This is a genomic window from Vibrio sp. bablab_jr001 (assembly GCF_016464285.1).
Taxonomy (GTDB): domain Bacteria; phylum Pseudomonadota; class Gammaproteobacteria; order Enterobacterales; family Vibrionaceae; genus Vibrio; species Vibrio fluvialis.
In genome coordinates this window covers 1-46503 of sequence record NZ_JACDWZ010000066.1, presented here as the reverse complement: position 1 = coordinate 46503, position 46503 = coordinate 1, and the positions used below count along the sequence as shown (strand labels likewise).

The window sequence follows — 46503 nt, the reverse complement described above, 5'->3', positions numbered from 1 at the left end:
TGGTCGAACTGCTGAACCAGCATCTCGTCTTCGTGACCTTCAACGAATGAATCGCCGATAGAATCCGCAGTACAAGCGCCTGCAGTGATTAGACCCTGAGTTTGACCTTCGATAGAGATATAACATGGAGTTGGCATTGCTCATTCCTTTCTAACTGGTTGTTTATCAGGCAACGGGTTAAGACAACCTTTGCCATTCGATAAAACGTTCGTGATGTAAGTGCGCTCAGCGCGAATTCAGTGAGTAAGGGAGCAAAGTCGATGCCACTTTGGCATTCTTTTAAAATCAATTAGTTATATTTAAAACCTTGCCATTAGAGCAACAAACTGCCTTTGAACAAGCAAGATCTTGCTTGTCGGGCAAGGATCCTGCGATACAAAAAAGCCCGATTTACATTGTAAAATCGGGCTCGAACAGGCTAATGAGTCATTCAGTCGATAAACTTATACATTAACGTAGCCAAAGGTGGCACGCGTAGTCTCAGTGACTGAGGTAAACCCTCACTAGGTACTTTTTCCGTAGCCACCAGCGTATTGACCTCAAAGCCGCTGCCATCGTACTGAGGCGCATCGCTGTTGAGCAGCAGTTGATAACTACCTGTCTTGGGTACACCTAAGCGGAAAGATTCATGTGGCACAGGGGTGAAGTTTGTTACCACCAGAATGCGCTCGCCATTTTCACTAAAGCGTTCATGGGCAATCACGCTGGCATCAGCGGAATCTTGCAGGCGCCATTCAAAACCTTTCGGATCGCAATCCAGTTCATGCAATGCCGCTTCATTACGGTACAGATGGTTCAAATCACGCACCAGACTTTGCACACCGTTATGACGGGCAAATTCCAGCAGGAACCATTGCAATTGATCATCGTGATTCCACTCCGCCGTCTGACCGATCTCCGCTCCCATAAAGTTAAGCTTCTTGCCTGGCTGACCATACATGTAACCCAAATAAGCGCGCATGTTGGCAGTTTGCTGCCATTCATCGCCCGGCATTTTATAGATCAGAGAGCGCTTGCCATACACCACTTCGTCGTGAGATAGCGACAAGACGTAGTTTTCGCTAAAGGCATAAATCAGCGGGAAGGTCAGCGTATTGTGGTGATACTTGCGGTGCACCGGATCTTCCTGAATGTACGACAAGCTGTCATGCATCCAACCCATGTTCCATTTAAAGCCAAAGCCCAAACCGCCCATAAAGGTTGGTGCAGAGACCCCCGGAAACGCCGTGGATTCTTCGGCAATGGTCATCGCATTCGGGAAATATTTGTAGACCTCCTCGTTCATCCACTTCAGCGTTGCGATCGCATCATAGTTCTCACGGCCACCGTCGATGTTAGGAATCCACTGATCGTGACTGCGCGAGTAATCGAGGTACAGCATCGACGCCACCGCATCAACACGAATGCCATCAATGTGGAACATTTCAAACCAGTACAGCGCGTTAGAAACCAGAAAACGGCGTACGTGCTCGCGCCCTAAATCATAGATGTACGAGTTCCAATCCTGATGCCAGCCCCGGCGTGGATCCGGGTCGTGATAGAGTGGTGTGCCATCGAAGTTGGCCAAACCATGGTCATCCGATGGGAAATGAGCCGGAACCCAGTCAAGCACCACGCCCAGTCCGGCTTGGTGACAGGCGTCGACAAAGTATTTGAAATCATCGGGTGTACCATAGCGACTGGTTGGCGCGAACAAACCAACAGGCTGATAGCCCCAAGAGCCGTAAAACGGGTGCTCCGAAACCGGCATCAGTTCAACATGGGTGTACCCCATATCGACCAGATACGGAACTAACTGATCAGCCAGTTCACGATAATTGAGGAAGCGGCCATCTTCGCCGCGTTTCCATGAACCAGCGTGCAGCTCATAAAACGATAACGCTTCTTTGCGTTTTTCCGTCACCGGACGGGTTTGCCAAGACGCATCCTGCCACTCATAGCTTTCGTGGTCATACACTACCGAAGCAAAGGATGGATACTGCTCAGCGTAACTACCCCACGGATCGGCTTTATGCGGTAAACCTTCACCATGTGGACCTTTCAATTCATATTTATACTGCACACCCGCTTCGAGGCCCGGAACAAACAAGCCCCAAATGCCGTAATCAAGACGCTGCATCGGATGGCGGCGACCATCCCATTGGTTAAATGAGCCGATCAGGCTGCAAGAGGAAGCGTGCGGCGCATACACCAGAAAACGTACCCCAGAGATCTGCTTTCCATCACGTTCAAGCGTGACAAAGTGCGATCCCAGAAAATGATACATCTGCTTTGGCGTGTGCAGGTCGTCGTACTCGGCGTAAATGGAATGATACTGATACGGGTCGTCAATCAACTGCTCGACACCAGCCCAGTTGACAGCCAATTGATAATGGGTAAAACGCAGATCACGTGATGATTTGAGAACAAAACCGGATTCATCTTCACGCTCCAGCGCAATGCGGGGTTCCCCTTCAATCACCAGCTCAACGCTGTCTGCGCCCGGCAGCCACACTCGCAGCGCGCACTGTTCATCGGCAATGTAGGGGCCTAAAAAGGCAAAAGGATCAGCAAACGCGGCGTGGGAAAGTTGTTGATAGGCCAGTTGCTGTTTGGATGGCTTCTTTTTTGTCGTTTTCAATATACCTACTCCTAACCTTGACTCACTCAAAAGAAAAAAATGCCCGCTAAAAGTGCGGGCTTGCTAGCGTTAAACCATCTTATCGAACTCAAGTATGACGTGGAGTGACCGAACCTAAACTTCTCGTTGTAATTTATGAGAAAAGGCTAAATCACTCCAATGGGTTTATTTGCTTGCCTTGGCGCGAACTTCGCTCAGTTTCGACGCAATGCGGTTCACGTCTTCACGGGCGAAAATTTCGTCCAGATTCATGGAAAGCTTACGGCGCCAGTTAGGGTATTCATTAACTGTGCCAGGAATGTTGACTGGCTTATCCATTTCCAACCAGTCTTCAAGCTGGACACTCAACAACGCCGAAGAACCGGCAGCGACGTGCAACTGCAACGCTTCGCTCAGGTAGGAATCCATCGGGACCAGGCTGGCATCACGGCCTACGCCTTCAGGCAGGTAACCATGCCACGCCACTGAATCCAGAATGCCTTGCTTGCACTTGAGGCGATCATCAAACAGCGCCGCCAGTTGGATTGCATCTGGGTACAGGCCAATTTCACCGCCAAGTTTCAGGTCGTCGCAGTGCCAGAAACCACGCAGCGTTGGCATGTCGTGTGTACACAGCGCTGCCATTGACTGCTCGGCATAATGCTCCGGAGAAATAAAGCCGCCGTCGTCTTTGGAAGTTTCGAAGAAGAACACTTTGTATGAGTGCACACCGGCATCACGCAGCAACTCTACGATTTCATCCGGTACGGTGCCCAAATCTTCGCCGATCACGCTGCACTGATGGCGATGCGATTCCAGCGCCAAAATCGCTAGCATATCTTTCACCGGATAGTAGATGTACGCGCCTTTGGTCGCGTTTTCACCTTTCGGAATCCACCACAGACGCAGCAAACCCAGCACGTGGTCGATACGCAGTGCACCACAATGCTTCATGTTTGCACGCAGCAGTTTGATGTAAGCATCGTAAGCGGTGGCTTGCAGAACTTGTGGGTTCAGTGGCGGTAAGCCCCAGTTTTGCCCCAGAGGACCAAGAATATCCGGCGGCGCACCAATGCTCGCGTCCAGGATCAGGTTGCCATCATCCGCCCAGGTTTCAGAACCTGCGTCCGATACGCCCACTGCTAAATCGCGGTACAGACCGACGGACATGCCCTTCTCTTCTGCCAAAGCCTGAGCTTCATTGATCTGGGTGTCAGCAATCCACTGCAGGTACATGTAGAGGTGGACGCTGTCCTGATTCTCTTCAATGTATTTCTGCACTGCCGGGCTATCGAAGCGACGGTAGCTTTCCGGGAACACTGGCCAGCCCCATACTTGGCTGTCTTTGGCGTGTAGGTCAGCATGCAGCGCATCAAACGTTGCCTGATGCAACAGGCTATCGCCACCCTCTTCGACAAAGTTGAGGAAGGCATTGGCGCGATCGGTGTTTTTTTCCAGATGGCGTTTTTTGAATTCAGCAAACAGCAGCGGCAGCACACTCATCTTCATTTCAGCGACTTCGGTGTAGTTCACCCAATGCGTGTCACGCACTTTTTGGAGGCGCTGTTGGAAATCCGGGCTGCCGACACGTTGCTGCGCTTCGCCGCTCAGTGCAAATTCCGGCACAGAGCTGACATCGATGTAAAGAATGTTCAACCAGCGACGCGAAGACGGGCTGTATGGGCTAGCGCCTTCCGGGTTAGCCGGGAACAGAGAGTGAATCGGGTTCAGACCAACAAAATCACCACCGCGTGACGCGATGTCAGCAACCAGTTGTTTCAGATCACCAAAGTCACCGATACCCCAGTTATGCTGGGTACGCAGGGTGTAAAGCTGTACGCTCGGGCCCCACAGTTTCTTGCCATGTTCCAGCGCAGATTGCTTAAAACAAGCTGGTGGCGTAATGATCAGCGTCATTTCATACGGCGCTTTGCGGCGTTTGCGGGTGATGTGCAGCGTATGGTAGCCCCATGCCAGATCGCTTGGCAGGGCAAACACTAGAGGGCCACCCTCGGCACGCTCGTCTCGAACGATTTGAGACTGAAGATAGCCTTCAAGTACCTCTCCTTGCTCGGTTTCAAGACGCCAGTTAAATTCGCTTTCACGGGCACTCACGCCCAGATAAAGCGGAACTTCCACCGCTTCACCTTCGCGGATCACCAGAACCGGATCCAACACATCTTTCTTGTGTTTTTTCTCTGCCGACTTCAATAAGGTTTCGTCATTGGTGGTGTCGTAGCCCAAAGACGCCAAAAGACGACGGATAGTGTCGTCTTCAACACGCGCTTCGTCGCCCCATGCGCTCACATAGTGATCGACAATTTTTGCCATCTCTGCGACTTGTTTTAATGCATTTTGTTCTTTCATCGCTCTCTCCGAAGGGACTGCTTTCCCCTTCAAAACGTGTAGGGTGTGTTGTAATAAATATGGTTGTGACACAGCCAAGGCAGTTGCCTTGGCTGTTATTTGGCTTAGCGTTTGACCGCTTCCAGTTTCCAGATGTTGTTGACGTAATCCCGAATACTGCGGTCTGAGCTGAATTTGCCCACCAGTGCGGTGTTGAGAATGGCTTTCTTCGCCCATCCCGCCTGGTCGCGGTATTGCTGGTCGATGGCTTCGTGCGCCGCCACATAAGAGGCGAAGTCTGCCAGCACCAGATACGGGTCGCCGCCATCGAGCAAGCTATCGTACGTTGCACGCAGTTTGCCCGGCGCGCCCGGCGTGAACTCGTCGCCCACCAGCAGATCCAACGATGCTTTCAGCAGCGGATCCGCGTGGTAGAAGTCGTACGGGTTATAGCCGTTGGCTTTGAGTGATTCCACGCCATCCACTTCCAGACCGAAGATGTAGATGTTGTCATCGCCCACTTCTTCACGAATTTCTACGTTCGCGCCATCCATGGTACCGATGGTCAATGCACCGTTCAGCGCCATCTTCATGTTGCCGGTACCCGATGCTTCTTTACCTGCGGTAGAGATTTGCTCAGACACATCCGCTGCCGGAATGATGATTTCAGCCATGCTGACGCGGTAATCCGGCACAAACACCACTTTCAACTTGTTGTTGATGCGCGGATCGTTGTTCACTTTCTCGGCAATCTTGTTGATGGCGTAGATGATCTCTTTAGCCAAGTGGTAACCCGGTGCTGCTTTCGCTGCGAAGAACACTACGCGAGGATGCATGTCAAAGCTTGGATCGTTCAGCAGACGGTGGTAAAGAGACAGAATGTGCAGCATGTTCAGGTGCTGACGCTTGTACTCGTGCAGACGTTTGATCTGCACGTCAAAGATCGCATTGGTATCAAGATCGATGCCCATGTTCTCTTTCACCCAGTGCGCCAGACGCTCTTTGTTCTCTTTCTTCACGGCCATGAACTGTTTCTGGAACGCTTTATCATCAGCAAACTGAGAAATCGCTTCTAGCTGATCCAGATCCGCAGGCCACTGATCACCAATTTTCTCCGTGATCAGCGCTGACAAACCCGGGTTACAGAACTTCAGCCAGCGACGTGGCGTAATACCGTTGGTCACGTTTTGCAGACGACCTGGGTAAAGCTCGTTGAATTCAGGGAACAGGTCACGCTTCACCAGTTCAGAGTGCAGCGCCGCTACGCCGTTCACCGCGTAAGAACCGATCACACACAGGTTCGCCATGCGTACCATGCGGTGGAAGCCTTCTTCGATGATCGACAGCTTTTGCTGTTTCGCCACATCACCCGGCCATTTCGCGCGTACTTCCTGCAGGAAGCGGTGGTTGATTTCGTAAATGATTTCCATATGACGAGGCAGCAGGCGCTGGATCAGAGACTCGCTCCAGGTTTCCAATGCTTCTGGCAGCAACGTGTGGTTGGTGTAAGCGAAGGTTTTTGAACAAATCGCCCACGCCGCTTCCCACGACAGGTCGCGCTCATCAATCAGGATGCGCATCAGCTCAGGGATCGCGATGGTTGGGTGCGTGTCGTTGAGCTGAATGGTTTCTTGTTTTGACAGATCAGCCAACGCAAAACCAGCCGCTTCATGGCGACGCAGAATGTCGCGAATCGACGCAGCACTGTGGAAGTACTGCTGCATCAGACGCAGTGTTTTGCCTTTCTCGTGGTTGTCGTTCGGGTACAGCACCTTAGTGATGTTGCCCGCGTCAATCAGTGAGTGCTGCGCTTCAAAGTAGTTGCCGTTGTTGAAGCTTTCCAATGAGAACGGTGCGATCGCGCGGCATTCCCACAGGCGCAACGGGTAGACCGTCTCGCTCTGGTAACCGACAATCGGCAGATCCCACGGCATCGCCTGAACCAGCATACCCGGTACCCAGCGGCGCTTCTCTTTGCCGTTGTCCTGATACACTTCCACATGGCCGTAGAAACCGATTTCCTGTTTCAGTTCAGGACGTGCCACTTCCCAAGGGTAACCTTCAACACCGCACCAGGCATCGGGTGCTTCTTTCTGATGGCCTTGTTCAAAAGATTGTTTAAACAGGCCGTACTCATAGTGCAGACCATAACCCACTGTCGGGTATTCCTGCGCAGCACAAGAGTCCATAAAACACGCCGCCAGTCGGCCCAGACCGCCGTTACCCAGTGACGGGTCGCGCTCTTCTTCGAGCAGATCGGTCAGGCTTTGACCCAGTTCGGTCATCGCTGCTGAAATCTCTTCGTACAGCCCCATGCTGATCAGGTTGTTACCTGTCAGGCGGCCGATCAGAAATTCCAGTGACAAGTAGTTCAGGCTTTTCGCGTTAACAATGCGCTCATCCTGCTCGGTTTGCAGCAGATCAAACGTGGTTAATTCGGCCAGGGCACGGCCCATCGCCAAATACCAAGAGCGGCTGGATGCGTGCTCAATCGTCGTCGCGTAGGTAGCAGTCAGGTGGCGTTTTACGTTTTCTTGGAACAAAGCTTTATCAAAACTTTTTTGTTGAGTAGGTTTCATTGAGAAATCTCACTTTTCGGTTCTAATCCATCTGAGACATATCGTGCATCTGCTACGCAATCAAAACATCCTCCTGTTTCCGGCGGAATTTAGGAGGAGGAGTCAGGGCGTAGAAGGGGTAGCACCTGAGTTGGAGTGATCTATCTCCCATTGATTGGGCAAGTCGCGAAATTATGAGTGACAGGGATCACGGCAACCATCTCCATAACCCTAGTGGAGATTTATTAAACGCAGGTTTCTCCGCCTGAAATCATTTGCTCAATGTGCAGCCGCGATCACAAACTATTCGTTCTCGTTACGCAGATTTCACTAATTTTCGTAGAGGGTGGTAGTCATACACCGCTATCTACGCACCATTTTAGTGATTAACTTCACAATAATAGGGCGTAGTTTAGTGAGAAGTGTGAAACCTGCAAAAATCTCGTGGGCGATCAATAAACGTAGGGAAAGACATCAAGTAACATCTTCATCATTAAACCGTGAGCTAGCCCTCACTACCTATTACAAAGAGACAGAAACGGGAAGTACGACGATGTGGATACCCTCTAAATTAACTCGCCCCGGACGGCTGCATAACGCCATCGTCAGGCCGCGGGTATTAGAACTGTTGCAGCAGGCTCCCTGCTATAAACTCGTTCTGTTCCGCTCGCCCGCTGGCTATGGCAAAACCACCATGGCGGCGCAGTGGCTGGCGGACAAACCGAATGTCGGTTGGTACAGCATCGATGAAAGCGACAACGACACGTTCCGCTTCATGAACTACCTGCTGCAAGCGATCAACAAAGCCACATCGCAAAGCTGCCCGAACGCGCAAAAACTGGCGGAGCGTCGCCAGTTCTCTTCTCTGCACTCCCTCTTTAGTGAAGTGTTTGCCGAAATGTCGGATTTTCATCAGGAATGCTTTGTCGTGCTGGATGACTACCATCTGATCTCGGATGAAGAGATCCACGAAGCTATGCGCTTTTTCCTCAAGCACATGCCCGACAACCTGACACTGGTCGTGACCAGCCGCATGACGCCGCCGCTGGGTACCGCCAACCTGCGCGTGCGCGATCTGATGATCGAAATTGGCAACGAGCTGCTGGCCTTTGATACCGAAGAAACCACCCGCTTCTTTAACCAGCGCGTCGCCGATGGCATTGATGACATCACAGCCGTCAGCCTGCGTAATTATGTTGAAGGCTGGCCGTCAGCCCTGCAATTGATCGCTTTGCAGGCGCAGCATCAGAAACGCACTCTGGCGCAAACGGCAGAATCGGTATCGCACTTTAACCACGCGCATTTGTGGGACTATCTGGTGGAAGAGGTATTTGACCTGCTCGATCAGGAAACACGCTACTTCTTGATGCAGTGCTCCGTGCTGGATCATTTCAATGACGCTTTGGTATCTGCGCTCACCAAGCGTGATGACGCACTGAGCATGATTGAATCGCTCAACCGCTATGGCTTGTTTATCTACCCGCTGGAAGGCGAGCAGAACTGGTATCGCTTCCACAACCTGTTTGCAGAGTTTCTTGCCCACCAGCGTATGGCGCGCATTCCGCAGCAAGAACAAGAGCTTCACCGCGCTGCAGCCCGCGCGTGGCTGGAAGCCAATACGCCGCATCAGGCACTGCGTCATGCACACCTCGCTCAGGACACAGACTTACTGGCCAGTATTCTGACTCAGCACGGCTGGAAGATGTTCAACCAGGGCGAATTGGAAGTGCTCGAAGCGGCAATCAACCTGCTCACGCCAACGCAGCTCTACAGCGAGCCGAAACTTTGCCTGCTGCAAGCCTGGCTGGCGCAGAGTCAGCACCGTTACGATGATGTCGGCGATATGCTTATCCACGCCGACAAAGAGATGAAAGCGCTCAACGTTGAGCCAAGCAGCAAAGAACAGGGCGAATTCAACGCGCTACGTGCGCAGGTTGCCATCAACCAGAACGCACCAGAAAAAGCACTGGAGCTGGCCGAACTGGCCTTGAGTCAACTTGATAACACCATTTACCGCAGCCGCATCGTGGCAACCTCGGTGGTGGGCGAAGTCAATCACGTACTGGGGCAACTGAGCCGCGCGCTGTCGATGATGCAGCAGACCGAAAAGCTGGCGCGCCAGTATCAGGTTTACCATCAGGCACTGTGGGCGCTGCTACAACAAAGCGAAATTCTGATCGCACAAGGCTACGTGCAGGCCGCATTCGAGGTGCAGGACAATGCGTTCAAGCTGGTCGAAGAGCAGCATCTGCACCAAGTGCCGCTGCACGAGTTCCTGCTGCGTATCCGCGCGCAAATTCTGTGGTGCTGGAATCGTCTGGATGAAGCCGAAGAGTGCGCCTATAAAGGGCTGGATGTGCTTGGCAATCACTCACCAAGTCAGCACCTGCACAGTTACTCGATGCTGGCACGCATTGCGATTGGTCGTGGCGAGCTGGATAAAGCCGGCCGCTTTATCGAACAGATTCAGCATCTGATGAAACAATCCAACTACCACGTCGACTGGACCGCGAACGCCTCACTGTCGCTGATCCTCTACTGGCAGGCACGTGGCGATCTGGATGCAATGCAAACCTGGCTGGAGACCGCTTCCAGACCGGAGCGCGCCTGCAACCACTTCTCACAATTGCAGTGGCGCAACATCGCTCGCGTGCAGATCAATCTGGAACGCTACGAAGATGCGGAGCAAACACTCACTTTCATGCAAGAACAGGCGCAGCAGTATCAGCTCATCACCGATATGAACCGCAACCTGATTGTAGAAGCGAACCTCGCGACTTCTGGCGGTCAGGAGGAACTGGCACGCGAGAAAATCAAAGAAGCGCTGCGTCTGACCAACCAGACTGGCATGATTGGCAACTTCCTGATTGATGGCTACAAGATTGGCCACTTGCTGGAAAAACTGGTACATCGGGTTGAACTCGGCGATTTAGAACGTCATCGCGCGCAGCAACTGATGAAAGAGATTTCCACCACCCAGCGCAGCCGCTCAGTGCATTTCGACGAAGAGTTTGTCGAGAAGCTCATCAACCACCCGAACATTCCGGAGTTAGTGCGCACCAGCCCGCTGACGCAGCGCGAATGGCAGGTGCTGGGGCTGATCTATTCCGGCTTTAGTAATGAGCAGATTGCGCAGGAGCTGGATGTGGCAGGAACCACCATCAAAACCCACATTCGTAACCTGTATCAGAAGCTCAACATCGCCAACCGTAAAGAGGCGATTCGCACCGCAGAGAATCTGCTGCAATTGATGGGTTACTAATCAAAAGCCAGAAACGCAAAGAGCCAGCTATCGCTGGCTCTTTTTATTCTTGCGGTGTCGCCTTAGAACGGCTTTGGCGCAAACCCGGTCATCACTTCCAAACGCAGCGCTTTACCGACTTTGGTCATCGGGTGCACAACAACCAGGCCTTTGACTGATTTTTTCAGCTTACCCAGATCCGCCTGCTCGGCTTTGGTGATTTCGCGCGAGAAAGGCATATCCGCCAGTTTCTTACGCTCTTTATTCGTCTCGTAATCGTTTTTGCCTTTTAGGCCGTTCAGCTTCTTCGACAGCTCTTCCACCTCATCGGTGAACTTGCTGATCATCGCGTCATCGCCGCGAGTCTTAGCAGCATCCAACTTGTGACGGCAGGTATCGAGACGGTTATGCATTTGTTGAATGTCGTTTTTTAGACTCATGGAAAAACCCTCTTTGTAGATCGGGCACGGAGTATAGCACAATGCGTCAACGCGTAACGGTTTTCTCACCAACAAAATATCCGCTATGGCGGAAAAGAAAAGGCGCCCATAAAGGGCGCCTTTGAGCTTGTGACGGGTTGGAAGCTAGATAGTCAGAGGAATCAGTTCCAAGCCAAGAACAGAACTGATACCCATCACTACCAGCAGTGACACTTTAAACACCGTTTTTGACCATTCGACATAGTTGTCTTCGGTCACCGGTTTGAAAGTCACTTTGGTCCACATGAAGCACACGGCAGAAGCAATCACCAGGTACTCGTAGCCACACTCCCCGAGAAGGAACAAAGCCAAAGCCACCAGGTTGAATGCCACCACATACGCCATCATGTGTTTGCGTGCTTTTTCAATGCCAGATACAACCGGCAATACAGGAATGCCAGCGGTCTTGTAATCTTGCATACGGAACATCGCAATCGCGTAGGAATGCGGCATCTGCCACAGGCAGAACAATGCAAACAGCAGTACCGCTTCCAGGCTGATGTAATTGGTTACGGCAAGGTAACCCACCAGCGGTGGTACGGCGCCAGAGACGCTGCCGACTAAAGTGCCGTACACAGAGGTGCGTTTGTACCACATGGTGTAGAAGAACACGTAAAACACGTATCCCAACAACACCACCACTGTCGAGAGCGGGTTAGCCATGCGATAAAGCAGAGCCGTGCCACCCAGCAGCAGAGCGATAGCGTAGACAAACGCGTGGTCAACATTGATTTCCCCTTGCGCCAGTAAACGGCCACGAGTGCGATCCATTCGCAAATCGATATCACGATCGAAAATGTTGTTCACCACACAGCCTGACGCAATCACCATTGCCACACCCGCCAAGGTGTATGCCAGCAAAGCCACATCAGCCGCCTCAGATTTCGCTGCGAGGAAGTACCCCGCAGCGACTGAGATCAGGTTACCGATGATGATGCCCGGCTTGGTGATAGAGATGTAACCTTTAATCATGGATGCCTACATCGCCATGTTGATGTTGAGGTTCCACATGATCCAGATTGAACCACCAATCAGAATCAGTACCACCATGGCGGTAAACATCAGAGACACAAAGTTCCAACGGCCATCATCGGTACGGGTTTCCATGTGCAGGAAGTACACAAAGTGCACAAACACCTGCACGATCGCGCAGCCAAACATCAGAGCGTAAGTAACCGTCTCTGGCAGGCTTTGAGTCGCGACAAAGTAGAACGGGATAATGGTCAGGATCAGTGACGCAATAAAGCCCTTGATGTAATCGTTTTTACCAGAATCTACGTGTTGGTTGCTCATTACATTACTCCCAGTAGGTAGACGATGGTGAATACACAGATCCAAACGATATCCAGGAAGTGCCAGAACAAGCTTAAGCAGTTAAAGCGGGTTTCCATCATTTCGTTCAGGCCTTTGCTGTTGAGTTGCCAGTAGCACACTGCCAGCCAAATCAGACCAAAGCTTACGTGCAGACCGTGCGTGCCCACCAGCGTAAAGAACGCCGACAGGAATGCACTACGCTGCGGACCTGCGCCTTCTGCAATCAGGTGATGGAACTCGTACAGTTCCATGCCGATAAAGCCAGCACCCAACAGGAAGGTCACCGCCAGCCAACGTTTCAGGCCAGCGATGTCTTTACGTTTCATCGCAATCATACCGAAACCAAACGTGATACTACTGAACAGCAGCAGCATGGTTTCAGCGAAAACGAATGGCAGTTCAAACAGCTCTTTGCCGGTTGGACCGCCAGCGGTCGCGTTAGACAGGACGGCGAACGTTGCAAACAAGCTTGCAAACAGAACGCAGTCGCTCATCAGGTAGATCCAGAAACCGAACAGCTTGTTGCCACCGGTGTCGTGATGATCGTGATCATGTGCGCCATGAACATTAGCGTGCATAGGTCACCTCCATATCTTCATCGTCACCCTGGTCGCCAGACACTGGGTTAGCGGTCGCTTGCGCAGCACGTTTACGGTGCGCTTCTTCAATCGCTTTGATTTCATCAACCTGAACGTAGTAGTCGAGGTCTTCGTTGAAGCTGTGTTTGATACTGGTTACGACGATACCGATAAAACCAATAGCCGCCAGCCACCAGATGTACCAAATCATCGCGAAGCCGAAGATCAGTGCCCAAGCCGATACGTAGATACCCGTTGGTGTGTTCTTAGGCATATGAATTGGCTGGTATTCCACTTCTTTGTTCAGATCGTGTTCACCGCGCTCTTTCTGGTACCAGAAGGCATCCAGTTCGTCGCCTTTCGGCAGCACTGCGAAGTTGTAGAACGGAGGCGGAGATGACGTTGCCCATTCCAGAGTACGGCCACCCCATGGGTCGCCAGTCAGGTCCAGGTTCTGTTTACGGTCACGCACACTCACGTAGATCTGAATGAACTGACACAGGACGCCCAGCGCAACAATTGCCGTACCAAAGGCAGCAACCGCCAGCAGAGGGAAGAACTCATGGTCGATGTTCTGGCTGATACGACGAGTCATCCCCATAAAGCCCAGCGCGTAAAGCGGTAGGAATGCCAGAATGAAACCAGTCAGCCAGCACCAGAACGCACGTTTACCCCAAGTTTCATTCAGAGTGAAACCGGTCGCTTTCGGGAACCAGTAAGTGATCGCTGCGAAACAGCCGAACACCACACCACCGATGATAACGTTGTGGAAGTGCGCGATCAGGAATACCGAGTTGTGCAGTACGAAGTCAGCACCCGGTACGGCCATCAGAACGCCAGTCATACCACCGATAGAGAACGAAATCAGGAAGCCGACCGTCCACATCATTGGTGTTGTGAACTGAATGCGACCACGGTACATGGTGAACAACCAGTTGAAAATCTTAACCCCGGTCGGGATAGAGATGATCATGGTCGCGATACCGAAGAACGCGTTCACGTTCGCGCCGCCACCCATGGTGAAGAAGTGGTGCAGCCAAACAACAAACGCCAGAATGGTGATAACAATCGTTGCCCAAACCAGAGAGGTGTAACCGAACAGTTTCTTACGCGAGAACGTCGCAGTGACTTCTGAGAACACACCGAACACTGGCAGAACCAGGATGTACACTTCTGGGTGACCCCAAGCCCAAATCAGGTTGACATACATCATCATGTTGCCACCCATATCATTGGTGAAGAAGTGCATGCCCAGGTAACGGTCAAGCGTCAGCAGAGCAATGGTTACGGTCAGAATCGGGAACGAGATAATGATCAGGATGTTGGCGCAGAACGATGCCCAAGTGAATACTGGCATTTTCATCAGCGGCATAGACGGCGTACGCATACGCAGAATCGTCGCGAAGAAGTTCACACCTGTCAGCGTGGTACCAACACCGGATATCTGCAGTGCCCATATCCAGTAGTCGACCCCGACACCCGGACTCGCATCAATGCCAGACAATGGCGGGTATGCAAGCCAACCGGTACGGCCGAACTCACCCACAGCCAGAGACATGTTGGTCAGGATGACACCGACAACAAACAGCCAGAAGCTCAGGTTGTTCAGGTATGGGAACGCCACGTCACGAGCACCGATTTGCAGCGGCACCACGATGTTCATCAAACCGATGACCAGCGGCATCGCCACGAAGAAAATCATGATCACGCCGTGCGCGGTAAAGATTTGGTCGTAGTGGTGCTGAGGCAGGTAACCTGCTTCACCCGCTGACGACAGCAATTGTTGGCTACGCATCATCACTGCATCGGCAAAACCACGAATTAACATGATCATCGCGACAGCAATGTACATAAAGCCCAGTTTTTTGTGGTCTACCGAAGTAAACCATTCATTCCACAGGTACTGCCATTTACCCATACGAGTAATGGTCACTACCACAGCAAGGCCAACAAGCGCGATCACTGCCATAGTGATCATGATGATAGGCTCATGATATGGAATGGAATCTAGTGTTAGTCTTCCAAACATCGTTTGTTACCCTTTATGTTCTGCCATGTTCATATGACCATGCTCTTCAGCTTCACCACCCATGCTGTGAGAACCCATAAACTGCATAACCACAGTCGAGAACAAGTCATGAGGGACGTGAGAGAAGTAAGTCACAGGAACGTCTTCACTTGGTTTCGCAAGCGCTTGGTAATCGCTGAAATCGTGCAGCATTTTTGGCTGTGATTTCACTTCGTTAACCCAGCTGTCGAAGCTCTGTTGATCTGGCAATGCATTGGCCACGAACTTCATGTGCGAGAAACCTTCGCCGCTGTAGCTGGCAGACATGCCTTTGAACTCACCTTCGTGGTTCGCAATCAGGTGCAGACGAGTCACCATGCCAGGCATCGCGTAGATCTGGCTGCCCAGTTGCGGAATAAAGAAGGAGTTCATGATGTTGTCAGAAGTGATTTTGAACTTCACAGGAACATCTTTCGGGAATGCGACGTAGTTGACGGTAGCAATCTGCTGCTCTGGATAGATGAATAGCCATTTCCAGTCCAGTGAAACAACTTCAATCGTCATCGGTTTGACGTCACTTTGAAGTGGGACGGATGGCTCCAGCTCATGCGTAGAACGCCAGGTAATCACACCCAAAATCGCGATGATGATGATTGGAATCGTCCAAACCACCACTTCGATTTTGGTCGAGTGAGACCATTCTGGTGTGTATTCTACGTCAGTGTTGCTCGCACGGTATTTGTAGGAGAAGTAAATTGTCATCAGAATCACGGGGATGACGACAATCAACATCAGAACAAGAGCGGTGATGATCAACTCTTTTTCACGTACCCCTACCATGCCCTTGGGATCAAGCAAAGCAGATTGACATCCTGAGAGGAGCAAAATTGCAAAAAACAATCCCGCTCTCGACAAGATGTTTTTGTATCTTGAGGCTTCCATTGACTTTCTCGACTGTATTTGCAGATTTCCACCGACAAAAGTTGGCACTTTTTGGAATCTGCGGTTGATGTTTATGAGTATTTTTATGTGTGTTGAGCTTGAACAAATGTTTACTTGAGGTAACATTCGCGTGCACGCAAGTCATGAACATCGACATACGTCCAACAATTCAACTCACGCCAAAACACAAATGTCACAGTCGGAAACATTTTGTTACATCTGGCGCATTATGCGGACATTAAGTCCGAATCACAGTAGATCAAATTGCAATCTTACCTTTCATAAATGGAATCATTAGTAAATTTAAACCTTTACTAATGTGGGGTTACACACTTCAACCACCTGTTATATCTGAAAAGTTTCTTTGATTTGGATCAAGAAATGTCATACTTTTGTGCTAAGAAAAAAAGTTAATAAGCTCGAATGATGTCACAAATTACGATTTTTTTTGATGGGCGCTGTCCGCTCTGCTTTCGCGAAATGTGCGCATTAAAGCAGCATGATGTTCATCATTCCATCACCCTGATCGACATCCACAGTGAAGCCATGGACGCCTATCCCGAGATCGACGCAGAAGAAGCGCGGCGGATCCTGCTCGCCTACAATTCGCAAGGTGAGCTGATCCGAGGATTGGATGCGCTACATTTGGCCTGGTCTTTGGTCGGTAGGCCGTGGATCTATGCCATGACACGCTGGCCTGTTATCCGTCCACTCGCCAATTACGGCTATTTATTGTTCGCTCGTCATCGCTACACATTATCCCGCTGGCTGACAGGTCAGAGCCGTTGCGATAACGATCAATGTCGACGCAAATAACAAAATCTAACCAACTCCCCTCCCCCGTAACAAAACTGCGCTACGATTACTGAGTAAAACAACAATAAGCCACCTCAAACCAGAGCGCAGGCAAAAGACAATCACCTTTACTGGACGGGACACGCTATGAATTTAACCATACGTCATCGACTCTATATTTTGTCGATCGTGCCGCTGCTGATCATCGCCATCAGTATGATGTACTTCACTTTTACCGAGACCCAGAGCTTCAGTCACACTCAAATGGCCAACACGCGCGAAGCGATGATGGACATGAAGAAGGCGGAGCTTAAAGCGTATTTACAGATCGCCGAATCCGCACTGACGCCGCTGAAAAACCGCCAAGCGACCCGCGAGGATGCGGTCGCGATTTTGCAGGAGATTGCGTTTGGCCAAAATGGCTACCTGTTTGGCTACGACAGCAAAGGCACCAGAGTCCTGCTGGGCAAAGGCCAAACCGGACTGGGAGACAACTTCATCGATTTACAGGACTCGCAAGGCAACTATCTGGTGCGGGATCTGATCAAAAACGCCAAAAGCGGTGACTTCACTACTTACTATTTCCCCAAACCCGGTGAGACTCAGCCTCTGCCTAAATTAAGCTACTCCGTCTATCTGCCACAGTGGGATCTCATCATTGGTACCGGTTTTTATACTGATGACGTCGACGCCGAAATCGCCGAAATGGAAATGCTCGCCAAACAAAGACTCACCAGTAGCTTGTGGACGCTCACCGCGATCAGCGTCGTGATTGTGGTATTGGTGGGGATTGTTGCCATGTTCATCAACCGCAGCATCTTGCATCCTCTGCGTCTCTTTGATGCGTCAATCCGCTCGTTTGCCAGCGGCGATGCCGATCTGACAGCGCGTATGGAACGTTTCAACGTGCCGGAATTTGCTCAACTGAGTGAGAACTTCAATGCCTTTGTCGCCAGCCTGCAAGACATCATCAAACGAGTGAACTTGGTCGGCCAGCAAGTGGTGGATGAAACTAACTCCATGACCCAGCGCGCGACCCAGGTCGATGATTTGGCTTCCGGTCAGCGCGAAGAGACCGAACAGGTTGCCACCGCCATGACGGAGATGACCACTACGGCGCACGAAATTTCCAATAATGCCAGCCAGGCTGCGCAATCAGCCAAAGAGGCAGACGACAATGCCAAAGAAGCCCATTCGATTGTTGATACCGCTGCGCGGTCCGTACAGTCACTAGCGGAAGAAGTGGCCGAAGCCAGCAGTGTTATCTCCAAACTGGAAAGCGATGTGAAGAACATTTCCACCTCCCTTGCCGTGATTCAGGATATTGCTGAACAAACCAACCTGCTGGCACTCAATGCTGCCATTGAAGCGGCGCGCGCAGGCGATCAAGGGCGCGGCTTTGCAGTAGTTGCCGATGAAGTGCGTAAACTCGCCAGCCGCACACAAGACAGCACTGGTGAAATTCACGCCATGATTGAGCAGTTGAAAGCGGCTTCCGATGCTGCGGTACGCGCGATGGATTCCAGCCAGAATCGCAGTGTCTCTACCGTGCAGGAGGCCAATGCCGCCGCCAAGGCGCTGGAGCAAATTCAGCAGTCGATTGGCACGATTATGGATATGAACTCACTGATTGCGACCGCCACGGAAGAGCAAAGTCTGGTTGGGCAGGAAATTTCACAACGTATTGTGGTGATCTCCGATCAAAGCAGTCAGTCTGCCGATCTGGCTAATGAAAACCGTCAAGGCAGCCAGGCACTCAATGGTCGTGCGCATGAACTGTATGACTTGGTGGCACGGTTTAAAGTTTAACCAGTTTTACACTGTAAACCGTCATAAAAAAGCCCCCGACTTCGGGGGCTTTTTGGCTATATAGAGCGGTCTATTGTTTGGCTTCCTGCTTGACCGCTTTAATCAATACCGAGGTGTCCATGCGACCATCCCCGTTTGCAGACAGGCTGCGATATGCTGCAATGGTTTTCTCGGTCATCGGTAAATGCACGCCCTGACGCTGAGCTTCATCCAGGCAGAAGCCCAGATCTTTGATCATCCAATCAATGGCAAAACCAAAATCAAACTTGTTCTCTGCCATGGTCACTGCACGATTTTCCATCTGCCATGAACCCGCAGCACCATTTTTCAGGCAAGCAACCAGCGTTGGAATATCCAGCCCGGCGTTTTCCGCCAGAATCAGACCTTCCGACAAACCGTTAAGTACGCCAGCAATACAGATCTGGTTGACCATCTTAGCGCGCTGTCCCTGACCGACGCCGCCCATCAAAACCGAAGAACGGCCATACGCCTTAAATACTGGCTGCAGTTCATCAAACAGATCCGCCTCGCCACCACACATGATGGTCAACACGCCGTTTTCCGCGCCAGCCTGACCGCCGGATACAGGTGCATCCATAAAGCGAACACCGACTTTCTGCGCCGCCGCGCCCAGCTCTTCTGCCAGCTGTGCTGAAGTCGTCGTGTGATCGACCAAAATAGAGCCCGGCTTCATGAAGGCCAATGCGCCTTGCTCGCTGGTGGTCATGCTACGCACATCGTCATCATTACCCACGCAGGTCAGCACCACATCGGCATCGCTCACACACTCCGCCACCGTGGCGGCCGCATGACCACCGTGTTGTTCAGCCCAAGCGATTGCTTTCGCCTGAGTACGGTTGAACACCGTCACCTCAAATCCCGCTTTCACCAGATGACCGGCCATCGGGTAACCCATAACACCTAAACCAATAAAACTGACTTTCATTTTAATCTCCTTTTACGACAGGCGCGCCTTTGTCGAGCTTGCTCACTGCATCAAGCAGTGCCTCAACCAGTAAGGCCAGCGCCCTGGGCTGATACTTTCTATCCCGATACACCAAATAGGCCTGTTTGGCGCTGCGATGATACTTCGGTAGTAACTGTACGATATTCATGCTTTTAGAAACATGCCGATATGGCAGTGACGCCACTCCCAAGCCGCGCTCTACGGCACTGGCAATTGCATTGATGTCGTTGACGATCAATTTGGGTCTAATATGAATCAGGCGCTCAAACTCTTCACCACAATAAATCGGGATCTCTTGCGCGCGATCGACCGAGATCCAATCCAGTGTTTCGAGTTGATCCAGACTGGTGATCGGTCCACATTGCGCCAGATACTCAGGGCTGACAAAAAAACCGTGATTCGCTTTAAACAGAGGACGCGCAATCATGCCTTCCATGTTGTCGATATCAAAGGTGATCAACAGGTCGCGATTGGTTTCTGGTGTCACAGACTCCTGGCTTAGCGCCAGCTCGACGTGCACTTTCGGATGCTGACGAATGAACTCTTCCACCACTTTCCCGACAAAAGCACGATAGAAGTTGTGAGGAATGGCCAGCTTAACACTGCCGGTCACTTCCTGATTTTCTGATAACATCTGGTTAAACGTGCTTTCCAGATTTTCCATTCCGCTGCGAATAGCCAAAAATGCCTGCAAACCACTTTGCGTGGCGACCAGTTCCCTGCCCTGCTTTTCCAGTAAACGAAGATTCAGACGTGATTCCAATGCGGACAGGCGGCGAGACATGGTTGAGATTGGTAACTTAAGCTTTTTCGATGCCGATACCAGTGAACCTTCCTCCACCACACAGAAGAACAAATAGAGATCGTCAATGTTTCCGAAAATGGAATTCATACTTCTTTTCTTGGGGATTTTTCTCAGTTATGGATAGTTATATCTTAGTTGCCATACAGAGGAAACAAGAGAAAAAATCCATGATAAGTCGTAAACAATTCTGGCTAACCGCGCTGATGTCATCGTTTGTGATGGCGCTAATCATGTCTGGCGTGTTATCTGGCTATAAGCTCGGCTTTAACGCACAGTGGCCGCAGATATGGTTGAACGGATTTACTATCGCCTGGCCGCTGGCGCTGCTGCTTAACCTTACCGTTCTGCCACAAATCCGCAATTTAGCGGCATGGCTTTCGAGACCCCATTCAGGCATCAAATCTCAGGCAGAAAAAAACCGAGCTTAAAGCTCGGTTTTCTTTTTGCGTTCTTATTCGATTTCAGCGTTGTGATATACCTGCTGAACATCGTCGCAGTCATCAAGAAGGTCTAGGAACTTCTGGAATTTCTCTGCGTCTTCACCCGATACTGGTGTTGGTGTTTGAGGAACGAAAGTAATTTCTTCCACATCAATGGTCAGATCAGGGAATGCAGCGTTTAGCGCTGTTTTAGTTTTGAAGAACTCAGTGTGAGGAGCGAATACTGTGATCACACCATCTTCGAGTTCAACGTCAGTCACGTCGACATCTTCCATCATTAGCGTTTCAAGAATCACTTCATCGTCTTCGCCTTTGAATTGGAATACCGCTTGGTGATCGAACATGTGAGAAACAGAACCTTCCACACCAATTTTCGCACCTACTTTTACAAAGCATTGGCGAACGTCTTGGAACGTACGGTTGCCGTTGTCAGTTAGACAGTCAACAATAACGTTTGTACCACCTGGGCCAAAACCTTCGTAACGCGCTGGTTGGTAATCTTCACCGCCGCCGCCGTTCGCTTTATCGATCGCTTTTTCGATAACGTGCGCCGGAACCTGATCGCGTTTCGCTTTAGTGATCAGGTGACGCAGAGACAGGTTCATGTCTGGGTCGCTACCACCGTTTTTCGCACACACGTAAATTTCTTTACCGTATTTGGAATAAACTTTAATTTTTGCGCCTGCAGTTTTCGCCATAGAGGCTTTGCGCACTTCAAAACTTCTTCCCATCGGGATGTTCTCTCTAGTTCAAATTTTATGCGACGGATTTTAGCAGATAGCCTTCGCTTCTGCTGAGAGCCAAGCGTTATGCCACGCCCATCACTCGTTTGTACTTGTCTACCGACTGTTGAAACCACTCTTTTTCTTGTGCAGAAACAAGCTTGGCTAGCTGCTTAGTGATCTCTTCCGATCCACTTTTTGCCTGCTTCATCTTCCAAACTAAAAAAGAAGCCTGTTTGTCGAGTTCTATTTTGTTTTTCTCTGCAGCATCCAGCAATGCGAGGTTGAAAGACATTAGTAAGCCCACAGTCGATAAAAACGTGGGGCGAAATATAGCATAGGAATAGGAAAAATTAAGAGTCAAAATGTCGGTTTAATCAGCATTCATCAATAAAAGCGTTAAAAACATAAAGGGTGGCTTTCGCCACCCTTCTCAATTCGCCTAATAGGCACTTCTCAGTGAAGCAGACCTAATTCCTTTGCTTCCTCAATGGTCAACCCGCTTTCTCGGATCTCTCGCAGTGTTTCAATGCGACGACGAGCTTCCGCAGATTTTAGATTTTTCATTGGGCGTGGTGTTTCAACTTCTTCCGTGAAGTCCCAACTGCTTGCGATATTAGTCATTTCATCATGGTCAATTGAATTAATGGACATTGTAACCTCCGAACAAACCATGCCAGGGACATGTAATCTGTAGCAAAGCGCCAAAACCTTGTTAAGCAGATTTGAGCCAGAATGTGATTTCGACGATAGTTCAGAAATCTAATCAATAAATAGCTCAATTATCTTTTGCTCTACCTACAGTGTAGAAGTACATTTAAAAAATTCTCGCAAAAAAATTAAGCCGATCAATCTCTCAATTCCTGTCGCGCTATCCCTTGTGTCATCAGGCTTCAATGGCTATTTATCGCACAGCTGCTCTGCAGGTTTGAATCGCTCATCTTTTTCGATTCTTGCTCATTGCCAACCTCTTAACCACACTGTTAAAAAGTGGCAGCAGGACAACGTTAAATGGGTGCACAAGAGTGGATTGACGCGATCCGAACCATCCAGCGAATTCGGAACAATGATCAAGGTGATGCCTTAATCTCGTTACTGCTGGCAACACCAGACGAAGTATTCACCGACAGCAGCTTTCACGATCAACCTTTGGCGCTGACTTGCTTCCTTGACGCAGGTATTCGTCTCTACCAGCAAGCCCTTCCTGATTCCGCAGAACAGGCCTTTGCCTGGATTAGCTTCGTGCAAGCCAAGTTGCAGCTTTGCGTCTGTACGCCCAATACTTCCAGGCAGGTTCGCGATTGGTGTCTGATACGGCTCACCCGCCTCACGGTGTTGTTGCTCGAACTCTGTCAGAATCAGCCTGAAACGGGCTGGCATCAACGATCGCGAGAGTTGATCGAAGCACACGTGAGACTGATGCAGCAGTTTGAATGGAAGCATGATCAAGAGCATATCTCACCGAACTGGTGGTGAACCGAAAGCATGATCAAGGGATAATGAAAAGAATTGATCGTAAGAATCTGAATTTCAGGCGAAAAAAAAAGCGAGCTCTCAGGAAGAACTCGCAAACTAATTCAGAATGAATGTAACAATATGAGCCAATCTATTAATTCATCAGATAGGACAAAAGGTTGTCTATTCGGGTTTAACTTTACGCAAGGCCCGCCCATTCATTGTCAGATGTATGTCAACGTTGTGTTCTAAAAGTGTTGTTTAGCGGCTCAAATACCAATCGCCACTTCATCCAGCGCCCGGAATACCGATTCATCCAGATGCCCTTCGTGCACTTGTTTACACACTTTACGGCGTACTGCCAAGCCGGAAATCAGGCGCTCGATGGAGAGATGCTTGCTCTCATTTTGCGAATTATACAGCTCAATCATCTTGCTGAGCGTCTCGTACGGAATCACATCTTCATCGACTCGCAGCCAATCAAGCTTGTCAATGAGCTCTACGCACTCTTCACGGATTGAGGAAGGGGCATGCCCGGTCATCGCCGCCAAAGCCGTTATACCGCGTTCTAGAGCTTCTGGTGAGGTGTATTTAGATAGAGTGATGGTAATCTCGTCTGCATTGATCTCAACCAGGTGTTTACGCAGCTTCACGCGACGGCCCAATTTTCCGCGCGGTGACGGTGATTTGCGCTGAATCGGCTCAAATTCACCATCGATGATTTCTGATAGCTCTTCCAGCTTCTGCTTGGACACCATCTCGTTACGCAGCGGGTTTGGCAACGTCGGCGCCATATTGCGTTTGCCTGCATTGGTGGTTTTCGCACGTGAATAGCGCAGCACCTCTTCCACATCGCACTTAATATCAACCTGATAGTCGGTCAGCTTGCCTTTGTCGATCATGGTGGTGATCGTCAGGTGATAGCCCCACAGGTTTACGACAAACAGATCGTCATTGCCTTTGCCATCAGACAAGCGGCGCAGTTCTCGAATCAGATCCATGGAGAATCGGCGCCATTCTATGTTGCGAGCCAGTTTCTGATTCAGCTCACTAAGCAGCATCACATCCGTGTGGCGGCGTGACATGCGGCTTCGGAAATAAGAATACAACTGGAACACCAACGTATGCTGCTTCAGAATTTCTGGCGGGAAAAGGAAGAAGTAATCACGCGTCATCAGCTCTTCAAAGAACGAAGGCTCCCAGACCAGAATATACAGGTTTGGTTTGATCTTGATCTCGCCATCACTGCCTTCTGTTGGTGCCTCTTCTGATGCCGTGATCGTGCGTGCCAGAAAACGGAAACGATCACTCTTGAACCCTTCCGGCATGTTTTCACTCAGCCAACGCCCGGTGAGTTCATGTAACTGGAAGTCGGTAAATTCAATACGATCAATACTGTCTCGAATCGAGTCACGAGCCGGCCCGCTGTCCTTTTTTCCGCGCAGCGACAAGATGTCCGTGATATAGAGCGGTGTCTTGTTGGGTACGTGGCTGGCGTTGAGTTGGTAATCTTCCTGATGATGATCATGGTACTGCACCGTAAGCGTAAACAGTGCAAACAAGGTCATCAGATCATCGACTGTCATGATGTTTTTCGATGATCGTGTCTCGATCACTGCTCGAGTGCCCGAAATCGATACCATGGATTTCTGATAGCTTTTACGAGTGCGAGGCGGCGCTAGCGCCTGATCAATAATTCCGGCCCAGTTGGTTGGTGAAACCACAAATTGATCGGCTTCATCCTTCATGGCTGGTGGTGTATTCAACCCATGTTCTGTCAACAAACGTTGATTTACCTGAGTTTGCGCTAATGCTTTAGAACGCTTGCGTTTTTCGCTTTGCTTGACTGATTCCGTCACCAAGCTGGTGGATCCTAGCACGGAGATCAATTGGTTCGGGTTCACGAAGCGGTGCAACATGGTTTTGCCCGCTAAGCCTTCCTCAAAGCGTACTGGGATTTGTTTAAACAGCCCGATCGATACAGCGGCTCTCAACCGTTGCTGGATAGCAGCACGTGTCAACTGGCCATCAGTTGCATCAATCAATTCTGTGGTTGATACCAGGCCATCCTTGCTACGAAAGCCACGCAGAGAAATTAAGTTTAGAAGTTCTACAATACTCTTCGTGACACCTTTAAAATGCTGATATTGTTCTATCCAATCTACTGCAGTTTCAGAAACTTCAAAGAGGTGTCCATCTTTGTGGCTTCTGGGTGCCTTAATCAGCAATTTCTCTTCTGACGTCATTATTAGATCCGTATCACACTGGCCGTAATATCGCTATAGTTCCAAGAGAATAAAGAAAAAGAGATCATAAATAAAGAAAAAATTGTTGGTTTTAAATAACTGATCTTTTTGATTATTATGATTAAGAGTGATTAATATGATCATATGATCTGAGGCTAAATGGCTCTGTAATGCACTGTTTTTAAATGACTTTTTAAAATACCCTTCGAAAGCATGATCATAGTATCCCTGAAACGATGATCATTAACTCATTGAAAGCATGATCAAAAATATTCCGAACCATGATCATGTGATCCTCGAATCTATGATCAACAGCGTTCTTAAACGATGATCAAGGTGCACTCACAACTTATCCACAATCCCTTGAATCATCTGCACGCCTTCTTGTCCTCTTTTTGTTTTGTGCCTTCTATTGCTGTGGTTAACGATTTGGAAGCATGATCAAGCAATATAGAAAATAGACCTGTTTTGGCTACTATTTGGACGTTCTCTTAATTGAATGACACGTTTTACACCGATTGCGGTATCAACGGGTTTTGCCACGTGCTGGCGAAAGCATGATCATGGTAATCGCTGCCAATCGCGCGTCAATTCAATTGCAGCGTAATGAATGGCGATTGAGGGTGCAATCAGCCACAACCCCTACTCTGATTGACATTGTCCGTAAATCGTCGTTGATTTTACATGCTTCCGGTGCAGTGGATCTCTTGATCATTGATCCGATCTAAGATCATTTTCACTCTGGCATTTAAAGCAATGTTAGCGAGTATGAAATTACCTTGATCATGTTTCCTTATTCGCGATTTCTCAGCGGAAGCATGATCATCATTGCTTCCTTGATCATGCTTTCGTAAATCTGGCCCCCAGCGGTGGTACAGTGCATTTTCAGTAAAATGTTATTCAATGGTGAAAATGTTGATGAAATGCAGTGAGTGTTGCGAAATCGAGATTGAAATGACAGAGGCCGTAATTTATCGCATGGAATTAATCGTTCCGGAATGACATTCTGTCATTGCGTATCGTGTTTTAAAGAAATCAGGTTTACATTGTAAATAAGTGACGTTGTGACATTTTAAATCTGATAAAGAACGAACATCTTTTTGTTGCCCTTTTATCGAATGTTTTTTCAGCTCTTGTTCATGATTCAATGAATTTCATGTTAAAAATCTATTTAATGTGATTTTAATCTAAAAGTGATTGTTCACCTTTTTATTGTATATGGTTAATATTGCTGTACAATTTGCTGATTGGCACTAATTACGGAATTTGGCTATGAAAAGAGAACAAACCATAGATAATCTCTATACGCTCGCAGAACTGACCCAACAGGTGCAAGCTGACCGTATTGAGATTGTATTGGAAGAGCGTCGCGATGAGCATTTCCCGCCGATGTCGAAAGCCCTGATGGAAACCCGTTCCGGGCTGACACGTCGTAAACTTGATGAAGCCATCGCCAAGATGGAAGAAGCGGGACATCAGTTTACTAAAAACAACGCGAACCATTACTCCATTTCTCTGGCGGAAGCGCACATGCTAATGGATGCGGCGGGCGTGCCAAAATTCCATCAGCGCAAAAAGAACACCGAGAACAAGCCTTGGATTATCAATGTGCAAAACCAGAAGGGTGGCACCGGTAAATCGATGACGGCCGTGCATTTGGCGGCTTGCTTGGCGCTGAATCTCGACAAGCGTTACCGCATCTGTCTGATTGACTTGGACCCACAAGGTTCACTGCGTTTGTTCTTAAACCCACAAATTAGCCTTGCCGAACACAGCAACATTTATTCCGCAGTCGATATCATGCTGGACAACGTGCCGGAAGATGTTGAAGTGGATAAGGCGTTTTTGGAAAAGAACGTGATGCTGCCAACTCAGTATCCGAATCTGAAAACCATTTCCGCATTCCCAGAAGATGCGATGTTTAACGCAGAAGCGTGGCAATATCTCTCTCAGAACCAGTCACTGGATATCGTGCGACTGCTGAAAGAGAAGCTGATTGACAAAATCGCCGACGAATTTGATGTGATTATGATCGATACCGGTCCCCACGTTGACCCGCTGGTGTGGAACGCGATGTATGCGTCAAACGCTCTGCTAATCCCATGTGCGGCGAAACGTCTGGACTGGGCTTCAACTGTGAACTTCTTCCAACACCTGCCAACGGTGTACGAGATGTTCCCGGAAGACTGGAAAGGGCTGGAATTTGTCCGTCTGATGCCAACCATGTTTGAAGACGACAACAAGAAGCAGGTATCGGTACTGACCGAAATGAACTATTTGCTGGGTGACCAGGTGATGATGGCGACCATTCCTCGTAGCCGGGCGTTTGAGACTTGTGCGGATACTTACAGCACCGTGTTTGACTTAACCACCAGCGATTTTGAAGGGGGTAAGAAAACACTGGCGACCGCGCAGGATGCGGTGCAAAAGAGCGCGCTAGAACTTGAACGCGTACTTCATTCACACTGGAACTCACTTAATCAGGGGTAAGTAACACATGGCAATTAAAACGTCTGATCTGAACGCAAAACTTTTTGGCAAAGCGGATAAGCGTCGTGCATCGACCCCTCAAGAAGCGCACGCGGCTGCTAAAGCTCAGGCTCAAGTGATTGAGCTGTCTGTCGCTGGTGAAGAACTGGTGACGTTTGAACTGGTGCGTATTCCGGCTTCGGAAGTGGCCACCCGTACCACCGTTTTTGCGGAAAACGCTCGTGAGCAAGCATTCCTGAATGAACACGCGCTGTCGGATGTGTTGAGCACACTGCGCGAACGTGGTCAGCAGTACCCAGCCGTTGGCCGTAAAACGGCGGATGGCAAAATCGAAGTACTCGACGGTAGCCGTCGCCGCAAGTCGTGTATTCTGGCCAATCAAGAGTTTCTGGTTTACGTAGCAGAAAACATCAATGGAGAACACGCGAAGTTCCTGTCGGATGTCGCTAATGCGCACAAACCTTTGTCTCTGTATGAGAAAGGGCGTGAAATGCAGGCCAAACTTGACAGCGGGGAAGCGGAAGACCAAAAAGCACTGGCGAAGATGTTCCAGTGCAGCGAAGCGCTCGTCAGTGGCGCTTTGAAAGCCGCCGCTTTGCCGCTTGAGCTACTGCAAGCTTACCCAAACGTGGTGGAATTGGGCCGTCCAACGATCGTTAAACTGCACAAGCAGTTCAACGATTTGAGTGCGGAGCAGCAATCTGAACTGCTGAATAAGTGTCATCAGGCTGAAGGTCTGGTGTGGCAGCGCTGCCAATCACAGGGCGTGGCTCGTATCACCAAAGAAGTGACCGAAACCATTGAACAGTGGATTGCAGAACTGGTACCGCCAAAGCGCGCTGTGAACAACAAAGTTGACTTGGTGAAAGGGCGCGTCAGTTATTCCCGTAAAGGTTCGAATCTGGCGCTGAATCTGAAGAAAGTCGATGATGCATTGATGAAAGAGATTCTCGCCTTCGTCGAACAAAAATTGAGTTAAACAAAAGCCCGCCGAAGCGGGCTTTTTTATTGCTTATCGTAATTATTGGTTTCTCAGGCGTTGCCAGTATTTTTCATAAATAGCGAGCGCTTCTGGGCCCACATCATTGATGAATTCACCTTTCGCCATATCTTCGTCCGATGGGAAGATAGTCGCGTTGTTACGCAGCGCTTCAGGCAGCAGCGCACGACCGCCCTTGGTTGCCGAAGCATAACCCAGGCTGTTAACGATTTCGGCCTGGTTTTCTGGCTGGTACATGAAGTTAATGAACTTGTGCGCCAGCGCTTTATGTTCACTGCCTGAAGGAATGGTGAAGTTGTCCATCCACAAAACGGCACCTTCTTCCGGCATCACGAATTTCAGCTCAGGCATCTCTTGTTGGCCTTGATACGCGTTGCCATTCCACTGCATACCCAACGCCGCTTCTCCGGATACGTACGGAACATGCGGTGCATCTGAGTTGTACAGCAGGACATTGTCTTTCAGAGCTGACAGAGATTGGTATGCTTTTTCAATCTCTTTTTCGTTCTTGGTGTTGATGCTGTAACCGTTCAGTATCAGCGCCATACCGAATACGTCACGAATATCGTCAATCAGCATGACTTGCTGAGCGTATTTAGGATCCCACAAATCTTTCCAGTGTGTGATGCCTTCAGGAATCATTGATGCGTTGTAGCTCAGACCTGTTACACCCCAAATGTAAGGCAAGGAGTATTTGTTCTGAGGATCGTGAGCCTGGCCGAGTAGGGAAGGCATTGCATCTTTCATGTTCGGGATTTGTGTGTGGTCCAGTTCTGCCAACAGACCTTCACGGCCCATTTTCTCAATAAAGTAAGCAGATGCGAACACCACGTCATAACCAGTACCTTTAAGAAGTTTGAGTTTGGTGTACATTGACTCGTTATTCTCAAAGGTTGAATAGTTAATGGTTACGCCTTCTTGTTCTTCAAACTTTTTCAGAGAAGCTTCTGGCAGATAACCACCCCAAGCGTAAACATTCAGTGTTTGCGTCTCTGCGCTCACCTGAGAAGAGGCGACTGCAGCAGCAAGTACCAATCCTTTGATGAAATTTTTCATTGCATTTTGATTCCTTAAGGCCAGCACCATGCTGGATTTCGATTGCATAATTAGTGAAATTAAGTTCTCAATAAAGCAAATATAATTTGTCGTTATGGAAAAAGTTTTTAGCCTTCAATTGCCTGATTTGGTGCAACTGGACGCAGCCCAATAACGACGGAATGTGGCGCGGATGCATGCCTGTGCTACCATGGTGCAACTGCAACAAATCACGGTTTTTTATGGCAAATTCAACTCCAAACTTTTTGCAATTCTTTGAACAGCTTCAGCAATTGGCGGCGAAGCAACGTTGTCGTTTTGGCATCCGTCTGCAAGGTGGAGCGGTTTGGCAACAAGCATTGGTGCAGCAAGTTTTGAATCAACAAAATGCGCATGCGACAGTCTTTCAGTTGGGGGGGGATCCAAACTCGGGGGTAACGCATGTTGCCGCGAAGAAAGGCCATTTGTTATTGGGACGCGAATGCCAGCTGCTGATCTGTGATGTCAGTGATGAGTTTGATGCCAACAGCTTCAGTGCTGCACTGGGGACATTGGTTGGCGGAGGTATGCTGCTGGTGACCGGTGCGGATGCGTGCAATGGGAATCCCGCGCAGAAATGGCTTATGGCGGCATTATCTGAATTGCTCGTAGTAACACCTGCCTCGGTACCGATTATCCCCGTCGTTGAATTGCCGTTAAAGGTGGATGCATTTGCCCAGCAAACTGCCGCCGTGGCGCAAATCGTGCGTGTTATTGAAGGACATCGTAAACGTCCGTTAGTACTGACTGCTGACCGGGGGAGGGGGAAAAGCAGTGCTTTGGGCATTGCCGCTGCGCAGTTGATGCAGTCGCGCTCACTCAATATTGTTCTTACGGCGCCGACTCTGAGCGCCGTCGCGCCGGTATTTCACCATGCTTTCCGTCTTCTTCCGCAGGCACAGACAAATAAAGGTGAGCTTTGCTTTGGCGAGTCACGGCTACGTTTTATGGCGCCGGATGACATCATTGCCAATCTGCCTGAGTGTGATCTGTTGCTGGTCGATGAAGCGGCCGCATTGCCATTGCCATTTCTGATGGCATTTGTCTCTCATTACCACCGCGCCGTTTTCTCTACCACCATTCATGGTTACGAAGGGTGTGGGCGCGGATTTACGCTCAAGTTTCAACAGTGGCTGCAGCAAGAGCGCCCGCAAACACGCGCACTTCATCTTGACCAACCAATACGCTGGAACCTTGGCGATCCACTGGAAGCATGGCATCGGCGCGCGTTTTTACTCGATTATGAATTTGAATTTTTGCCCGATGCTCTCGACATCGCGGCGTTGAACTACCAGTCGATTTCCAAGCAACAACTATTGGCCGATCGCGAGTTGCTGGAGTCAATTTTTTCGTTGTTGGTGAACGCCCATTACCAAACGTCGCCGAATGATTTATTTCACCTACTTGGCGATGACGCGATGAGTGTCTTTATCGCCAAAGCGAATAAGCAAGTGGTAGGATGTATTCTTGCGGTGCGCGAAGGTGGACTGGACACTGAACTGGTAAAACAGATTCAACTAGGTCAACGCCGTCCGAAAGGGCACTTGGCGCCAGTAACTCTCGCGAATCAAATTGGGTTCAGCGAAGCCGCGTCGCAAACTTGTTTGCGCGTGATGCGTATTGCGGTTCATCCTCAGGTGCAAGATTCAGGTATTGGCTCGCAGTTACTATCGCAATTTTTTACTACCCATCATGCCGATTATTTTGCAACGAGTTTTGGCGCAACGGATGAACTGGTTCATTTCTGGCAACGTAATCAATTTCAAGCGATGAAAATGGGGTCGCAGCGTGATCAAGCAAGCGGATGTTATTCTCTGTTGATGGTTAAGAGTGCCAACGCACCATGGACGGCAGAAGCGTCCTCTCAGTTCGAAACTCACTTTCTCTATGAACTGAAAGATACGCTGCGTACGTTACCTCCCGCATTGGTGCGACGTTTGATGTCTACGTCCTCTGAAGCGAAAGCGGGCGAAATTCCGATTGGGTTGTTGGAACAATACTCATATGGTGGAGCCAACTTTGAAAGTGTGGGCGCCTGGATAGAACAACTTTTGCTGGGTTTAACTCAAGAACAATGGCAACAAGTGCCAGACTTATTGATTGCAAAAGTATTACAGCAGAGAACATGGCAAGAATGTGCCAAAGCGTTCGGCTTAGCCGGACGCAAACAAGTGGAGCAGGAAATCAGAACATCTCTCGCTAAGTTACTGACAAATTTACACTGTAAAACGCCGGAGTGAGATCGGTTTGATATAGGTTGATTTACACTGTAAATGCTTCACTGAAATTCCGAATGACAAAAAAGTCCTACTTGAACATGAACCTAAGTAGGACTTTTTCTTTTCTACAACTCTTCGACATTTCCCTTCTTATTGAATGACTTAAGAATTTGTCTAATACAAAAGTCGCATTCACTGAACAAATGAATCTGTATTATGCAATTTGCTAATTAACTATTCCTTCCTACACTGACATGAGGAAAAAACAAACCTAATTTCAATCCGACAATGACAAGGAAATCTGCTTATGTTCGCCTTAAATGAGAGCCTGGACATCAGCAATGTGGTTGATTGCAAACTCCAATATCTGGAATGGCTGCAAAAAGACAGCAAGATTGTCGTTGATGCGGCTCGTGTCTCGCGAGTCGATGCCGCTGGTATCCAGCTGCTGGTGTCACTTTTTGAATCTGCTCGCTTGGCGGAAAAAGACATTCGTTTAGAAAACATATCTGAAGTGTTGCAGGAAGGCATCGAGGTGCTGGGCCTGAAGCACAGGTTTATGGAATCTCAGGATGTAACAAGGAAGACGTGATGACAAAAATTCTCGCAGTAGATGACTCCATTTCTATTCGTCAGATGGTCAGCCACACCTTAATGGATGCTGGTTATGAGGTGGAAACCGCAAATGATGGTCGTGAAGCGCTGACCAAAGCGCAGAGCACGAAATTTGATGTGGTGATTTCCGACGTCAACATGCCCAACATGGGCGGCTTCGAACTGGTGAAAGCCATTCGTGGTAATCCTCAATACAAATTCATTCCGATTTTAATGCTGACCACAGAAACCAGCATGGAGAAAAAACAAGAAGGTAAGTTAGCGGGGGCGACTGGCTGGCTGGTGAAACCTTTTAACCCAGATACGTTACTAAAAACTCTAAAACGCGTGCTGTAATTTTACTTCGACTTTGAAGCGTTGAAATATCGATAACGTCAATTGGCAGGACTGAATATGGCTTTAGACATGGAACAGCTGCGCAAGATGTTTTACGAAGAATGTCGTGAAAATCTTGAAGTGCTGGAAAATGTGTTGCTCCATCTTGACCCTCAGGATGGAGACCACGAAACCATTAACACCATTTTTCGCGCCGCTCACTCCATTAAAGGTGGCGCTGCTACCTTCAATTTGCTCGATATCAGCGAGTTTACTCACTCCGTTGAAGCCTATCTCGATAAAGTTCGTAATCACGAAGCAGCATTGTCGGCCACCAGCGTGGATGTTCTGCTCAAAAGTTGCGACGTTATTGGCGATATGCTGGCAGGCCATGAAACGGGTTCGGATGTCGATCTTGACCTGAAAGCTTCGGTAAGTCATCAGCTTGCGCAGCTATTGTCCTCATCGCCGCTGGGGAGTTCTTCTTCAACCCAGAGCACGGATCTCGCAGCCGCCAAAACGTCAGATACGCAAACCGGCCGTTGGCGCATTGCCTTTGTTCCGCATCGTGAGCTGTTTTTCAGTGGCAATGATCCATTGCGGATTCTGCGTGAACTGTATGAACTCGACTCAGAATGTAACATTCAGGCGGATAGTCAGGCCTTGCCTGAGCTTCTCGAAATGGAAGCGGAACTCTGCTACTTGTCCTGGCATGCTGACGTCAGTGGCGAAGTGGATGAAGCGGCGATTCGTGAAATTTTCGAATGGGTGGAAGACGAATGTGAGTTAACCATCGAACGCGCTGCTGCATCCAGTGCAGAAACAAGTGCCCCTTCCAATGTTGTTGCCGAACCTGTTGCGGTGCAAGAGCCAATCAGCATGCAGGACGCTACGCCAGTTGAAGACGTTTCGCCGCCGTTGGTAATAAAACCTGCACTGAGCGACAGCAAAGAATCGGAACTGAAAGAGAAAGCACCAGCCAAAGCAGCGAAAGCGGAATCGAGCGTCACCTCCATTCGGGTGGATATCGATAAAGTCGATAGCCTGATTAATCTGGTCGGTGAGCTGGTGATCACTCAATCGATGCTGACTGAAATCGGTAATGATTTCTCGATGGATAAGCTGGAGAAGCTACAAGCGGGGCTCGCGCAACTGCTGCAAAACAGCAAAGATTTACAAGAGAATGTGCTCAATATTCGCATGTTACCGATGAGTTTTGCCTTTAGCCGCTTTCCGCGTCTGGTTCGTGACCTGTGCGGTCGACTGGAGAAGAAAGTCGACCTGCAGATTCAGGGCGAAAATACCGAACTGGATAAAACCGTGCTGGAACGCATTGTCGATCCGCTGGTGCATCTGGTGCGGAATGGTATCGACCATGGTATTGAACGTCCGCAGCAACGGCTTGATGCGGGTAAGCCGGAAATGGGGCTGATCGAACTGAATGCCTATCATCAAGGCGGCTCCATTATCATCGAAGTGAAAGACGATGGGGCCGGCATTGATTGCGACCGCGTGTGGCGCAAAGCGGTGGAGAAAGGTGTGCTGCCTGCCGACTCGCGTCGTGACGAGATTTCAGACAAACAGGTGCTTAATCTTATTTTCGCTCCTGGCTTTTCGACCGCCGATCAGGTGTCGGACATTTCCGGTCGTGGCGTCGGCATGGATGTGGTGAAACGCAATATCGAAGAGCTGGGCGGCCATATCGAAGTGGAATCTCACCTCGGGCAAGGCAGCCATTTCACCATCAGCTTGCCGCTGACACTGGCCATTCTCGACGGCCAGTTGGTTAAGGTTGGCAGCGAAGTCTACATCATTCCGCTGCTGACGATCATCGAATCGATACAAATCAATCCATCCTGCGTCAAACTCGCCTCCGGTGGCGTTGAACTCTATCGCCTGCGTGACGAAAACATTCCGATTCTACGCCTTCAGGATGAGTTGGAAATGGGTGACAGCGGCGCGCTGGGGCGACGGTTACTCTGCTTCGTTGAAGCCGCAGGGAATCGGGTCGGTTTGTTGGTGGATGAACTGCTCGACCAACAACAGGTTGTGATTAAGAGTCTGGAGTCCAACTACGCCAAAGTCGCGGGTATTTCTGGTGCGACCATTTTGGGCGATGGCTCCGTGTCGCTGATTCTGGATATTCAGGGACTCATCACCAGTTACTTAAAACGCCGAAGTTTCGGTGGTCAGAAAGGCTTGGCGGCCTAGTAGTTAAGGAGAGCGACGAATGGATATCGAACACGCACATCCGCTTCAACATGAATCCATGGTGCACGCAGCACTGATGGCCAGTCACGACGATGCGTCACGTGGCGCAGATTTTCTCAGTTTCCGTCTGGCGAACGAGCTGTACGGCGTGGCCATTCGCGATGTCGAAGAGATCCGCGTTTGGGAACATCCGACGCCGATTCCTCGCTCTCCCCATTTTGTCAAAGGTGTGATTAACCTGCGCGGCATGATTGTACCGATCATGGATTTACGTCTTCGGTTTGGCATCGGTTCGAATGACTATCTGCCCACGACTGTTGTGTTGGTGTTGCGTAGTGAAGTGGGTGACCAGTCAAGGCTGATGGGGTTGGTTGTCGATGCGGTCAGCGATGTGATTGGGCAGGGCGATAACGATTTGTACCCGGCGATCGGCGAGACATCGGTGGCGCCTTATCTGCAAGGGTTACTCAATGTGGGTGAAGAAGTGATGTCACTGCTGGATACCGATACGCTGCTGGATATGGCGCGCATTTTGGGTGAGGAGGCGTGATGGCGACTCAGGAGTTTCTCAGCTTTGTGCTGGATGAGGATGAATACGGCGTCCCAATTCTGGATGTGCGCGAAGTGCGTGGCTGGAACGAAGTCCGCGCGGTGCCTAACTCGCCTGACTACATGGTTGGCGTGCTTGATATTCGTGGAGAATACGTACCGATTGTGGATCTGCGGATGCGCTTTCATCTGCCTGCCGCGCAAATCACGGCCACGACCGTGGTGGTGGTACTCAACGACAGTGATAAACACCCGCTAGGGCTCATCGTGGATGGCGTTGCGGAAGTGTATGAACTCAATCCTGAACAGATAAAACCGGCGCCGCATTTGTCCAGTGTCGCCAAGCAAAAGTTTATTAAAGGCATTGCCGCGGTGAAAAGCGGTCATTTGATTTTGATTGATATTGAGTCGCTGTTTGACGTGACAGAACTCAATCACCACACCATTGAAGAAGCAATCATGTGAGGGAACACTCATGGCATTTTGGAATCGTAAACCCCAACAACAACAGCGCTATGTCGCACCGGCTACGGATTCTTTGCTGGACGAACGGGAAGATGAAGCAGAACAGGGGCTTTCCAATCAGCAGCTTCTTTCTGCGCTGAACGCCGCTCAGACCGCTTTGATGATGATCGACCGGGATTTCAAGATCACTTATCTCAACAAGCAATCGATGAATCTGCTTAAACATCATGAAGCACTGTTTAAGTCTGTGTGGCCCAATTTTCGCGCTGAAGAGCAGTTCCTCATGGGCTACAGCATCGACAATTTTCATGCTCATCCTGCACATCAACGGCAGATGCTGTCGACTCCCGCTAATCTTCCTTACGTAACGACGATTGATATCAAAGGGGTCAAAATCGAACTCAATGTCGGTGCCATCATTGATGGCAACGGCGTGTACATTGGCAACACGCTGGAGTGGAAAGATGTGACCGCGGCGCGCCAGCAGGAACATGAAGTGGCTCGCCTGCGAGCGGCGATTGACCAAGCGCAGACTGCGATGGTGATGATCGACCGTGATTTCAACATTACCTACATCAACAAAGAAACACTGACGCTGTTTGGTAAGCATGAAGCGACGCTGCGCACAGTGTGGTCGGGTTTTACCGCTTCATCCGATTGGCTGATGGGACGCTGCATTGATGAATTTCACCGTAATCCGGCGCATCAGCGCAAGCTGCTCAGCGATCCGAACAACCTGCCTTATAGCACCGACATCACCATTGGTCCGCTGAAAATCGAGCTCAATGTAGCGGCGATTTTCGATCTGGATGGCAAGTACATTGGCAACACGCTGGAGTGGCGTGACGTGACGGAAGAGCGGGCCAAAGAGACCGAAATCGGCCGTCTGGCGTCCGCGGTGGAAGGCATGACCACCAACCTGATGATGGCTGATCAGGAAGGCATCATCCAATACCTCAACCCGTCCCTTTCCGCCCTGTTACGTAGCCGGGAAAGTGAATTGGCTCAGGCTTTTCCGGGTTTTGAAGTCAGCAAACTGGTCGGGCGCAGCATCGACACGTTCCATAAAAATCCGTCCCATCAACGCAGCATCATCAGCAACCCGGATCGCCTGCCGTTCAGTTCCAACATCAAAGTGGGGTCGCTGGAATTCAACCTTACCTGCATCGCGATGCGTGATGCGAAAGGCAACTACATTGGTCCGGCATTACAGTGGGTCGATATCACAGAGCAGCGCGATGGTCAGCGTCAGGTCGAAAGCCTGATTCAGAAAGCGATTGATGGTCAACTGCATGAACGGATTGATACATCGGTTTACAGCGGCTTTATGCGCGAGCTGGGCGATGGCATCAATAACCTGCTGGATACGTTGGTTGAACCGCTTGGCCAATGTATTGATGTGATGAGTCAGGTGGCAGAGGGGAATCTCAACAACCAAATGCCGCATGAACATCAGGGTGAATTTGGGCGTCTGGCCGAAGCGGTCAATACCTCCATTACTAACCTGCGCAACATGGTCGACAAGATCACCAAGTCGTCGGCGCGCGTTGCGACCGCGTCGACGGAAATTGCCGAAGGCAATAACGATCTCAGTCAGCGCGTGGAAGCACAGGCTTCTAATCTGGAACAGACTGCGGCCAGCATGGAGCAGATGACCGCGACGGTACGTCAGAATGCCGATAATGCGAAAGATGCCAACGGCGTGTCTGCCGATGCGGCGAAGAAAGCGACGCGCGGTGGCGAAGTGGTCGGCCAAGCGATTAACGCCATGGGCGAGATCAACACCGCAAGTAAGAAAATTGCGGACATCATCGGCGTCATTGATGAGATTGCCTTCCAAACCAACCTTCTGGCGCTCAACGCGGCCGTAGAAGCAGCCCGAGCAGGCGAGCAAGGCCGAGGTTTTGCGGTGGTGGCGGGTGAAGTTCGCAACCTCGCCCAGCGCAGTGCGGCGGCGGCCAAAGAGATCAAAGGTCTTATCAAAGACAGCGTCGAGAAAGTGGATGAGGGTTCCCGTCTGGTGAATGAGTCCGGATCGACCCTCAACGAGATAGTGGAAGCCGTCAGCAAAGTGTCGCACCTGATTGGTCAGATAGCATCGTCCAGTATCGAGCAGTCGACAGGGATTGATGAGATCAACCGCGCGGTGACTGCAATGGATGAAATGACGCAGCAAAACGCCTCGCTGGTTGAAGAGATCTCGGCGGCCAGTCAGTCGCTGAAAGATGAAGGTAAAGAGCTGCTCAATCTGATGAACTACTTTACCACCGACAGCAACATCACCACTTTTGAAACGCGAAAGTCTGCGCCGCCTGCGGTACCTATGCAGTCGAAGCGTAGCAATGTCAGTGACTTGCGCTCTTCGGGAAAAGTCGCAAATGCCAGACTCGATGTGAAAGACGATGGTGATGAGTGGGAAGAGTTTTAGTAAAGGACTCCAACAATGTTGGCTTTGAATGAACAAGAATTTGAACTGACGGACAAAGACTTCAAGTTCATCCAGTGGTTTATGCACAAACGGGTGGGCATCTATCTGTCCGACCGAAAGCGGACCATGGTGTATGGGCGCATCAGTCGTCAGATGCGCCGCCGTGGTCTGACGCGTTTTGCGGAATATCGGACGTTAATTGAAAAAGATGAACAGGAGTGCATCCATTTCATCAATACGTTAACCACCAATAAAACCCAGTTTTTTCGCGAATACCACCACTTTGAGTTTCTTGAAAAAGTGGTGGTTGAAGGGTGGCGTAGCCTTAACAACCACAACATCAACATCTGGTCAGCAGGCTGCTCTACCGGCGAAGAACCATACAGTGTCGCAGCGTCACTGCTGATGTCCGGCACGTTTGACTTCGCTGAATCTGTCAATATCTGGGCAACTGACTTAGATACACAAGTGCTGGATCACGCGCAACGCGGCGTCTATTCGCAGGAAGCGCTGGCCAGCATTCCTAAGCCGTATCTCAAACCGTGTTTCCTGCGTGGTAAAGGGGAGCAGAGTGGCAAGATCAAAGTGGCGAACCGTTTGCAGCAATTTGTCCATTTTCAACAGCTGAATCTGATGGATCACTGGTCGCTGCCGAACGAGTTGGATCTGATCTTGTGCCGTAACGTGATGATCTATTTTGATAAGCCGACCCAAGAACTGCTGATCACCCGTTTTCATGATCGCTTAAAACCCGGTGGCGTCTTGTTTCTCGGCCATTCGGAAAGCGTCGGCCGTTGCAGTCCGCTGTTTCACCACTTAGGTCAGACGATCTACGTCAAAATGTAGGGCGGAAGAATGGATAACCCGACATCGACAACGATAAAAATGGACAACATCAATCATGATCGTTTTCCAAATCTCAAGCCCAACATGCCTTGGGTGAAAGTATTGCCGGGTGGCGTGTATGTGACCAACCAGGCCGAGATCATCTGCACCGGGCTGGGTTCCTGTGTGGCAGCATGCATGTGGGATGAAAAAGCGCAGGTCGGCGGGATGAATCATTTTCTTCTGCCGTTTGATACCTCTGCGCAGCTGCATCACTGGAAACCGCAGGAGCTGCTTTCCACCGCTTCGCGTTATGGCTGCTATGCGATGGAGCTGTTGATTAACCAGCTGATTATCCAGGGCGCTGACAGGCGCCGTTTAAAAGTGAAGCTGTTTGGCGGTGCGCAACTGATGGGGTTTCAGTCGCTGATTGGCATCAAAAACGTCGAGTTTGTGATGGCGTATGTGCAACGCGAACAATTAAAAGTCGAAGCGCAGGATTTGGGTGGTACTGAGCCGCGACGGGTTTTGTTTGACCCACGAAGCGGCCGGGTATGGATCAAGCGCATTCCATGTGCGGAAGTGTCCAATATTCGCCGTCATGAAGAACGCTATTTTGTTCAACTGGACAAAGAGACGCACACCCAAACGGGTGCGGTGGAGTTGTTTGAATGAGTAAAAAGATCAGAGTGTTGGTCGTGGATGATTCTCCGGTTTTTCGGGCGCTGCTGACTCAGTTAATCGAATCGGATCCTGATCTGGAAGTGGTCGCAAGTGCCGAAGATCCCTATCAGGCACGCGAGTTGATCAAACGTTACAACCCGGATGTACTGACACTCGACATTGAAATGCCGAGAATGAACGGCGTACAGTTTCTCAAAAATCTCATGCGCCTTCGGCCAATGCCGGTAGTGATGATATCCACGCTGGCGCAACACGGCGCTGAGCCTACATTAACAGCGCTTGAACTGGGAGCGGTGGACTATTTTCCCAAGCCGTCGGTGGAAAACACCGCCGATATGGTCAACTACAAAGCGTTGGTCAACGAGAAAATCAAAATGGCGGCCGGTGCCAATGTGGCGTCGGTGACGAAAGCCGTGGTGTCTGCGCCCGTGTTACGGACATCAGATGAAACACGAATTCAGTTGCTGGCGATTGGCGCGTCGACAGGCGGTACGGAAGCGGTCAAGAGTGTGTTATCGGCGCTGCCCGCTACGTTGCCACCGATTGTTATCACGCAGCACATCAGTGCGATGTTTACACCGTCCTTTGCCAAACGGCTGGATGAACACAGTGCAATCAGCGTTCACGAAGTGGTGAGTAGCCATACGCCGCTGAAAGCAGGGCATGCTTACCTAGCGCCGGGCGATCGCCACATGGTGGTGATCAAACGTGGTGCGCAGTTGTATGCGGATCTGGATGATCGCGCTGCGGTGAATCGTCACAAACCATCAGTGGACGTGATGTTTGATTCGGTGGCAGAAGTGGTCGGCGATCGGGCAGTTGGCATCATTCTGACCGGAATGGGGCAGGATGGTGCGCGTGGCATGTTGAAAATGCGTCAGCAAGGCGCCCCGACTGTCGCTCAGGATGAAAAGAGCAGCGTCGTCTGGGGAATGCCGCGAGTCGCGGTTGAACTTGGCGGCGCGCAGGATGTGCGTTCATTGAACGCGGTGCCGCAATGGATTTGCGAACAAGTCGAGCTACACAAAATTCAGCGTTGAGTTTCTCACCAAGGAGTCGGTATGGAAAACAGAAAAACCATGAATAAGAAAGGGCTGATTCTACTCGTGCAGCTGGTGTTACTGGGCGCACTGCTGACTCAGGTTCACTCGGCGTGGCTGGTGATAGGAATGATTGCAGCCGCCGCTCTGCCGTGGCTGATGTTGTCTGCAAAACAACCGGAGTCAGGTAACGTCTCTGCGCCTCAGAAAAACGTCGCGAAGAAGGCGGTGGTTCCTGCTGCGGACAACGCCCAAACCGAACAGTTGGAATCGGTGATCACCCTTAATCTCAATCGCATTCGCGACCCGTTACAAAAACAGCATCGCATCATTGATGAGTCGGTCGAGACTCTTAACGAGAGCTTTTTTGGTCTGCAAACTGTCAGTGAGCAGCAGTCGGCCATTTCCAGCACTTTAGTGAACAATCTTCTCGCTAACCAGAACAGCGAATACAGCCTGACGACGGTGCTGCCGCGTACCGAAGCCATCATCAACGAATACGTATCAACGTTGCTGAATGTGTCGGAGAAAAGTACCTCAGCGGTGACCAGTATTCGCGATATGTCGAATAAGCTCGATGTGGTGTTTAAGCTGCTCGATCAGGTGCGAGGCTTATCCGAACAGACAAATCTGTTGGCACTCAATGCCGCGATAGAAGCGGCGCGGGCAGGAGAAGCCGGGCGCGGGTTTGCCGTGGTTGCTCAGGAAGTGCGAAACCTCTCCGTCAAAGCGTCAGAGCTGAATAGCCAGATTGAAAAAGAGATCCAGATTGCGCAGCAAACGGTGAAAGAGGCCAACAAAACCGTGGGCGAGATGGCGTCGATAGACATGTCTCATGTGGAAGCCTCCAAACACAAAGTTGACGACATGCTGCATGGCGTGCAACAGGTCAATACCGAAATTGAACGTGAAGTGCAGAAGATTCAGGAGCTCGGTAAAGCCTTGGTCAAGCACGTAAGTGACGGAGTGCGTTCGCTGCAGTTTGCCGATATCGTGATTCAGCAGGGCGACTATGCGCAAGATTCGCTGAACTACCTGGAAGAGGCGGTCGGTTTGTTGGGCGTGCTGCGCCGCAACACTCAGGAACTCAACGAGGTGACCGAGCAAATTCAGCACCTGCAAGAACGTTCGTCTAAACGCAGTGCTCCTGCAGCGAACCAAAGTTGTATGGATGAAGGCGAAGTAGAACTTTTCTAAGGAGCAGAGCATGGGAATTGAAACCAGCATCGATACGGACAACAAACATGTGACTATTTCGGTGGAAGGCACCTTCTGTTTTAACCTGGTGCAAGATTTTCGCAGCAGTTACGCCAAACGCTACGATCACCGTTTCACGGTCGATTTGCGTAAAGTGGATTACATCGACAGCGCCGCGCTGGGTATGTTGCTGAACATGAAAAACTATCTTGAGCAACCGGACGGCATGATACGTATCGTAAACACGCTGCCGCAGGTGCGAAAAGTGTTGTTGATTTCCCGCTTCGACAAGAAGTTCACCATTGAATAAGCGATGAGGCATTACCATGCGTGTGATGGTTGTGGATGATCATGCCACCAACCGAGAACTGTGCCGCTTTATGCTGGCGCATGTGGCTGACCAGATCGATGTGTTCGCTAATGGTCAGGGTGTGGTGGAAGCAATGCAGCAGATGGACACCTTGCCGGATCTGATCTTGCTCGATGTCATGATGCCGATTAAAGACGGCTTTACCACGGCGCAGGACATTCGTCGTGCGTTCCCGGAAAACTACATTCCGATAATCTTTCTGACCGTACTTGATGATCACGATTCGTTTGAGCGTTGTCTGACGTATGGCGATGACTTCATCCTTAAACCCGTCGAACGCAATGTGTTGATTGCCAAAGTTCAGGCTCATTACCGCACCGTGAAGATGCACAAAGAGGTCACCGAGCAGCGCGATCAGTTGCAACATTTTCGTGAACAGGTGCAGTACGATTACGCGATTTCGGAATCGATCTTCTCTAACCTGATGGAAGAGATGAGCGCGCAGGTTGAACACCTGTTTGGCATTGAATACATCTCAACGCCGTCGACCATCTTTAACGGCGATTTGATTGTGGCAGCTAGCCGCCCTTATGGCGGAGCTTACGTGATGATTGCGGATGCGACAGGCAGCGGCTTACCCGCTGCGATTTCGACTATTCCGGCAACGAGAACTTTCTTCTCCACCGCGGCACGAGGATTATCGCTGGGAGAAATGGTGACCGAGCTCAACCGCTCACTGGAAAGCTTTTTGCCGACCGGTATGATGCTGGCGGCCAGCGTGTTTGAAGTGCGCGCCAACGGCTTTGAAGTCTCCTGGTGGGGCGGAGGTTTACCGGACGGCTATATTCTCGATGACGCAGGTAGAGTGGTGAAACGTCTGGTCTCGACACACATGCCACTTGGCGTGTTGAAATCCAACGAGTTCGAAAGCGATTTGCAACATTTCAAACTGGAACCCGGCCAGCGTATCGTCGGTTATACCGATGGCATCACTGAAGCAGAAAACGCGCTGGGGGAACGGTTCGGAGAAGAGCGGTTGGAAGCGCTGCTGATGCGTGTGCCGCAAGGCGAACTTATCCCGACGTTGTATGAAGAGGTCAAACTGTTTGCCAAAGCAGGTTCGCGGGATGATCTCTCCATTCTCACCATGGCTTTTCCGATTACCAACAGCAGTCAGGTTCAGCTCGCGCAGCCTCTGCTTCTGAGCAATGTTCCGGTGAAAAGCGAAATCAGTTTTCCGTCGGCGGTGCTGAAAGAGGTGGTGGTGATGAACGAGATTCGTAACTTCCTCAAAGGCATGGTACTTGGTGGAGCGCATTTGGATCTGCTCTGCTCGATATTGTCTGAGCTGTTTTCCAATGCGATCGAACATGGTTTGCTGGAACTGAAATCGGACATGAAAGAGGATCCGGACGGCTTTTTCCACTATTACCAGATGCGCGAAGAGAAGTTGAAATTACTTGCCGAGTATCACTGGATTCGTCTGAACGTCGATTATCAGCTGGCCAAAGGTCGTATTGAGATGACGTTGGAACACAGCGGTAAAGGCTTTGAGTGTCAGCAAAGTAGCCAGACCGATTCGAATGTGACTTATGGGCGAGGAATACTGCTGGCGTCGGAGTTGTGTGAATCTCTGCATTACTCCAACAACGGAAAATGTGTGCATGCGGTGTATGTATTCAATGAGTCGCACACCTTTCCTGTCATCGGTTAAGTATTTACACTGTAAACCTCGTCAACAGCGAGAGACTTTGGTTCCAGAAGTGATGTAAGCCTTAATTTGAACATCGAATTATTTCGACTCAGTATCATTTTTTATACACTGTGCTGTAAACGACAGGAATGCCGTAAGGTTGTGCAGTATGTGGAAGGATTTCATTACTCTCTCTGAGAACAAAAAAAGCGTTGTCGCTCAATTGCCTGCGGGTAAGGAGATCGACAAAACGTTCTCGGCAGCAGGATTAGCAGAAGCGTTAGCGGAAATTGGTGCGCGAAAATATCGGGTGCTGGATGATTCGGTGACCCGGTTTATTAATTGCGCCAGAGAGCTGAAGGGAGAGGCTTACGAAGGGATTGTGGTTGCTGAAATGCGCAATGCCGTGGTTGAAGTGGTGCTCAGTGAACAGGATATGCTGGCCAGCATGGTGGTGACGGGCGCATACGGCGGCCGCGGACTACATGGCAGCGAACTGGTGCATGCTCTGGCTCAGTCACACGTCATTAAAGGCATCAACAAGCTGGCGCTGAAAAAAGTGTTATTAATGAGCAACACACTCAAGCCGGGCGAAATCTTCACTCAACCTGTGGCGCAAGGCAAAGAAGCCGTGCAGGGGCAGGATGCTCAGTTTATTCCGCTGGTGGATGATGTGACTAAGCGCGTACTGGCGCCCAAAGAACGCAAAAGCAATGAAAAAATTGATATGCGTAACCTCGGTGAAACCATTACGGTCGGTGAAAACGAGGCCGTGATGCGCCGTAAGCCGGCAACCAAAGGCGAACCCGGTTTCACTGTTCAAGGCAAGATTATTCCACCCAAACCGGGCAACGATTCCGCGCTGGTCGCGGGAAAAGGCACCATCATCTCGCCTGACGATCCCAACCTTCTGTTAGCCAGCCAATCCGGCATGCCGATCATCAAAGGCAAGACCATCGATGTTGATAACGCGCTGTGTCTTAACAACGTCAGCGTCGCGACCGGGCACGTGAAATTCAAAGGTTGTGTGGTGATCGCTGGCGATGTTGAACCAGGCATGATCGTGCGCGCGACGGGGTCGGTGACCATCGGCGGTTTCGTTGAATCGGCAGATGTGCAGGCTCAGGGCGATATTGAAGTCGGTAAAGGCATCATCGGCCACACGGTAACGGATGGTGAAGATAAGAGCTGCGTGGTCAAATCAGGCGGCAGTATCAAAGCCAACTATGCGCAATATTCTGCGCTACAAGCTTCGGAAAACATTCAATTAGCCGTCCACAGTATGAGTAATGATGTGCGTTGTGGCGCAGATCTGATTGTGCTTGATGGCTCCGAAAAGCAAGGAACGCTCAGTGGCGGTAGCGCCAAAGTGGGTGGGAAAATTGTCTGTTTCAATCTTGGGGTTGAGGGCGATACCGCAACCAATATCGAGGCGTTCGCCCGTTTTGGTTGGTACAAAGAGCGTATCGCAAAACACAAAGAGCAATACAAGCTCACTCAAGAAGAGACGATGGATGTGATTCGCCGTGAGCTGGAGTTTAAAAAGCGGCCGAAAGCGCAGCGCACCGAGGAAGAAGAACACACCATTGACGAGCAGAAAGCGCAAACTTCAGACCGAATGGAAAAGGTCAAAATGGCGCTGGAAATGCTTAATGAAGAATTTGAGCAGATGCTGCAAACCAACACGGTGGAAGCCAAAGGAAAAGTGTTTACTCACGTGACGATTCAGTATGGTGACGAGCGGGTAACCACCAAACGTGTCCACGGACCTTCAGTGTTTACCTTTAACCAGTACGAAATTCAGATGTCGTCGAAACTCGACGAAGAAGACATCGGTATCTGATTCAGACGTAAAAAAGGGAGCTTCGGCTCCCTTTTTTGTGGCTTACTGCACCACTCTCACTTTGCCGTGGCGCAGGTCATTGAGCACCATCTCTTTCGGGCCGTCGGCGATGATGCAGCCCTTCTCCATCACAATCACCCGGTCGACCACATCCAGCATGGTGGTTTTGTGGGTGATGAGCACCAGTGTCTCACTCGGGGTGAGCTGACTGAGCTGATGTTTGATTTGCAGCTCAGAGCGG

Annotated in this window: 38 protein-coding genes and 1 pseudogene; 21 read left to right on the top strand and 18 right to left on the bottom strand. The window is 50.2% G+C overall.

The annotated features are described in order from the left end of the window. From hcp-2 to JIG40_RS10555, 4 genes and pseudogenes are all read right to left on the bottom strand, one after another. Positions 1-137: pseudogene (gene hcp-2 / locus JIG40_RS10570) on the bottom strand (type VI secretion system effector Hcp-2); the annotation flags it as partial. Positions 138-430: 293 nt separating this feature from the next. Beyond that, entirely contained in the window at positions 431-2620 is a 2190-nt protein-coding gene (gene glgB / locus JIG40_RS10565; protein ID WP_055452246.1) for a 1,4-alpha-glucan branching protein GlgB, read from the bottom strand. Between the two features lie 165 nt (positions 2621-2785). Further along, complete coding sequence (malQ, locus tag JIG40_RS10560) at positions 2786-4966, bottom strand: 4-alpha-glucanotransferase (protein ID WP_199465322.1); 2181 nt, start codon at positions 4964-4966, stop codon at positions 2786-2788. 104 nt (positions 4967-5070) lie between these two features. Next, on the bottom strand, positions 5071-7524 hold the full coding sequence (locus tag JIG40_RS10555) for a glycogen/starch/alpha-glucan phosphorylase (protein WP_024373924.1): 2454 nt from the start codon (positions 7522-7524) through the stop codon (positions 5071-5073). 532 nt (positions 7525-8056) lie between these two features. Here JIG40_RS10555 and malT point away from each other — a divergent pair. Continuing rightward, a complete protein-coding gene (gene malT, locus JIG40_RS10550) occupies positions 8057-10765 on the top strand; it encodes an HTH-type transcriptional regulator MalT (RefSeq protein ID WP_199465321.1) in 2709 nt (902 codons plus the stop codon). 62 nt (positions 10766-10827) lie between these two features. Here malT and JIG40_RS10545 read toward each other — a convergent pair whose 3' ends face one another. The 6 genes from JIG40_RS10545 to cyoA form a co-directional block, all read right to left on the bottom strand. Further along, the gene (locus JIG40_RS10545) at positions 10828-11184 is read right to left on the bottom strand and encodes a YibL family ribosome-associated protein (RefSeq protein ID WP_004727368.1); all 357 of its coding nucleotides are present in this window, start codon (positions 11182-11184) and stop codon (positions 10828-10830) included. A 144-nt stretch (positions 11185-11328) separates the two neighbouring features. Continuing rightward, positions 11329-12195 carry a heme o synthase gene (gene cyoE / locus JIG40_RS10540; RefSeq protein WP_024373922.1) on the bottom strand — a complete coding sequence of 289 codons (867 nt, stop codon included), beginning with the start codon at positions 12193-12195 and terminating at the stop codon, positions 11329-11331. 6 nt (positions 12196-12201) lie between these two features. Beyond that, positions 12202-12516, bottom strand: coding sequence for a cytochrome o ubiquinol oxidase subunit IV (gene cyoD / locus JIG40_RS10535; protein ID WP_024373921.1), 315 nt, complete (start codon positions 12514-12516; stop codon positions 12202-12204). After that, entirely contained in the window at positions 12516-13115 is a 600-nt protein-coding gene (gene cyoC / locus JIG40_RS10530) for a cytochrome o ubiquinol oxidase subunit III (protein WP_024373920.1), read from the bottom strand. Before cyoC ends, cyoD begins: the two co-directional genes overlap by 1 nt. Beyond that, entirely contained in the window at positions 13105-15144 is a 2040-nt protein-coding gene (cyoB, locus tag JIG40_RS10525; protein ID WP_024373919.1) for a cytochrome o ubiquinol oxidase subunit I, read from the bottom strand. Before cyoB ends, cyoC begins: the two co-directional genes overlap by 11 nt. Positions 15145-15150: 6 nt before the next feature. Further along, positions 15151-16065 carry a ubiquinol oxidase subunit II gene (gene cyoA / locus JIG40_RS10520; RefSeq protein ID WP_024373918.1) on the bottom strand — a complete coding sequence of 305 codons (915 nt, stop codon included), beginning with the start codon at positions 16063-16065 and terminating at the stop codon, positions 15151-15153. Between the two features lie 426 nt (positions 16066-16491). Here cyoA and JIG40_RS10515 point away from each other — a divergent pair, with 426 nt between their 5' ends. Then, positions 16492-16881, top strand: coding sequence for a DCC1-like thiol-disulfide oxidoreductase family protein (locus JIG40_RS10515; protein WP_199465325.1), 390 nt, complete (start codon positions 16492-16494; stop codon positions 16879-16881). A 126-nt stretch (positions 16882-17007) separates the two neighbouring features. Continuing rightward, a complete protein-coding gene (locus tag JIG40_RS10510; RefSeq protein WP_024373916.1) occupies positions 17008-18669 on the top strand; it encodes a methyl-accepting chemotaxis protein in 1662 nt (553 codons plus the stop codon). Between the two features lie 70 nt (positions 18670-18739). On the opposite strand, the gene JIG40_RS10505 is transcribed toward JIG40_RS10510, so the two are convergent. Beyond that, positions 18740-19615, bottom strand: a complete 876-nt coding sequence (locus JIG40_RS10505) for an NAD(P)-dependent oxidoreductase (RefSeq protein WP_143683090.1) — start codon at positions 19613-19615, stop codon at positions 18740-18742. Position 19616: 1 nt separating this feature from the next. Next, entirely contained in the window at positions 19617-20528 is a 912-nt protein-coding gene (locus JIG40_RS10500; protein WP_055452248.1) for a LysR family transcriptional regulator, read from the bottom strand. A gap of 83 nt (positions 20529-20611) precedes the next feature. Here JIG40_RS10500 and JIG40_RS10495 point away from each other — a divergent pair, with 83 nt between their 5' ends. Then, positions 20612-20869: a DUF2798 domain-containing protein gene (locus JIG40_RS10495; protein ID WP_199465324.1), complete on the top strand. Its 258-nt coding sequence runs from the start codon at positions 20612-20614 to the stop codon at positions 20867-20869. 23 nt (positions 20870-20892) lie between these two features. Here the strand turns inward: JIG40_RS10495 and JIG40_RS10490 are convergent, their stop codons facing one another. The 3 genes from JIG40_RS10490 to JIG40_RS10480 form a co-directional block, all read right to left on the bottom strand. Then, on the bottom strand, positions 20893-21612 hold the full coding sequence (locus JIG40_RS10490) for a YebC/PmpR family DNA-binding transcriptional regulator (protein ID WP_024373912.1): 720 nt from the start codon (positions 21610-21612) through the stop codon (positions 20893-20895). 76 nt (positions 21613-21688) lie between these two features. Beyond that, complete coding sequence (locus JIG40_RS10485; protein ID WP_024373911.1) at positions 21689-21898, bottom strand: DUF3283 family protein; 210 nt, start codon at positions 21896-21898, stop codon at positions 21689-21691. A gap of 161 nt (positions 21899-22059) precedes the next feature. After that, a complete protein-coding gene (locus tag JIG40_RS10480; protein ID WP_024373910.1) occupies positions 22060-22257 on the bottom strand; it encodes a hypothetical protein in 198 nt (65 codons plus the stop codon). A gap of 357 nt (positions 22258-22614) precedes the next feature. On the opposite strand from JIG40_RS10480, the gene JIG40_RS10475 reads away from it, so the two are divergent. Then, a complete protein-coding gene (locus JIG40_RS10475; RefSeq protein ID WP_158152408.1) occupies positions 22615-23079 on the top strand; it encodes a hypothetical protein in 465 nt (154 codons plus the stop codon). Positions 23080-23327: 248 nt separating this feature from the next. On the opposite strand, the gene JIG40_RS10470 is transcribed toward JIG40_RS10475, so the two are convergent. Continuing rightward, a complete protein-coding gene (locus JIG40_RS10470) occupies positions 23328-25304 on the bottom strand; it encodes a replication initiator protein RctB domain-containing protein (protein WP_044366237.1) in 1977 nt (658 codons plus the stop codon). Between the two features lie 1272 nt (positions 25305-26576). Here JIG40_RS10470 and JIG40_RS10465 point away from each other — a divergent pair. Next, entirely contained in the window at positions 26577-27794 is a 1218-nt protein-coding gene (locus JIG40_RS10465) for an AAA family ATPase (protein ID WP_024375606.1), read from the top strand. Positions 27795-27801: 7 nt separating this feature from the next. Next, positions 27802-28773, top strand: a complete 972-nt coding sequence (locus JIG40_RS10460; RefSeq protein ID WP_100268870.1) for a ParB/RepB/Spo0J family partition protein — start codon at positions 27802-27804, stop codon at positions 28771-28773. A 42-nt stretch (positions 28774-28815) separates the two neighbouring features. On the opposite strand, the gene JIG40_RS10455 is transcribed toward JIG40_RS10460, so the two are convergent. Next, on the bottom strand, positions 28816-29850 hold the full coding sequence (locus tag JIG40_RS10455) for a spermidine/putrescine ABC transporter substrate-binding protein (RefSeq protein ID WP_024373437.1): 1035 nt from the start codon (positions 29848-29850) through the stop codon (positions 28816-28818). Between the two features lie 221 nt (positions 29851-30071). Between JIG40_RS10455 and JIG40_RS10450 the strand changes: the two genes are divergently transcribed. The 14 genes from JIG40_RS10450 (at position 30072) to JIG40_RS10385 (ending at position 46262) form a co-directional block, all read left to right on the top strand. After that, positions 30072-32108 (top strand): GNAT family N-acetyltransferase, encoded by a 2037-nt coding sequence (locus JIG40_RS10450; RefSeq protein WP_199465320.1) that lies wholly within the window; start codon positions 30072-30074, stop codon positions 32106-32108. A gap of 286 nt (positions 32109-32394) precedes the next feature. Continuing rightward, the gene (locus JIG40_RS10445) at positions 32395-32679 is read left to right on the top strand and encodes an STAS domain-containing protein (protein WP_143683093.1); all 285 of its coding nucleotides are present in this window, start codon (positions 32395-32397) and stop codon (positions 32677-32679) included. Continuing rightward, positions 32679-33038 carry a response regulator gene (locus JIG40_RS10440; RefSeq protein ID WP_024375238.1) on the top strand — a complete coding sequence of 120 codons (360 nt, stop codon included), beginning with the start codon at positions 32679-32681 and terminating at the stop codon, positions 33036-33038. Before JIG40_RS10445 ends, JIG40_RS10440 begins: the two co-directional genes overlap by 1 nt. Before the next feature lie 57 nt (positions 33039-33095). After that, positions 33096-35228 (top strand): chemotaxis protein CheA, encoded by a 2133-nt coding sequence (locus tag JIG40_RS10435; RefSeq protein ID WP_199465319.1) that lies wholly within the window; start codon positions 33096-33098, stop codon positions 35226-35228. Between the two features lie 19 nt (positions 35229-35247). Then, entirely contained in the window at positions 35248-35778 is a 531-nt protein-coding gene (locus JIG40_RS10430) for a chemotaxis protein CheW (RefSeq protein ID WP_024375236.1), read from the top strand. Continuing rightward, positions 35778-36242, top strand: coding sequence for a chemotaxis protein CheW (locus JIG40_RS10425; RefSeq protein ID WP_024375235.1), 465 nt, complete (start codon positions 35778-35780; stop codon positions 36240-36242). Before JIG40_RS10430 ends, JIG40_RS10425 begins: the two co-directional genes overlap by 1 nt. A gap of 10 nt (positions 36243-36252) precedes the next feature. Next, positions 36253-38670 (top strand): aerotaxis transducer Aer2, encoded by a 2418-nt coding sequence (gene aer2, locus JIG40_RS10420; protein WP_158125977.1) that lies wholly within the window; start codon positions 36253-36255, stop codon positions 38668-38670. Positions 38671-38685: 15 nt separating this feature from the next. Then, complete coding sequence (locus JIG40_RS10415; RefSeq protein WP_047461862.1) at positions 38686-39516, top strand: protein-glutamate O-methyltransferase CheR; 831 nt, start codon at positions 38686-38688, stop codon at positions 39514-39516. Positions 39517-39555: 39 nt separating this feature from the next. Further along, on the top strand, positions 39556-40170 hold the full coding sequence (locus JIG40_RS10410) for a chemotaxis protein CheD (protein ID WP_230857715.1): 615 nt from the start codon (positions 39556-39558) through the stop codon (positions 40168-40170). After that, positions 40167-41219, top strand: a complete 1053-nt coding sequence (locus tag JIG40_RS10405) for a chemotaxis response regulator protein-glutamate methylesterase (protein WP_044364141.1) — start codon at positions 40167-40169, stop codon at positions 41217-41219. The genes JIG40_RS10410 and JIG40_RS10405 overlap by 4 nt, the downstream gene beginning before the upstream one ends. A gap of 21 nt (positions 41220-41240) precedes the next feature. Beyond that, positions 41241-42416 (top strand): methyl-accepting chemotaxis protein, encoded by a 1176-nt coding sequence (locus JIG40_RS10400; protein WP_047461854.1) that lies wholly within the window; start codon positions 41241-41243, stop codon positions 42414-42416. Between the two features lie 10 nt (positions 42417-42426). After that, positions 42427-42726 (top strand): STAS domain-containing protein, encoded by a 300-nt coding sequence (locus JIG40_RS10395; protein ID WP_024375229.1) that lies wholly within the window; start codon positions 42427-42429, stop codon positions 42724-42726. A 25-nt stretch (positions 42727-42751) separates the two neighbouring features. Then, positions 42752-44440: a fused response regulator/phosphatase gene (locus tag JIG40_RS10390; RefSeq protein ID WP_199465323.1), complete on the top strand. Its 1689-nt coding sequence runs from the start codon at positions 42752-42754 to the stop codon at positions 44438-44440. A gap of 148 nt (positions 44441-44588) precedes the next feature. Further along, a complete protein-coding gene (locus JIG40_RS10385) occupies positions 44589-46262 on the top strand; it encodes a FapA family protein (protein ID WP_158143538.1) in 1674 nt (557 codons plus the stop codon). A 42-nt stretch (positions 46263-46304) separates the two neighbouring features. On the opposite strand, the gene JIG40_RS10380 is transcribed toward JIG40_RS10385, so the two are convergent. Beyond that, positions 46305-46503: hypothetical protein (locus JIG40_RS10380; protein ID WP_199465301.1), on the bottom strand; the 199-nt coding region annotated here is incomplete at its 5' end.

Bases quoted from the DNA above. Each gene is read 5' to 3' on its own strand.
- malQ (WP_199465322.1), bottom strand. From the start codon at position 4,966: ATGAAAGAACAAAATGCATTAAAACAAGTCGCAGAGATGGCAAAAATT.
- JIG40_RS10555 (WP_024373924.1), bottom strand. From the start codon at position 7,524: ATGAAACCTACTCAACAAAAAAGTTTTGATAAAGCTTTGTTCCAAGAA.
- malT (WP_199465321.1), top strand. From the start codon at position 8,057: ATGTGGATACCCTCTAAATTAACTCGCCCCGGACGGCTGCATAACGCC.
- JIG40_RS10545 (WP_004727368.1), bottom strand. From the start codon at position 11,184: ATGAGTCTAAAAAACGACATTCAACAAATGCATAACCGTCTCGATACC.
- cyoE (WP_024373922.1), bottom strand. From the start codon at position 12,195: ATGATTAAAGGTTACATCTCTATCACCAAGCCGGGCATCATCATCGGT.
- cyoD (WP_024373921.1), bottom strand. From the start codon at position 12,516: ATGAGCAACCAACACGTAGATTCTGGTAAAAACGATTACATCAAGGGC.
- cyoC (WP_024373920.1), bottom strand. From the start codon at position 13,115: ATGCACGCTAATGTTCATGGCGCACATGATCACGATCATCACGACACC.
- cyoB (WP_024373919.1), bottom strand. From the start codon at position 15,144: ATGTTTGGAAGACTAACACTAGATTCCATTCCATATCATGAGCCTATC.
- cyoA (WP_024373918.1), bottom strand. From the start codon at position 16,065: ATGGAAGCCTCAAGATACAAAAACATCTTGTCGAGAGCGGGATTGTTT.
- JIG40_RS10515 (WP_199465325.1), top strand. From the start codon at position 16,492: ATGTCACAAATTACGATTTTTTTTGATGGGCGCTGTCCGCTCTGCTTT.
- JIG40_RS10510 (WP_024373916.1), top strand. From the start codon at position 17,008: ATGAATTTAACCATACGTCATCGACTCTATATTTTGTCGATCGTGCCG.
- JIG40_RS10505 (WP_143683090.1), bottom strand. From the start codon at position 19,615: ATGAAAGTCAGTTTTATTGGTTTAGGTGTTATGGGTTACCCGATGGCC.
- JIG40_RS10500 (WP_055452248.1), bottom strand. From the start codon at position 20,528: ATGAATTCCATTTTCGGAAACATTGACGATCTCTATTTGTTCTTCTGT.
- JIG40_RS10490 (WP_024373912.1), bottom strand. From the start codon at position 21,612: ATGGGAAGAAGTTTTGAAGTGCGCAAAGCCTCTATGGCGAAAACTGCA.
- JIG40_RS10485 (WP_024373911.1), bottom strand. From the start codon at position 21,898: ATGTCTTTCAACCTCGCATTGCTGGATGCTGCAGAGAAAAACAAAATA.
- JIG40_RS10480 (WP_024373910.1), bottom strand. From the start codon at position 22,257: ATGTCCATTAATTCAATTGACCATGATGAAATGACTAATATCGCAAGC.
- JIG40_RS10475 (WP_158152408.1), top strand. From the start codon at position 22,615: ATGGGTGCACAAGAGTGGATTGACGCGATCCGAACCATCCAGCGAATT.
- JIG40_RS10470 (WP_044366237.1), bottom strand. From the start codon at position 25,304: ATGACGTCAGAAGAGAAATTGCTGATTAAGGCACCCAGAAGCCACAAA.
- JIG40_RS10465 (WP_024375606.1), top strand. From the start codon at position 26,577: ATGAAAAGAGAACAAACCATAGATAATCTCTATACGCTCGCAGAACTG.
- JIG40_RS10460 (WP_100268870.1), top strand. From the start codon at position 27,802: ATGGCAATTAAAACGTCTGATCTGAACGCAAAACTTTTTGGCAAAGCG.
- JIG40_RS10455 (WP_024373437.1), bottom strand. From the start codon at position 29,850: ATGAAAAATTTCATCAAAGGATTGGTACTTGCTGCTGCAGTCGCCTCT.
- JIG40_RS10450 (WP_199465320.1), top strand. From the start codon at position 30,072: ATGGCAAATTCAACTCCAAACTTTTTGCAATTCTTTGAACAGCTTCAG.
- JIG40_RS10445 (WP_143683093.1), top strand. From the start codon at position 32,395: ATGTTCGCCTTAAATGAGAGCCTGGACATCAGCAATGTGGTTGATTGC.
- JIG40_RS10440 (WP_024375238.1), top strand. From the start codon at position 32,679: ATGACAAAAATTCTCGCAGTAGATGACTCCATTTCTATTCGTCAGATG.
- JIG40_RS10435 (WP_199465319.1), top strand. From the start codon at position 33,096: ATGGCTTTAGACATGGAACAGCTGCGCAAGATGTTTTACGAAGAATGT.
- JIG40_RS10430 (WP_024375236.1), top strand. From the start codon at position 35,248: ATGGATATCGAACACGCACATCCGCTTCAACATGAATCCATGGTGCAC.
- JIG40_RS10425 (WP_024375235.1), top strand. From the start codon at position 35,778: ATGGCGACTCAGGAGTTTCTCAGCTTTGTGCTGGATGAGGATGAATAC.
- aer2 (WP_158125977.1), top strand. From the start codon at position 36,253: ATGGCATTTTGGAATCGTAAACCCCAACAACAACAGCGCTATGTCGCA.
- JIG40_RS10415 (WP_047461862.1), top strand. From the start codon at position 38,686: ATGTTGGCTTTGAATGAACAAGAATTTGAACTGACGGACAAAGACTTC.
- JIG40_RS10410 (WP_230857715.1), top strand. From the start codon at position 39,556: ATGGACAACATCAATCATGATCGTTTTCCAAATCTCAAGCCCAACATG.
- JIG40_RS10405 (WP_044364141.1), top strand. From the start codon at position 40,167: ATGAGTAAAAAGATCAGAGTGTTGGTCGTGGATGATTCTCCGGTTTTT.
- JIG40_RS10400 (WP_047461854.1), top strand. From the start codon at position 41,241: ATGGAAAACAGAAAAACCATGAATAAGAAAGGGCTGATTCTACTCGTG.
- JIG40_RS10395 (WP_024375229.1), top strand. From the start codon at position 42,427: ATGGGAATTGAAACCAGCATCGATACGGACAACAAACATGTGACTATT.
- JIG40_RS10390 (WP_199465323.1), top strand. From the start codon at position 42,752: ATGGTTGTGGATGATCATGCCACCAACCGAGAACTGTGCCGCTTTATG.
- JIG40_RS10385 (WP_158143538.1), top strand. From the start codon at position 44,589: ATGTGGAAGGATTTCATTACTCTCTCTGAGAACAAAAAAAGCGTTGTC.